This window comes from Flavobacterium koreense (assembly GCF_054776075.1).
The window spans coordinates 495080-552750 of sequence record NZ_BAAHCF010000029.1 but is presented as its reverse complement, the minus strand read 5'-3'; the positions used below and the strand labels follow the sequence as shown (position 1 = coordinate 552750).

General features: G+C 30.9%; 62 protein-coding genes and 1 pseudogene (1 of these 63 cut by a window edge). 46 read left to right on the top strand and 17 right to left on the bottom strand.

Annotated elements, in window-relative coordinates; translation table 11 throughout:
* From ACYU7A_RS10870 to ACYU7A_RS10835, 8 genes are all read left to right on the top strand, one after another.
* Positions 1–128, top strand: partial view of an HlyD family secretion protein gene (locus ACYU7A_RS10870; protein WP_460576490.1) — the 3' portion only. 751 nt of this gene lie to the left of the window's left edge; only the last 128 of its 879 coding nucleotides appear in the window; its start codon lies off the left edge, out of view; the stop codon is at positions 126–128.
* A gap of 21 nt (positions 129–149) precedes the next feature.
* Positions 150–590 carry a hypothetical protein gene (locus tag ACYU7A_RS10865; protein ID WP_112112176.1) on the top strand — a complete coding sequence of 147 codons (441 nt, stop codon included), beginning with the start codon at positions 150–152 and terminating at the stop codon, positions 588–590.
* Complete coding sequence (locus ACYU7A_RS10860) at positions 587–874, top strand: cupin domain-containing protein (RefSeq protein WP_112112175.1); 288 nt, start codon at positions 587–589, stop codon at positions 872–874. The genes ACYU7A_RS10865 and ACYU7A_RS10860 overlap by 4 nt, the downstream gene beginning before the upstream one ends.
* Complete coding sequence (locus ACYU7A_RS10855; protein ID WP_187658583.1) at positions 874–1770, top strand: ABC transporter ATP-binding protein; 897 nt, start codon at positions 874–876, stop codon at positions 1768–1770. Before ACYU7A_RS10860 ends, ACYU7A_RS10855 begins: the two co-directional genes overlap by 1 nt.
* Before the next feature lie 8 nt (positions 1771–1778).
* The gene (locus tag ACYU7A_RS10850; protein ID WP_112112173.1) at positions 1779–2513 is read left to right on the top strand and encodes an ABC transporter ATP-binding protein; all 735 of its coding nucleotides are present in this window, start codon (positions 1779–1781) and stop codon (positions 2511–2513) included.
* A 45-nt stretch (positions 2514–2558) separates the two neighbouring features.
* Positions 2559–3665 (top strand): ABC transporter permease, encoded by a 1107-nt coding sequence (locus ACYU7A_RS10845; RefSeq protein ID WP_112112172.1) that lies wholly within the window; start codon positions 2559–2561, stop codon positions 3663–3665.
* 144 nt (positions 3666–3809) lie between these two features.
* Positions 3810–4931: an ABC transporter permease gene (locus tag ACYU7A_RS10840; protein ID WP_121314060.1), complete on the top strand. Its 1122-nt coding sequence runs from the start codon at positions 3810–3812 to the stop codon at positions 4929–4931.
* Between the two features lie 80 nt (positions 4932–5011).
* The gene (locus tag ACYU7A_RS10835) at positions 5012–5914 is read left to right on the top strand and encodes a hypothetical protein (RefSeq protein ID WP_460576485.1); all 903 of its coding nucleotides are present in this window, start codon (positions 5012–5014) and stop codon (positions 5912–5914) included.
* Positions 5915–5920: 6 nt separating this feature from the next.
* On the opposite strand, the gene ACYU7A_RS10830 is transcribed toward ACYU7A_RS10835, so the two are convergent.
* The gene (locus ACYU7A_RS10830; RefSeq protein WP_112112169.1) at positions 5921–6355 is read right to left on the bottom strand and encodes an RrF2 family transcriptional regulator; all 435 of its coding nucleotides are present in this window, start codon (positions 6353–6355) and stop codon (positions 5921–5923) included.
* Between the two features lie 170 nt (positions 6356–6525).
* Here ACYU7A_RS10830 and ACYU7A_RS10825 point away from each other — a divergent pair, with 170 nt between their 5' ends.
* The 14 genes from ACYU7A_RS10825 to ACYU7A_RS10760 all read left to right on the top strand — a co-directional run bounded on the left by ACYU7A_RS10825 (position 6526) and on the right by ACYU7A_RS10760 (position 19047).
* A complete protein-coding gene (locus tag ACYU7A_RS10825; RefSeq protein WP_112112168.1) occupies positions 6526–6960 on the top strand; it encodes a c-type cytochrome in 435 nt (144 codons plus the stop codon).
* An 11-nt stretch (positions 6961–6971) separates the two neighbouring features.
* Complete coding sequence (locus ACYU7A_RS10820; RefSeq protein WP_112112167.1) at positions 6972–8312, top strand: cbb3-type cytochrome c oxidase subunit I; 1341 nt, start codon at positions 6972–6974, stop codon at positions 8310–8312.
* Positions 8313–8325: 13 nt separating this feature from the next.
* Positions 8326–9756, top strand: a complete 1431-nt coding sequence (nirK, locus tag ACYU7A_RS10815) for a copper-containing nitrite reductase (RefSeq protein WP_112112231.1) — start codon at positions 8326–8328, stop codon at positions 9754–9756.
* Positions 9757–9768: 12 nt separating this feature from the next.
* Positions 9769–10617 (top strand): formylglycine-generating enzyme family protein, encoded by an 849-nt coding sequence (locus tag ACYU7A_RS10810; RefSeq protein ID WP_112112166.1) that lies wholly within the window; start codon positions 9769–9771, stop codon positions 10615–10617.
* Entirely contained in the window at positions 10614–11189 is a 576-nt protein-coding gene (locus ACYU7A_RS10805) for an SCO family protein (RefSeq protein ID WP_112112165.1), read from the top strand. The genes ACYU7A_RS10810 and ACYU7A_RS10805 overlap by 4 nt, the downstream gene beginning before the upstream one ends.
* Before the next feature lie 4 nt (positions 11190–11193).
* Positions 11194–12456, top strand: a complete 1263-nt coding sequence (locus ACYU7A_RS10800; protein ID WP_460576481.1) for an alginate export family protein — start codon at positions 11194–11196, stop codon at positions 12454–12456.
* A gap of 13 nt (positions 12457–12469) precedes the next feature.
* Positions 12470–13249, top strand: a complete 780-nt coding sequence (locus tag ACYU7A_RS10795) for an AAA family ATPase (RefSeq protein ID WP_460576479.1) — start codon at positions 12470–12472, stop codon at positions 13247–13249.
* Positions 13250–13269: 20 nt separating this feature from the next.
* Entirely contained in the window at positions 13270–15009 is a 1740-nt protein-coding gene (locus ACYU7A_RS10790; protein ID WP_460576477.1) for a nitric oxide reductase activation protein NorD, read from the top strand.
* A gap of 1 nt (position 15010) precedes the next feature.
* Positions 15011–15979: a PAS domain-containing protein gene (locus ACYU7A_RS10785; protein ID WP_460576475.1), complete on the top strand. Its 969-nt coding sequence runs from the start codon at positions 15011–15013 to the stop codon at positions 15977–15979.
* On the top strand, positions 15970–16545 hold the full coding sequence (locus tag ACYU7A_RS10780; RefSeq protein WP_460576474.1) for a cytochrome c oxidase subunit 3: 576 nt from the start codon (positions 15970–15972) through the stop codon (positions 16543–16545). Before ACYU7A_RS10785 ends, ACYU7A_RS10780 begins: the two co-directional genes overlap by 10 nt.
* 2 nt (positions 16546–16547) lie before the next feature.
* On the top strand, positions 16548–16787 hold the full coding sequence (locus ACYU7A_RS10775) for a cytochrome C oxidase subunit IV family protein (RefSeq protein ID WP_112112160.1): 240 nt from the start codon (positions 16548–16550) through the stop codon (positions 16785–16787).
* Between the two features lie 72 nt (positions 16788–16859).
* Positions 16860–17297, top strand: coding sequence for an OsmC family protein (locus ACYU7A_RS10770; RefSeq protein ID WP_460576472.1), 438 nt, complete (start codon positions 16860–16862; stop codon positions 17295–17297).
* A gap of 9 nt (positions 17298–17306) precedes the next feature.
* Positions 17307–17720, top strand: coding sequence for a c-type cytochrome (locus ACYU7A_RS10765; protein ID WP_460576471.1), 414 nt, complete (start codon positions 17307–17309; stop codon positions 17718–17720).
* A 1-nt stretch (position 17721) separates the two neighbouring features.
* Positions 17722–19047 (top strand): cbb3-type cytochrome c oxidase subunit I, encoded by a 1326-nt coding sequence (locus tag ACYU7A_RS10760; RefSeq protein ID WP_460576470.1) that lies wholly within the window; start codon positions 17722–17724, stop codon positions 19045–19047.
* Here ACYU7A_RS10760 and ACYU7A_RS10755 read toward each other — a convergent pair.
* The 3 genes and pseudogenes from ACYU7A_RS10755 to ric form a co-directional block, all read right to left on the bottom strand.
* Positions 19015–19695, bottom strand: a complete 681-nt coding sequence (locus ACYU7A_RS10755) for an anaerobic ribonucleoside-triphosphate reductase activating protein (RefSeq protein WP_460576469.1) — start codon at positions 19693–19695, stop codon at positions 19015–19017. The genes ACYU7A_RS10760 and ACYU7A_RS10755 overlap by 33 nt on opposite strands.
* Positions 19689–21995: pseudogene (locus ACYU7A_RS10750) on the bottom strand (ribonucleoside triphosphate reductase). The gene ACYU7A_RS10755 and the pseudogene ACYU7A_RS10750 overlap by 7 nt, the downstream one beginning before the upstream one ends.
* Positions 21996–22027: 32 nt before the next feature.
* Positions 22028–22756: an iron-sulfur cluster repair di-iron protein gene (gene ric, locus ACYU7A_RS10745; protein ID WP_460576467.1), complete on the bottom strand. Its 729-nt coding sequence runs from the start codon at positions 22754–22756 to the stop codon at positions 22028–22030.
* Positions 22757–22894: 138 nt separating this feature from the next.
* Here ric and nadA point away from each other — a divergent pair, with 138 nt between their 5' ends.
* The 7 genes from nadA to ACYU7A_RS10710 all read left to right on the top strand — a co-directional run bounded on the left by nadA (position 22895) and on the right by ACYU7A_RS10710 (position 28827).
* A complete protein-coding gene (gene nadA / locus ACYU7A_RS10740; RefSeq protein ID WP_460576466.1) occupies positions 22895–23821 on the top strand; it encodes a quinolinate synthase NadA in 927 nt (308 codons plus the stop codon).
* Between the two features lie 2 nt (positions 23822–23823).
* Entirely contained in the window at positions 23824–25371 is a 1548-nt protein-coding gene (gene nadB / locus ACYU7A_RS10735) for an L-aspartate oxidase (protein ID WP_460576465.1), read from the top strand.
* 62 nt (positions 25372–25433) lie between these two features.
* Positions 25434–26282, top strand: a complete 849-nt coding sequence (locus ACYU7A_RS10730; RefSeq protein WP_460576464.1) for an RteC domain-containing protein — start codon at positions 25434–25436, stop codon at positions 26280–26282.
* A 113-nt stretch (positions 26283–26395) separates the two neighbouring features.
* Positions 26396–26683: a helix-turn-helix domain-containing protein gene (locus ACYU7A_RS10725; RefSeq protein ID WP_460576462.1), complete on the top strand. Its 288-nt coding sequence runs from the start codon at positions 26396–26398 to the stop codon at positions 26681–26683.
* 11 nt (positions 26684–26694) lie between these two features.
* A complete protein-coding gene (locus ACYU7A_RS10720; RefSeq protein WP_460576461.1) occupies positions 26695–27528 on the top strand; it encodes a transcriptional regulator in 834 nt (277 codons plus the stop codon).
* The gene (locus tag ACYU7A_RS10715) at positions 27458–28123 is read left to right on the top strand and encodes a P-loop NTPase family protein (protein WP_460576460.1); all 666 of its coding nucleotides are present in this window, start codon (positions 27458–27460) and stop codon (positions 28121–28123) included. The genes ACYU7A_RS10720 and ACYU7A_RS10715 overlap by 71 nt, the downstream gene beginning before the upstream one ends.
* 83 nt (positions 28124–28206) lie before the next feature.
* Positions 28207–28827 (top strand): hypothetical protein, encoded by a 621-nt coding sequence (locus ACYU7A_RS10710; protein ID WP_460576459.1) that lies wholly within the window; start codon positions 28207–28209, stop codon positions 28825–28827.
* 63 nt (positions 28828–28890) lie between these two features.
* On the opposite strand, the gene ACYU7A_RS10705 is transcribed toward ACYU7A_RS10710, so the two are convergent.
* Positions 28891–29970 (bottom strand): ImmA/IrrE family metallo-endopeptidase, encoded by a 1080-nt coding sequence (locus ACYU7A_RS10705; RefSeq protein ID WP_460576457.1) that lies wholly within the window; start codon positions 29968–29970, stop codon positions 28891–28893.
* A gap of 476 nt (positions 29971–30446) precedes the next feature.
* Here ACYU7A_RS10705 and ACYU7A_RS10700 point away from each other — a divergent pair, with 476 nt between their 5' ends.
* The 3 genes from ACYU7A_RS10700 to ACYU7A_RS10690 are packed head-to-tail and all read left to right on the top strand — an operon-like array spanning position 30447 to position 33311.
* Positions 30447–31574 (top strand): multiubiquitin domain-containing protein, encoded by a 1128-nt coding sequence (locus ACYU7A_RS10700; RefSeq protein ID WP_460576456.1) that lies wholly within the window; start codon positions 30447–30449, stop codon positions 31572–31574.
* Complete coding sequence (locus tag ACYU7A_RS10695; protein ID WP_460576455.1) at positions 31534–32937, top strand: ThiF family adenylyltransferase; 1404 nt, start codon at positions 31534–31536, stop codon at positions 32935–32937. Before ACYU7A_RS10700 ends, ACYU7A_RS10695 begins: the two co-directional genes overlap by 41 nt.
* Complete coding sequence (locus tag ACYU7A_RS10690) at positions 32934–33311, top strand: DUF6527 family protein (protein ID WP_460576453.1); 378 nt, start codon at positions 32934–32936, stop codon at positions 33309–33311. Before ACYU7A_RS10695 ends, ACYU7A_RS10690 begins: the two co-directional genes overlap by 4 nt.
* Before the next feature lie 81 nt (positions 33312–33392).
* On the opposite strand, the gene ACYU7A_RS10685 is transcribed toward ACYU7A_RS10690, so the two are convergent.
* Both ACYU7A_RS10685 and ACYU7A_RS10680 read right to left on the bottom strand, forming a co-directional pair.
* Complete coding sequence (locus ACYU7A_RS10685; RefSeq protein ID WP_460576451.1) at positions 33393–34385, bottom strand: nucleotidyl transferase AbiEii/AbiGii toxin family protein; 993 nt, start codon at positions 34383–34385, stop codon at positions 33393–33395.
* Positions 34385–35113, bottom strand: a complete 729-nt coding sequence (locus ACYU7A_RS10680) for a DUF6088 family protein (RefSeq protein ID WP_460576449.1) — start codon at positions 35111–35113, stop codon at positions 34385–34387. The genes ACYU7A_RS10685 and ACYU7A_RS10680 overlap by 1 nt, the downstream gene beginning before the upstream one ends.
* 280 nt (positions 35114–35393) lie before the next feature.
* On the opposite strand from ACYU7A_RS10680, the gene ACYU7A_RS10675 reads away from it, so the two are divergent.
* From ACYU7A_RS10675 to ACYU7A_RS10655, 5 genes are all read left to right on the top strand, one after another.
* A complete protein-coding gene (locus ACYU7A_RS10675; protein WP_460576447.1) occupies positions 35394–36278 on the top strand; it encodes a DUF488 domain-containing protein in 885 nt (294 codons plus the stop codon).
* Positions 36279–36280: 2 nt separating this feature from the next.
* On the top strand, positions 36281–37120 hold the full coding sequence (locus ACYU7A_RS10670; protein ID WP_460576445.1) for a hypothetical protein: 840 nt from the start codon (positions 36281–36283) through the stop codon (positions 37118–37120).
* A 2-nt stretch (positions 37121–37122) separates the two neighbouring features.
* Positions 37123–37929: an HNH endonuclease gene (locus ACYU7A_RS10665; RefSeq protein ID WP_460576443.1), complete on the top strand. Its 807-nt coding sequence runs from the start codon at positions 37123–37125 to the stop codon at positions 37927–37929.
* Positions 37930–39319: 1390 nt separating this feature from the next.
* On the top strand, positions 39320–39742 hold the full coding sequence (locus ACYU7A_RS10660) for a DUF6943 family protein (protein ID WP_460576441.1): 423 nt from the start codon (positions 39320–39322) through the stop codon (positions 39740–39742).
* Positions 39743–39772: 30 nt separating this feature from the next.
* On the top strand, positions 39773–39952 hold the full coding sequence (locus tag ACYU7A_RS10655; protein ID WP_460576439.1) for a hypothetical protein: 180 nt from the start codon (positions 39773–39775) through the stop codon (positions 39950–39952).
* Positions 39953–40026: 74 nt separating this feature from the next.
* Here ACYU7A_RS10655 and ACYU7A_RS10650 read toward each other — a convergent pair whose 3' ends face one another.
* The 5 genes from ACYU7A_RS10650 to ACYU7A_RS10630 are packed head-to-tail and all read right to left on the bottom strand — an operon-like array spanning position 40027 to position 42070.
* Entirely contained in the window at positions 40027–40203 is a 177-nt protein-coding gene (locus ACYU7A_RS10650) for a hypothetical protein (RefSeq protein ID WP_460576437.1), read from the bottom strand.
* Between the two features lie 4 nt (positions 40204–40207).
* Positions 40208–40417, bottom strand: a complete 210-nt coding sequence (locus ACYU7A_RS10645) for a hypothetical protein (RefSeq protein ID WP_460576435.1) — start codon at positions 40415–40417, stop codon at positions 40208–40210.
* 2 nt (positions 40418–40419) lie between these two features.
* On the bottom strand, positions 40420–40911 hold the full coding sequence (locus ACYU7A_RS10640; protein WP_460576433.1) for a hypothetical protein: 492 nt from the start codon (positions 40909–40911) through the stop codon (positions 40420–40422).
* Between the two features lie 5 nt (positions 40912–40916).
* Entirely contained in the window at positions 40917–41312 is a 396-nt protein-coding gene (locus ACYU7A_RS10635) for a DUF5675 family protein (RefSeq protein WP_460576431.1), read from the bottom strand.
* Positions 41312–42070, bottom strand: coding sequence for a hypothetical protein (locus tag ACYU7A_RS10630; protein WP_460576429.1), 759 nt, complete (start codon positions 42068–42070; stop codon positions 41312–41314). The genes ACYU7A_RS10635 and ACYU7A_RS10630 overlap by 1 nt, the downstream gene beginning before the upstream one ends.
* A gap of 981 nt (positions 42071–43051) precedes the next feature.
* Between ACYU7A_RS10630 and ACYU7A_RS10625 the strand changes: the two genes are divergently transcribed.
* From ACYU7A_RS10625 to ACYU7A_RS10600, 6 genes are all read left to right on the top strand, one after another.
* The gene (locus ACYU7A_RS10625) at positions 43052–44272 is read left to right on the top strand and encodes a tyrosine-type recombinase/integrase (protein ID WP_460576428.1); all 1221 of its coding nucleotides are present in this window, start codon (positions 43052–43054) and stop codon (positions 44270–44272) included.
* 50 nt (positions 44273–44322) lie between these two features.
* On the top strand, positions 44323–45288 hold the full coding sequence (locus tag ACYU7A_RS10620; RefSeq protein ID WP_460576426.1) for a hypothetical protein: 966 nt from the start codon (positions 44323–44325) through the stop codon (positions 45286–45288).
* Positions 45289–45372: 84 nt separating this feature from the next.
* Positions 45373–45666, top strand: coding sequence for a helix-turn-helix domain-containing protein (locus ACYU7A_RS10615; protein ID WP_460576424.1), 294 nt, complete (start codon positions 45373–45375; stop codon positions 45664–45666).
* A 2-nt stretch (positions 45667–45668) separates the two neighbouring features.
* Complete coding sequence (locus ACYU7A_RS10610) at positions 45669–46040, top strand: hypothetical protein (protein ID WP_460576422.1); 372 nt, start codon at positions 45669–45671, stop codon at positions 46038–46040.
* Positions 46024–46212, top strand: a complete 189-nt coding sequence (locus ACYU7A_RS10605; protein ID WP_460576420.1) for a hypothetical protein — start codon at positions 46024–46026, stop codon at positions 46210–46212. The genes ACYU7A_RS10610 and ACYU7A_RS10605 overlap by 17 nt, the downstream gene beginning before the upstream one ends.
* 162 nt (positions 46213–46374) lie before the next feature.
* Positions 46375–47013, top strand: coding sequence for an SOS response-associated peptidase (locus ACYU7A_RS10600; protein ID WP_460576418.1), 639 nt, complete (start codon positions 46375–46377; stop codon positions 47011–47013).
* 136 nt (positions 47014–47149) lie between these two features.
* On the opposite strand, the gene ACYU7A_RS10595 is transcribed toward ACYU7A_RS10600, so the two are convergent.
* The 5 genes from ACYU7A_RS10595 to ACYU7A_RS10575 form a co-directional block, all read right to left on the bottom strand.
* The gene (locus ACYU7A_RS10595) at positions 47150–48229 is read right to left on the bottom strand and encodes a protein kinase domain-containing protein (protein WP_460576416.1); all 1080 of its coding nucleotides are present in this window, start codon (positions 48227–48229) and stop codon (positions 47150–47152) included.
* Positions 48230–48402: 173 nt separating this feature from the next.
* Positions 48403–49203: a hypothetical protein gene (locus ACYU7A_RS10590; protein ID WP_460576414.1), complete on the bottom strand. Its 801-nt coding sequence runs from the start codon at positions 49201–49203 to the stop codon at positions 48403–48405.
* A gap of 167 nt (positions 49204–49370) precedes the next feature.
* Positions 49371–49568 carry a hypothetical protein gene (locus ACYU7A_RS10585; protein WP_460576412.1) on the bottom strand — a complete coding sequence of 66 codons (198 nt, stop codon included), beginning with the start codon at positions 49566–49568 and terminating at the stop codon, positions 49371–49373.
* Positions 49569–49637: 69 nt separating this feature from the next.
* Positions 49638–50849 carry a hypothetical protein gene (locus ACYU7A_RS10580; RefSeq protein WP_460576410.1) on the bottom strand — a complete coding sequence of 404 codons (1212 nt, stop codon included), beginning with the start codon at positions 50847–50849 and terminating at the stop codon, positions 49638–49640.
* Between the two features lie 201 nt (positions 50850–51050).
* Positions 51051–51818 carry an XRE family transcriptional regulator gene (locus ACYU7A_RS10575; RefSeq protein WP_460576408.1) on the bottom strand — a complete coding sequence of 256 codons (768 nt, stop codon included), beginning with the start codon at positions 51816–51818 and terminating at the stop codon, positions 51051–51053.
* 97 nt (positions 51819–51915) lie between these two features.
* On the opposite strand from ACYU7A_RS10575, the gene dinB reads away from it, so the two are divergent.
* The 3 genes from dinB to ACYU7A_RS10560 are packed head-to-tail and all read left to right on the top strand — an operon-like array spanning position 51916 to position 57543.
* Complete coding sequence (gene dinB / locus ACYU7A_RS10570; protein ID WP_460576406.1) at positions 51916–53067, top strand: DNA polymerase IV; 1152 nt, start codon at positions 51916–51918, stop codon at positions 53065–53067.
* Complete coding sequence (locus ACYU7A_RS10565; protein WP_460576404.1) at positions 53068–56121, top strand: DNA polymerase III subunit alpha; 3054 nt, start codon at positions 53068–53070, stop codon at positions 56119–56121.
* A gap of 45 nt (positions 56122–56166) precedes the next feature.
* A complete protein-coding gene (locus ACYU7A_RS10560; protein ID WP_460576402.1) occupies positions 56167–57543 on the top strand; it encodes an exonuclease domain-containing protein in 1377 nt (458 codons plus the stop codon).
* Positions 57544–57671: the final 128 nt, after the last annotated feature.

Genomic DNA, 57671 nt, shown 5'->3' with positions numbered 1-57671 from the left:
CAGAGTTTACTCCTAAAATTATTCAAACAAAAGAAGAACGAGTAAATCTCGTTTATGCCGTAAAGGTAAAAGTAAAAAATGATGGTAGTCTAAAAATCGGAATGCCCGCAGAAATGTGGATTAAATAATAATTAAAAAAAATACAAGAAATGTTAAAAATAAAAATTGCCCTTTTATCCACAGTTGTATTACTCCTTTTCTCTTGTAACACGAAATCAAAAGAAGAAAAAACTACTGAAATTAACACTGAAGAACACCAACATTCTGAAAGTGAAACAATTCAATTAAACAATGGTGAAAAATGGAAGGTAGATGATAATATGATGCTACACATTCGTAATATGGAAAAAGATGTAGTCCATTTTGACCAAGAAAAAGGCACTAATTATTCATTATTAGCTAATAAATTAAAGACAAATATTGATATACTAACATCAAATTGTACCATGAAAGGACAAGCTCATGACGAACTTCACAAATGGTTAGTTCCATATATAGAATTAGTCGATTCGTTTTCTAAAGAAAAATCAGCAAATCAGTTTACAGAAATTCAAAATTCGTTTAAAACATTTAATCAATATTTCCAATGATTTTAAAAAACTTACATACCGAAAATAAACCAGTTCAAACACAATTATTATTTGAACCAAAAGACGCTAAAGTAATTTCATTGCAAATAGCAAAAGGCGAAACACTTAAAGAGCACGTTTCAAAAATACCTGCATTGTTAGTTTGCATTACAGGAAATGCTGTTTTTACTGATGATAAAGGAACAGTCGTTAATCTCAATTCAGGCACTTATGTAATGATTGAAGAAAATGTAAAACACGCAATAAAAGCAATTGATGAAAGTAATTTCTTATTGATGAAATAATGAGTATTGCTGTAAACAACATATCAAAATATTACAAAAAATTAAAAGCAGTCGAAAACATTACTTTTAATGTAAATGACGGAGAATTATTTGGTTTAATTGGACCTGATGGCGCAGGAAAAACAACTATTTTCAGAATACTTACTACGCTTTTAGTTGCCAATGAAGGAAGTGCTGAAGTAGCAGGTTTTGACGTAGTCAAACAACTCAAAGAAATCAGAAACTCTGTTGGCTATATGCCAGGAAAATTCTCGCTATATCAAGATTTAACTGTTGAAGAAAATCTACATTTTTTTGCCACTATTTTCGGAACCACAATTGAGGAAAATTATGATTTAATTAAAGACATATACATTCAAATTGAACCATTCAAAGACAGAAGAGCAGGTGCTCTTTCGGGCGGAATGAAACAAAAATTAGCATTATGTTGTGCGTTAATTCATGCTCCAAAAGTATTATTTCTTGACGAACCAACTACAGGAGTTGATCCCGTTTCTCGAAAAGAATTTTGGATAATGCTAAAAAGATTGCAACAAAAAGGCATTACAATATTAGTTTCAACACCCTATATGGATGAAGCTTCTCTTTGCGATAGAATTGCATTAATTCAAAAAGGCAAAATTTTAAAAATAGAAACACCAGAAAATATCATTAACAACTACGAAAAAGTAATTTATGATGTACAAGCAAAAAACACACACGGATTGATTCACGATTTAAAAAATTATCCTAATCAATACAGTGTTTATGCTTTTGGTGAGTTTGTACATTACATAGATAAAAATGCAACTTTCAATCCAAACGATTTACAAACCTATTTGAAAAATAAAAATCATACGGATATAATTATTAAACCTGCTACAATAACCATTGAAGATGTTTTCATGGACTTATAAACAAAAAAATGGAAAGAGAAAAAATAATATCTGTAAAAAATTTAACAAAAGAGTTTGGCCATTTTACTGCTGTAAAAGGCATTTCATTTGATGTTTATAAAGGAGAAATTTTTGGTTTTTTAGGAGCCAATGGAGCAGGGAAAACAACAGCTATGAAAATGTTGATTGGAATTTCAAATCCTACTTCAGGTGAAGCCAATGTTGCAGGTTTTGATGTTCACTCACAAGCCGATATGGTAAAAAAAAGTATTGGTTATATGAGCCAAAAGTTCTCAATGTATGATGATTTAACTATTAAAGAAAACATTACTTTTTTTGGTGGAATTTATGGATTATCAAGAATACAAATCAAACAAAAAATCGCACAATTAATAGAAGAATTAGAACTTCAAGAAGTAGCCAATAATTTAGTAGGTTCGTTACCATTGGGTTGGAAACAAAAATTGTCGTTTTCAGTTGCATTACTGCACGAACCAAAAATTGTTTTTCTCGATGAGCCAACAGGAGGCGTTGACCCAATAACCCGAAGACAATTTTGGGAAATGATTTATACACAAGCTTATAAAGGTACTACCATTTTTGTAACCACACATTACATGGATGAAGCAGAATATTGTGACCGTGTTTCTATTATGGTTGACGGCTCTATTGAAGCTTTAGACACCCCAAAAAATTTAAAACAACAATTCAAAGTAGATTCTATGAATGATGTTTTTTTAAAATTAGCAAGGAATATAGAATAATAAATCACTACAACACTTGAAACTTAAACTAGAAACAAAAAACAAATGAAAAGATTTATCGGATTTGTAAAAAAAGAATTCTACCATATTTTCAGAGATAAACGTTCTTTGTTTATTCTGTTTGGTATGCCGATTGCCCAAATTTTATTGTTTGGTTTTGCCATAACAAATGAAATTAACAATGTTGACATTGCCATTTTAGACCAATCAAACGATATAGAAACACAAAAAATTATTTATAAAATAAAAGCATCACCCTATTTTAATGTTGAAAACCAAATTGAAAAAGAAAGCGACATAGAATCAGAATTTAAAAAAGGAAAAATCAAGGCAGTTCTTATTTTCGAACCAAATTTTAGTAAAAATCTAGAAACCAAAAAAGTAGCAGTAGTTCAAGCAATTACCGATGCGACCGAACCTAATGTTGCCAACACAATAGCAAATTATACCTCAGCAATTATACAAAATTATCAATCGCAAAAAAAACAATCCAATAGTAATCCGGTAAAGGTTGAAGTACAATCGAGAATGTTTTATAATCCTGAACTAAAAAGTGTTTTTAATTTTGTTCCAGGTGTAATGACCGTTATTCTAATGCTTGTTTCAGCTATGATGACCTCTATTTCTATCACACGAGAAAAAGAATTAGGCACTATGGAAATTCTTTTAGTTTCTCCATTAAAACCATTTCAAGTAATTATTGGAAAAGTATTTCCTTATATTTTTCTTTCCATTATCAATGCAATCGTAATATTAACATTAGGCTATTTTGTGTTCAAAATGCCTATAAATGGAAGCATCTTTTTGTTAGCTTTTGAAAGTATATTATTTATCATTTCTGCTCTTTCATTGGGGATATTAATTTCTACCGTTTCTAATTCTCAACAAACCGCAATGATGTTATCATTAATGGGTTTGATGCTACCAGTAATTATTCTATCAGGATTTATATTTCCTATAAATAGTATGCCTTTACCCATGCAAGTAATCAGTAACATCATACCTGCAAAATGGTTCATTATTATTGTAAAAGCCATTATGCTCAAAGGTGTCGGAATTCAATATATATGGAAAGAAACCCTTATATTAATAGGGATGACTGTGTTTTTTATAACATTGAGCATCAAAAAATATAAAATTAGACTAGAGTAAGAATAGTATTACTGTAAAGGTTTAAAAACAATCATTGGGATATAAAAATAAATTATGAAATCGCCATTAACAACAAGTTTGTTGCAAACAAACACCAATGAAAATAGCGATACATATGCACCAAAAAACAAATAATATTTACATATGAAAACAATATTATTCATCATACAGAAAGAGTTTAAGCAAATTTTTAGAGATAAAAGTATGCTCCAACTTATATTTATATTACCCATTTTGCAATTATTAATTTTGTCAAATGCAGCTACATTCGATGTTAAAAACATCGCAATTACTTTTGTCGACAATGACCAAAGTCGGGAATCAAGAGATTTAATAAATTCGTTTAAATCCTCAACCTATTTTAAAGTTACAGAACCCTATTTTTCTGAAAAAGAAGCTATCCAAGAAATGCAAAAAGGAAAAACCGATATTATTGTAAATATTCCAATTCACTTCAATCGTGACCTTCAAAAAGACCAAAAAACAAGTATCTCAGTAAGTATTAATGCTATAGATGCTGCAACAGCAGGTGTTGAAAATGTATATGTAACACAAATTATAAATACATACAATCAAAATATTCAAATGCAGTCCAACTATTTTTCAGGAAACAAAGAAATACCTCAAAATATTATAGTTATACCGTCTTTTTGGTACAACAAAACCTTAAACTACAAAACCTTTATGGTCCCAGGTATCTTGGTTTTATTGGTTACTATGCTTACTTTATTTCTGTCATCAATGAATATAGTTAGAGAAAAAGAGTTAGGTACATTGGAGCAAATTAATGTAACACCAATAAAAAAATATCAGTTTATAGTTGGAAAATTATTTCCATTTTGGGTACTTGGCTTAGTGATTTTGACTGTTGGCTTACTTATAGCTAAAGTTGTTTTTAATGTTCCCATGCTAGGTAATATTTTCCTTGTTTATGGTTTTACATCAGTGTATTTGCTATTAATTTTAGGATTCGGACTATACATATCTAATCATACCGAAACCCAACAACAAGCTATGTTTATTGCGTGGTTCTTTATGGTGATTTTCATATTAATGAGTGGTTTATTTACACCTATCGAAAGTATGCCAAAATGGGCACAAAGCTTAACATTGTTAAACCCTATTCGATACTTTGTAGAGTTCATAAGAATGGTTCTACTAAAAGGATCCGGATTTTATGAAGTATTACCAAACCTATTAATTGTTACCGGATTTGCAGTATTTGTAAACGGCATGGCGGTTTGGAGTTATAAAAAATCAAATTAGAAACTTAGCTTAAATCAAAATATTTATAAGTATTGAATTCAAACTTTTAGAAATCTTGAATTCAACAAATAAATGAAAACATGAAAAATAAAATAGTTTTGATTTCTATTATTTTAATAACATCTATTTCATCGGCACAAACTAAAACAGATTCAATAGTTTCACTTAGTTTAGATAAAATAGCACAAGTTAACCAAGGAGAAAGTTATGTTACATTTCCTTTTGATATTGGAAATTTAGAACCCTTACTATTTGAAGCAAATGTTAGTCCTAATTTTAAAATTCGAGAACGTAAAGATTCAAGATTAATGGCAGTACTTACCTCTCAAATCATTATAAGAATGTTTGATGAATATTCATATCCAGTAAAAACACCCAGTTATATTCCTCAAATAGCATTTTATTTTCTAACAGGTCATAAAGAATCAGCCAATAAATTAACACTTTTTGGTAAAATTGCACATCATTCGAATGGTCAAAACGGAAATTTCTATACCGAAAATGGAGATGTCAATTTACAATCCGGTAATTTTGCAACAAATTATATAGAAATTGGATTTTTAAAATCATCTTACAGTAACCAACTCAATGCGTTCAAATTTATTAAAAGCTCTATTGAAATTCATCCAAAAAAATGGATGTTAGAAGAACTTCAAGGTCAATATAGTGGACTTCGATGGCACAATACCTTTTTAGCCTACAAGCTTCCTATGAAAAGTAGTCTAATAAAAAATAAAGAACAAAGAGCAAACTTTTCTATAAAAGCTGAAACTACTTTGATGCTTGATAATATTAATAATTGGGATACTTTTAATATAGACAGACTTAATACAAGTTTAATTGTTTATTATCATCCAAAATTTTTAGAAGATATTGGATTCTATATTCAATTCTATCACGGTATGGATTACTATAACATATATTTTCAACACCAAATCAATACAATCCGTTTTGGTATTATGACAGAGGTTTTACGTTTTTAAAATATTTTAATATTTCAAAAAAGTTTGTCCTTTTTTAATGCCTAAGGATAATTCTTCAAGTGAAGTGTTTTCTAGCATGTAAATTAAATCTTTTTTTACAAACTTAAATTTTTCATGAACAGGACAAGGGTGCTCTTCAGAACAATTGCTTAACCCTAAACCACATCTTAAAAAAACTGAATCACCATCAATCGCATTAACAATATTAACTAGCTTAATGCTTTTTAGTTCATCTTTTAAAATCATAAAACCTCCACCAACTCCTTTACTAGATTTAACAATATTATTTTTAACTAAAACTTGTAAAATTTTTGCAGTAAAGGCAATTGGAGAATCAATTTCTTTAGCAATTTCTTTCAATCCTACTTTTCCTTCTTTACAACAATGTGTAGCAATAAAAATTGTAGCTCTTATTCCATATTCACAACTCTTTGAAAACATTTTTTTATGGCAAAAATATTAAATTAGCATCATAAAAGACAATTTTATCTTTTATTTAACAGTTATGATTTTTATCATGTTTTATAAGAACATCTATTCGGAATTTTGTTAAAAATTAATAAAGGACATTATTATCTTTTATTAAAATTAATTAACTAAAACTAAAATTTATGCTATCAAAATCACAAGCAAGGGCATTTTTTCTAGGAGGAACATTAGTTACATTTTTAGTCTTCATAGGGCTAACTATCTACTCGTTCATGCCAAAAAATGACCAAACCAACTATGGCAAAATTGATGCTCAAGTTGTAAAAGGGAAGGAAATTTGGGAATCCAACAATTGTATGGGTTGTCATACTATTCTTGGAGAAGGAGCTTATTATGCTCCTGAATTAACAAAAGTTATTGACCGAAGAGGTGATGCTTATGTTAAAGCTGTTCTAATGTCGAAACAACCATGGCAACCTAGAGGTAGAAAAATGGTTGCTTATGCAATGTCAGAGGCTGATGCAGAAGCTGTTATTGCCTACTTTAAATGGATTGGCAAAATCGACTTAAATGGTTTTGACCGAGTAGTTTCTCCTTTATCTAAAGCTAAAAATTAAAATATATTATTATGAAATATAAATCACAAAAAGTAGCCTATTGGTTTTTTGCCTTATGTATGTTATTGTTTTCATTACAAATAATATATGGCTTTATCATGGGCTTTGATCGAATTGGTTTGCAAGGTCTGCATGACATCATTCCATTTAACACTGCAAGAGCAGTACACACCAACTTGCTAGTAGTTTGGTTATTAACAGGGTTTATGGGAGCAGCTTATTACATCATTCCCGAAGAGGCTCAAAGAGAATTGATAAGCGTAAAATGGGCTTATGTACAGCTTATATCATTAGCTGTTGTAGGTGTTGTAGCTATAATTGGTTTTCACTTGAACCATTGGGAAGGTAGAAAATTTCTTGAAATTCCAAGAGAATTGGATTTTCTTGTTGTTGTAAATGTTTTATTGTTTTTAGGACTTATTTTAGGAACTCTATTCAAAGGAAAACGCAAAACAACAACTGCATTGGTATTATCAATGGGATTATTATTTGCAGCATTGCTATACTTGCCTGGAATGATTTGGTTTGATAGCCAAGTAATGGATTCCTTCTTCCGTTGGTGGGTTGTTCACCTATGGGTTGAAGGTGTTTGGGAATTAATAATGGGTGGTATTTTATCTTATTTATTAATAAAACTAACAGGAGTTGATAGAGAAGTTATTGAAAAATGGTTGTATGTAATCATTGGTTTAACTTTCCTTTCAGGAGTTTTAGGTACTGGACATCACTATTATTATATTGGAGTAAACAAAATTTGGTTAATCGTAGGTGGAATATTTTCAGCATTGGAACCATTAGCATTCCTTGCAATGGCATTATTTGCAGTGAATATGTATAGAAAAGGTGAAAAAAGCCACCCAAACAAAATTGCATTATTCTGGACTATTGGTTCTGCAATTGTTTCTTTTATTGGTGCAGGATTATTAGGATTTGCGCATACAGTTCCACAAACTAATTTATATACTCACGGAACATTAGTTACTGCAATGCACGGACACTATGCGTTTTGGGGTGCTTATGCCATGATTGTTTTAGCAATTATTAGTTATGCTTTACCAAACTTAACAGGCAGAAAACGCTATAATAGTGTACAAGGAAATGCCGCGTTTTGGTTGTCAAATATTGGAATCCTTGGTATGACTGTAGCATTTGGTGTTGCTGGTGTAGCTCAAGTATATATGGAAAGAAAAATGAAAATGGAATTTATGGAAGTTCAAAACGAAATTGCAATCCATTTTGTGGTATTACTTATTTGTGCAACAATGTTTACAGTTGGAATAGGTCTTTTTATATATGACTTCATAAAATATGGTAGACCAACAGACGAAGCGATGGAAATTGAAAATAATTAAAAAGTTAAAAGTAATGAAAAAAATATTTATACTAATTTTTGCTTCGGTTGCATTTATTGGATGTAAGCAAAATGATGAATACAAGAAAGTAGATGCTACTCAAATAAAAGTAGATGGAACTATAAATGCAGAATTGACTTCACCTCCTTTTGTACCAAAACCAGTTGGAGATAGGCCGGCCAAAAAGCTGATTGTCAATCTTGAAATAATTGAAAAAGAAGGTGAAATGGCTGATGGCGTTAAATATGTTTATTGGACATTTGGCGGATCTGTTCCTGGAAGTTTTATTAGAACCAGAATTGGTGATGAAGTTGAATTTCACCTAAAAAATCATCCTGATAATAAATTACCTCACAACATCGATTTACATGCTGTAACTGGTCCAGGTGGTGGTGCAAAATCCTCTTTTGTAGCTCCAGGACACGAAGTAACTTTTTCTTTCAAGGTGTTAAACCAAGGTCTTTTTGTTTACCACTGTGCAACAGCTCCAGTTGGTATGCACATTGCTAATGGAATGTATGGATTAATTTTGGTTGAACCAGAAGGTGGTTTGCCTCCAGTTGATAAAGAATACTACATTATGCAAGGTGATTTTTATACTAAAGGTGCTAACGGAGAAAAAGGATTACAACCTTTTGATATGACAAAAGCTATAAAAGAAGAACCTGATTATGTTGTATTTAATGGAAAAACAGGTTCACTAACTGGCGATAATGCGCTTACCGCAAAAGTTGGAGAAACTATTCGTTTGTTTGTTGGAAATGGTGGACCAAACTTAGTTTCTTCCTTCCACGTTATTGGAGAAATCTTCGATAATGTTCATGTTGAAGGAGGAACTTTAATCAACCACGATGTTCAAACAACTCTTGTGCCTTCTGGAGGAGCAGCAATTGTGGACTTTAAAGTAGAAGCTCCAGGAACTTTAATCATAGTTGACCACTCTATCTTTAGAACATTCAACAAAGGAAGTTTAGGGATGATAAATGTAACTGGTGACGATAACAAAACTGTTTATTCAGGACCTCAATCTGACGAAGTTTATCATCCAGAAGGTGGCACAATTCAAACCATGCCAAATGAAGCAAGCGCAAAAGCTCCAAAAGCAGTAACTCTTGTTGAACGAATTGCAGATGGAAAATCAATTTACTCAAGAACTTGCTTTGCTTGTCATCAACCAACTGGAGAAGGTTTGCCAAATACATTTCCTCCTTTAGCAAAATCAGATTTCTTAAATGCTGATGTAAATAGAGCAATAGAATTTGTTCTTAAAGGTAAAACAGGTGAAGTCGTTGTAAATGGCAAAAAATACAATAGTGTCATGACAGCACAAACCCTTACGGATGATGAAGTTGCAAATGTTTTAACTTATGTTTATAGCACTTGGGGCAATTCTAAAAAAGAGGTTACTCCTGCTATGGTTAAAGCCATTAGAAGTAAAAAATAAATTATTGATTCAATGAAAAAGTTATATTTTCTGTTTGTCGTAATTGTATTAATTTCTTGCTCGAAAGATAAAGAAACGAATACTCTAGAAAATATAACTGTTCCATCAGTTTCTACTCCAAACGACGTTTCTTTTGGAGTAGAAACACCGATGGTTTCTATAAAAGGCGGAAAATATGTTCCTCTTTACGGAAAAAAAAATAAAGCTGTAGAAGTAAGTGATTTACTTATGGATGTCTATCCTGTTTCAAACGAAAACTTTTTAGCTTTTGTAAAACAAAACAAAAGATGGAGAAAATCCGAAGTAAAAAAACTTTTTGCAGATGATAATTATCTAAACAATTGGAAAAAGGATACCATTTTAGCAACAGATATGAAACCAAAGAGTCCAGTTACAAACGTTTCTTGGTATGCGGCAAATGCTTATTGCGAATGTCAAGGTAAACGACTTGCAACCGTTGACGAATGGGAATTTGTAGCAATGGCAAATCAAGAAATGGCAGATGCTCGAAAAATAAAAGCATACAATCAATATATTTTAGACTGGTACGAAAAACCAAAAACGTTTAACAATGAAATTGGAAAAACCTTCAAAAACTATTATGGTGTATATGATTTACACGGTTTAGTTTGGGAATGGACTTCCGATTTTAATTCAATTTTATTAACTGGTGAATCTCGAAGTGATGTAACTACAGATAAAAATTTATTCTGTGGAAGTGGTTCACTAAATGCTTCCGATTTAATGAATTATGCTGCGTTCATTAGATATGCTTTTCGAGGAAGTGTAAAAGCAAATTATGCAGTGAAAAATTTAGGTTTTAGATGTGTCAAAGACACTTTAAATACAAAAAAACCATGAAAAAAATAATCCTCTTTTTTATAGCAATATCTCTTTTTGGCTGCAAAAAAAACGCCGAAATAACAAATAAATCCATTTCAGACGAATCTATTTTTAATTTAACGAGCAAATGGAAAACTCAAGACAACAAAACCATAGAAATAAAAGACTTTAAAGGAAAAGTTACCGTAATGGTAATGATATACACAAGTTGCAAAGCCGCTTGCCCAAGATTAGTAGCCGATATGCGAGACATTGAATCTAAAATGCCCAAAGACAAACTTTCCGATTTAAACTTTGTTTTAGTAAGTATTGATCCCGAAGTAGATACTCCTGAAAGATTAAAAACGTTTGCAAAAGCCAATTTTATGGATGCACCACATTGGACATTTCTACAAGGAACAAAAACAACAGTACAAGAGTTTGCCAATGTTCTATCTGTAAAATACAAACAAATTGCACCAATGGATTTTTCTCATTCCAACATTATCAGTGTTTTTGATAAGAAAGGTATATTAATTCATCAGCAAGAAGGTTTGGGCGTAAACAACAAAGAAACAGTAGATAAAATAATTGAAACCGTATACAAATAATATCATGAAAAAACATATATACACAGTTCTTATTGGCCTTTTAGGAACAGTTACAATTTCAGCACAACAATTTAATGTTAATGCCGATTTAAGAGCGCGCTTTGAAAACAGAAATGGTTATGGAACGCTAAAACCCGATACTGAAGAATCCGCTTCTTTTATATCTCAAAGAACAAGGTTGATTTTTGACTATTCATTTAAAAATATAAAATTAGTGGTTTCACCTCAAAATGTTAGAACTTGGGGCGATGCTTTGACTAACTCTAAAGACGATATCGCCTCTTCGTTTCATGAAGGGTACGGAGAAGTTGCAATGAATGAAAAATTTGCTTTTAAAGTTGGACGTCAAGAAATTAATTATGATGATGCAAGAATTTTTGGCAATGTTGATTGGGCAATGCAAGCAAGAAGCCACGATGCCTTTGTATTAAAATTTGCACCTAACGCAACAAATAAAATTCATTTTGGTGTTGCATACAATGCAAATAAAGAAACCAACTTCGAAGAAAACTATGCTTTAAATCAATACAAATCATTGCAATATCTATGGTATCATACTGATTTTAAGAAAATAGGATTGAGTGTTTTAGTTTTAAACAACGGAATGCCTTATTTAGTTGGAACAGAAGAAAAAGTAGATTACAGCCAAACATTAGGTTCGCGATTGGTTTACAAAAACGGAAACTTAAATATCAATGGAGCAGCTTATTTACAGACTGGAAAACTATCTGACAATTCAGTTAATGCAAACTATTTATCTGCAAATGTTGGGTACAAATTTTCAACAAATCTAAATGCAACTTTAGGTTTCGAAAGTCTTTCAGGAAAAGATCAAAATGACACTTCAACCGATGTGAAATCGTTTAATCCATTATACGGAACTAATCATAAGTTTAATGGTTATATGGATTATTTTTATGTTGGAAATCATATAAATTCTGTTGGTTTAACTGATGTTTATGCAACATTAGAATATGAAAAAAATAAAGTTTCTGCCAAACTAATTCCTCATTATTTTGCCTCAGCAGCATCAATTTATAAAGCTGGTGAAAAACAAGACAATTATTTAGGAACCGAATTAGACTTTACTTTAGCCTACAAAATGTATGAGAATGTAACAATTGATGCAGGTTTTTCGCAAATGTTTGCAACAACATCAATGGAAGTTTTAAAAGGTGGAAATAAAAATGCAGGCAATAATTGGGGATTTATATCTATAAAAATAAACCCTAATCTATTTAATTACAAAACTGAAGTAAAACCATAATAATTCTAAAAAAATGGCTTCATTAATACCATACTATTTTTCTGTAGGAAAGGAAGAAGAAATTTTTTCTCACACCTATTCCAATAAAATTCCGTTACTCCTAAAAGGGCCAACCGGAACTGGAAAATCTCGATTTATCGAATACATGGCGCATAAATTGGAAAAAAAACTCATCACCATTGCCTGTCATGAAGAGACTTCTTCAACCGATTTAATTGGAAGATATATCATAAAAGGAGCCGAAACTATTTGGGTTGACGGACCAATGACCACAGCCGTAAAAGAAGGCGCAATTATTTATTTAGATGAAATTGCAGAAGCAAGACCTGATGTTATTGTTGCTATCCACTCACTTACTGATCATCGTAGAGAGTTGTTTATTGATAAATTAGGAATTACTGTAAAAGCACATGAAGATTTTATGCTTGTTGCCTCTTTTAATCCTGGTTATCAACGTGGTTTTAAAGAGTTAAAACCTTCAACAAAACAACGTTTCTCGGCGCTTTCGTTCAATTATCCTGAAACCAAACAAGAAATAGAAATTCTTATTAACGAAACTGGAATTGATGCTGAAAATGCTAAAAAACTAGTTGCGATTGGTTCAAAAATAAGAAATCTAACCGAACTTGGATTAACCGAAACTGTTTCGACACGACTATTGGTTAATGCGGCAACGCTAATTAAAAGCGGATTACCCAAACGCCTTTCTACTCACATTGCAATAGTGGAGCCATTAACCGACGATTTGCAAACCGTTCAGTCATTGAAAGATTTGTGTAATTTGATGATATAATCAGCCATAAAAACTTAATAATGGATATAGACGAGCTACTTTTTGGAACCGTTTCTAAATATTTCAAAAAAAGAAATAAGAATAAAATTCTGTTAGATAATAATGCTATTTTCTTAAAGGATATTAAACCTCGTTTGACCATTTTAGCAAGAGCAATTACAGGAAATGCCATTGAACTTTTTCCTGCTGAACGAGAAGGTGGTTATAAAAATAACAATTTTTTTCTTCCTATTTATTTTAATGAATTTGCTACAAAAGAAGCCAATTTAGGTTTTTATTTTTTTAGAATATTATTTCTAAGTGTTCAATCTGAATTAAAAATAAATTTAACATTAGATGAAGTTTTGTCTGAACAAAATAAGAAGGATATTTTAACCTTATTGTTTCAAAAATATCCCAATTCAAAAGTTATTTATCAAAACTTAAAATCGCATTTTGAAGCTAAAACAACTCCAAAAAACACAGCCGATTATTCATGGATTTATGGCAAGTTGATGCAAAATGATAATGAAGAAAACACTCAAACAACAATAGAAAATTTTTCGGATTTAGTAAAAAAATCTAATTCAGAACAAATTACTACAACATTGCAAGCAAAAGCTGTTGAAGAAATAACTACCGTTGAAATAGATAAAAAACAACAAGAAGATTATGTATTGCTTCATAGCTTTGAGAAAGTAGAAACTGCCGAAGAGTTCAATGGAAACTGGCGTGATTTTGATGGTTCCGACGATTTAGAAAAACACGAAAACGCTATTGAAGATCTTAATATGAAATTCACTGTTCGTGTTGACGATACTACTCATTCTGTTTATCAAGCGGAATTTACTGAAAACACTTCAATCTCTGAAAGTGCCGAAATCGATTCTAATGGTTTTCATTTAACTTATGACGAATGGGATTTCGAAAAAAGAAAATACAAAGACCATTTCTGTAAAGTATATCCAAAAATTCAACTAAAAATAGATTCCAAATACTATCAAAATACAATATTAAAGAACAATTCAACACTATTAAATTTAAGAAAAATTTTGACCAATTTGAACAACAAAATGCAACAGCAAAAACGTCAAACCCAAGGCGAAGAATTTGATATTGATGCTATTACAGATTTATACGTAGATGTTCATTCGAAAAAAACACCTTCCGATAAAATTTATCTTTCCAACCGGAAAAAAGAAAAAAATTTGTCCATTTTATTACTCTTAGACATTAGTTTATCAAGTGATAGTTATGCAGCTGGAAACCGAGTAATTGATGTTGAAAAACAAGTTTCTATTTTGTTTGGCGAAATATTAAACGAATTCAATATCGACTTTTCAATTGATAGTTTTTACTCCAAAACACGAAATTTTTCGACCTATTTAACTGTTAAAGATTTTGATGAAAATTGGGCTATTGCCAAAAATAAAGTAGGTGCAATTGAACCATCTGGCTATACAAGAATTGGTGCTGCATTGCGTCATGCAGGCGCAAGATTAGACACTCGAAATACCAAAAATAAATGGATCATTCTAATTTCTGATGGTAAACCAAACGACTATGATAAGTATGAAGGCAAATATGGAATTAACGATGTGAAACAAGCCTTACGAGAATTAAATCAAAGAGATATTAGTTCCTATGCCTTGGCAATTGAAGCACAAGCTAAATATTATTTACCTCAAATGTTTGGACAAAATCACTATCAAATTCTAACAACACCAACAGAATTACTACAATCAATGGTAAAGTTGTACGAAAAAATAAAACAAAATTAAAATGACATCAGAATTCCAAAATAAAAAATTAGAAAAAGGACATCCAATTCAAAATTATTTAGATGAAACACTTCTAATTCATTCTATTACAGATGACCTTATTCACGTTGACATCAATAATGACTTTCAGAAGTTTTATAATTTATTCAACCAACTGGCAACAATTGAAAAGCGTTTTGAACGTAAAGAAAATCAACTTTTCCCATTTCTTGAACAAAAAGATTGGACTGGACCATCACGAAATATGTGGTCTTTTCATGATATTATTAGACAAATCTTTAGAATTGTTAGACAAAACATTGAAGACAAAAATTTGATTTCAGCAAAACACAATACCGAATTAGCAATACAAAACATAAATAGATTATTGGAAGTGGAAGAAATCGTTTTATTTCCTAATGCATTAGAAATTTTATCTGATGATGACTGGAAGGTAATGCGAAGAGGGGAAGATGAAATTGGTTGGATGTTAGCCGATGTTCCACCAAACTATCCAAACGAACCTGAGTACATTCATCCATCACAAGATACTGAAAGAAGAACTGAAGTCGTTTTTGATGAAAAAGCAGCACATTATGATGAAGGATATATGACTGTAGAACAAGCAAACTTACTTTTTAAAACTTTACCTATTGATTTAACCTATGTAGATGAAAATGATAAGGTGATTTTTTATAACCGAGGTGAAGAAAGAGTTTTCCCAAGAAGTGCTGGGATTATTGGAAGAGAAGTTCGCTTTTGTCACCCACCAAAAAGTGTTGATACTGTTTTAAAAATTTTAGAAGCTTTCAGAAAAGGAGAACAAAACGAAGCTTCTTTTTGGATAAACTATAAAGATCGATTAATATACATCCGTTATTTTGCTGTGCGAAATTCAGAAAAAGAATATAAAGGAGTCATTGAAATGTCGCAAGACATAACTGATATTAAACAAGTTGATGGCGAAAAAAGATTATTAGAATGGAAATAAAACCCCTAAAAATAAATTACAAAAATTTTTACTATCCACCAGGAGGAATCTTGATGTTGATAATTATTTTTTTAGAGCTTTTTACCTTCGGAATGGCACTTGTTGCGTTGGCTTTTAGTTCCAAAGAGAATCCGCAACTTTTTCACGAATCTAGTTTGCATCTCAATAGAACTTTTGGAACTATTAATACATTTTTATTACTTGCAAGTGGTTTTTTTATTGCAAATGCGGTTCATAATTTCAAAGAAAATAATTTTGAAAAAGCTTCTTTTCAGTTCAAAATTACAATGGTTGGAGGTTTGCTTTTTATTGTATTAAAAAGTGTTGAATATTATATAAAAATTGAAGCTGGTTATTTGTTAGATACCAATAGTTTCTTTACATTTTATTGGCTTTTAACTGGGTTTCATATAATTCATGTTGTGGTTGGCTTGGTCATATTATTTATTTTAAACCGAAATATTACAAAAACATCCATAGAAGATGTTGAAGCTTCTGCCGCTTTTTGGCACATGTGTGATTTGATTTGGCTATTGTTATTTCCTGTTTTATACCTTATTTTTTAACTATGAAAAAGGAACTAACATATACGTTCGCATTATTACTATTGTTGACATTTGCTACTTTTTTAATAGTCAATCTTCCCTTAGATTCTTTCATAAAAAAATGCTTAATTCTAGCACTATTCTCAGTTAAGTTTTTATTAGTTGCATTTCAGTTCATGGAGCTTAAAAAAGCGCATTCTTTTTGGAAAATTTCAACGATAACAATTTTAATCATTATCAATTTAATCATAATTATTTCATAATAAATAAAACCATGATTGAAATCATAAAATTAGAGAACTAAAAAATAGCACTTTGCAAACAAATTTAAAAAAATGGAAAATCACATTTATAATGTAAACTTAAAATGGGAAAGCGACAGAAAAGGGCTTATCTCATCTCCCGAATTACCAACAACAATTGAAGTGGCAACTCCTCCTGAATTTGACAAAGGAATGCCCAACATTTGGTCTCCTGAGCACTTATTTACGGCTTCTGTATTGAGTTGTTTTATGACTACTTTTTTGGCAATTTCTGAATATTCAAAATTAGATTTTATTTCATTTGAATGTAGTTCTGATGGTATTCTTGAAAAAATAGAGGGTAAATACTTAATGACCAAAATTATTGTAAAACCAATATTGACAATAGCCGACTTAAATAAAATAGAGAAAGCGCAACGTGTTTTAGAATTATCTGAAAAAGCATGTTTGATTTCAAATTCAATCAAAAGTGAAGTTATATTGAAACCAACAATCAATATTGAAAATTAAAATTTATTAATGGGGACATCCAAAAAATATTTACTTTTTTTATCGCTACTAATTAGTCTTTTTTTAGCGTATAATTTTATTATTTATACTTCAAAAGAGGACTATGGAACAATTCATTTTTCCAAAAAAGCGATACAAGGTGAAACCATTTGGTTAGAAAATAATTGCAATTCTTGTCATCAATTCTATGGCCTGGGCGGTTATCTTGGCCCTGATCTTACTAATATTTATTCCAAAAGAGATGAAGCCAATATAAAAACGATGCTAACTAGTGGTGTAAATGCAATGCCAAAATTTAGTTTTAATGAAGATGAAAAAGAAGCTTTAATTCAATTTTTGAAAGAAGTTGACCTAACAGGTTATTATCCAAACAAAAAAGTAAGTATTGAATATAACGGTTGGGTTGAAATAAAAAATAAGTAACATGAAAACAGATAAATATCCGCTTTATTTTATTTACATCGGTTTAATTTCACTTCTTTTTGGGCTTCTTTGTGGGTTACTAGCTGGATTTCAATATATAACGCCAAGTTTTATTAAAGAAATTTTGCCTTTCAATGCGCTGCGTCCGCTTCATACACTTTTTGTTGTTTCCTGGATATTGCTTTCGGCAATTGGAGGAATTTATTATTATATAAAACCAAGAAATCTGCTTCTTATAAAAGTTCATTTTTGGCTGTTTGTTTTCACAGGAATTGGAATAATTATTTCTTATTTATTAAAGAATTTCGCTGGAAAAGAATATTTAGAGTTTCCAAGTTATTTTTACTTTCCAATTGTAGTAGGGTGGATTTTATTTGGCATCAATTATTATAAAACCATGCTGCCTTCATTTAAAAATTGGCCAGTTTATTTTTGGATGTGGGCAACTGGAATTATATTTATGATATATCATTTTACAGAAGCTCATTTGTGGTTGTTGCCCTATTTCAGAGATCATTTTATTCAAAACATTTCATTGCAATGGAAATCTGGTGGTTCCTATGTTGGTTCTTGGAATATGTTGGTTTATGGAACGGCACTATTTGTAATGTCTAAAATTAGCAACGATGAAAGTTATGCAAAATCCAAAAAAGCATTTTTCTTTTACTTTCTTGGACTGACAAATTTAATGTTTGGTTGGGCACATCACATTTACATTATCCCAACCGCGCCATGGATACGATATTTAGCATACGCAATAAGCATGACCGAATGGATTATTCTTTTTTCTATAATTTATGATTGGAAAAAAAGTCTTTCAAAAGAAAAGAAAATCAAATTTTCATTAGCATATAAACTGATACTTTTAGCTGATTTTTGGGTGTTTTTAAACATCATTTTGGCATTATTAATTTCTATTCCATCTATCAACTTATTCACTCACGGAACACATATTACGGTTGCACATTCGATGGGTACGACTATCGGAATTAACACTTTGATATTACTATCATCAATAGCTTTTATTATAGATTCTGAAAACAAATTTACTCTAGTCTCTGAAAAAAGAATTGCTTTTGGAATCAAGATTTTCAATGCTTCATTCCTTTTATTTTGGGTAAGTTTACTACTTATGGGAATTAAAAAAGGATATTGGAATTTCTTTAGTAAGAATGAATCTTTTAGTCAATTACAGGATTCTTTGCATTGGATTTATGTTTTATTTGTCAGCTTTGGACTCGGAATTTTTATAGGTCTTTATATTATTGTATTTGAAAATTTGAAAAACATAAAATCAATTTCTAAAAACAACTCTAATATTAGGTGAATTTTCAATTTTTGATGAATTAATTTTTAATGAAGAAGAAAGATTTCCTAATGTTTCAACATTGTTTTTAAAATACTGAATATAGTAGTTTCCTTTGTATTCTTTATATTCAAGAAAGTGAATCATTTCATTTAATTCAACATCTGAAATCAATTCGGAATGATAAGTAGTTCTTATCTCAAATGGGATTGTACTGGCTAGAAGAAGTTCAAAGGAACTTTCAAATTCGTCAAACAAATTAGACTTTGTAATTGCATTGTAACTAGGCTTTAATGCTTTAAAATCTAATGCAACATAATCAATTAAATTATTATCGAGCAATTGCTTTACTACTTTTGAGTTCGATCCATTGGTATCTATTTTGATTAAAAAACCTAATGCTTTCACTTCTTTGATTTGCTTGACAATATTTTTATGAATTAAGCATTCGCCACCGCTAAAAACTACGGCATCGAGTAATCCTTTGCGTTTTTTTAAGAAAGAAATTGTTTCAGAAAAAGTAATGGCTCCTTTTCCTAAAACAATTTCGGGATTATAACAATACAAGCAACGCATATTACAACCTGCATACCATAAAATGCAAGCTGATTTATTGGGATAATCTAATAATGTAAATGGAGTAATATTGCAAATTGGTTTGGCTAACACTGGTTTTCTCTGAAATGAACACGCTGTTTATGCTCTCCTTTTTTACCAATATTAAAACTCTCAACCGGGCGATGATACCCCATTACTCTTGTGTAAACCAAACATTTAGTTCTTAAATGTTGATTGTGCTCTAAAATTTCTACCGATTTTGTATTCATTTTGGATTGTTGTGTTTAATTGTTATTTATTGTACTTTCTAATAAAGTTTCATTATCTAATTCCTCTAAAAGTTTTTCATCACATTTTGGACAATACTCGTGCTCACCATTCAAATATCCATGCACTGGACAAACACTAAATACTGGAGTTACAGTTATATAAGGTAATCTGAACTTGGTTAAAACCGTTTTTACAAAGTTTTTACAAGCTTCGGACGAGCTAATTCTTTCGTTCATATATAAGTGTAGTACGGTTCCACCTGTATATTTACACTGTAATTCATCTTGCATCAATAACGCTTCAAAAGGATCTTGCGTGAAATCTACAGGAATTTGAGAACTATTTGTATAATAAATATTTTCTCCTTGACCTGCTTGAAGAATAGTTGGAAATCTTTTTTTATCTTCTTTGGCAAAACGATAAGTTGTTCCTTCAGCAGGTGTGGCTTCAAGATTGTAAAGATTACTTGTTTGCTCTTGAAATTCTTTCATTCTATTTCTGATATAATCTAAAATTTCCATGCAAAAGTTGTTTCCAAAAGTTGAGGAAATATCATCTTTGTCATTTGTGAAATTGCGAACCATTTCGTTCATTCCGTTAACTCCAATGGTAGAAAAATGATTCCTAAAATGGGGCAAATATCTTTTTGTATATGGAAATAAACCTCTATCATACATTTCTTTAATAAAGACTCTCTTTTTCTCCAAAGTTGATTTAGCAATTTCCATTAATTTATCTAATTGTTCAAAAAATGCTTCTTTATTACCTTCATATAAATAACCTAATCGAGCCATGTTGATAGTAACAACTCCAATACTTCCTGTCATTTCGGCACTTCCAAAAAGCCCGTTACCTCGTTTTAGTAATTCTCTTAAATCTAGTTGTAATCGGCAACACATACTACGAACGGCATTTGGTTTATAGGCACTTTCGTTTTCAACTTTATTGCCTTTTTCATCTAATATGTATTGGCTTCCAATAAAATTTTGGAAATAAGAAGAACCAATTTTTGCAGTGTTTTCAAAAAGAATTTCGGTGTTTTCGCCATTCCAATCAAAATCTTCGGTAATATTTACTGTTGGTATTGGAAAAGTAAATGGTTGACCATTGGCATCACCTTCCGTCATTACTGTGTAATAGGCTTTGTTGATCAAATTCATTTCTTCCTGAAAATGCTCGTAACGTAAATCGGTTGGTTTATCAACTCCACGCTCATTGGCTTTTACAACTAAATCATGATTGAAATTACCTTCAAAGAAATGATGGTTTTTTTTAGTTGGGATTTGTGTTTTTAAATCGTCAGGAACAACCCAATCTAATGTTATATTGGTAAAAGGAGATTGCCCCCAACGTGCAGGAACATTCAGATTATATACAAAACTGCGAACCGCTTTTAATACTTCATCAAATGAAAGATTATCCTTAAAAACGTATGGCGCTAAATAAGTATCAAATGAGCTAAATGCTTGTGCACCTGCCCATTCACTTTGTAAAATACCAAGAAAGTTAGCCATTTGCCCCAATGCTTCTCTAAAATGTGAAGGTGGTTTACTTTCAACACGACCACGAACACCATTGAATCCATCATTTAATAAAACTCTTAGACTCCACCCGGCACAATAACCTGTCAAACAATCTAAATCATGAATGTGAATATCGCCGTTTCGGTGGGCATAACCTTCTTCTTTGGAATAGACTTTATCTAACCAATAGTTCGCAATGATTTTACCTGCCACATTATTTACTAAACCTGCATTAGAATAGGACGTGTTTGCATTAGCGTTAATTCTCCAATCGGTTTGTGAAATGTATTCTTCAATGGTTTGTGTGCTGTCAACATAGGTTGTATCATCATTTAATCCTGCTACATGTTCACGTTGTAATTTTCTTGTATGCCGATAAAGCATGAACGAACGCATTACTGTAAAATACTCTTTTTGAAATAGAGTTTTTTCAATCATATCTTGTATTTCTTCTACAGCCCAAGTATCTTTAATGTCAATGGAAGACATAAGACTGTTGAAAATACTTTCATCATAAGGAATAGTGACGCTTTCAAAACTTTTCTCAATAGCATCCTTTATTTTGTAAGATTCAAATGGTTTGTAATCGCCATTTCGTTTAATCACGAATTTTTCCATAGTATAAATATTTTGTTTCTATGTTTATTTAGTTAGTTGAGATTAAGTTTTGTTTCCATTTCTTTTGCTTTTGGGAATACTATGTTGTTTTCTAAATGAATGTGTTTGTGCAAATCTTGTTCAAATTCTTTCAGCATTGCAAAAGTCACTTTATAAGTTTCACATGCATCTGTTGAAGGATTGTAATTATTTGTGAGTTTTGCAATTTCTCTAAATCGTTCTCCTTCTGCATCATGTTCATTCATCATCATTGCAATAGGATTATTTACGGTTCCAAAATGAGGATGCTCAATAGCAGTATTTGTTCTTAAAGCGTTAAATAATTTTTTAATAAAAGGGAATAAAACCAATTCTTCCTTTTTCATATGCTGAGCTAATTCACCTGTAGAAGTTTTAAAATGTTCAGTGATTTCAAATAATTCTGAATGATTTTTACCATGTACTTTACAAAGTTTGTCAAGATATAATAGCAATACATCTGATTTTACTTCAACATAACGATGATGTACTTTCTCAATGTAGTCAATTAATAAGTCAATAGGCCAAGATTTAAAATCTATATCATGTGTTGTTTTCGTATTAAGAATAATATCTATTTCGTGTTGAACTTCAATTGAATCTATCCCTTTTTCGTCACATACTTCCTCCAAAGTTATATTTCCTTTGCAACAAAAATCAATTCCATATTTTGAGAAAACAGAAGCTGTTCTGTAATCTTCAGCTACCCATTCTCCTATTGTTAGGTGTTCTAATGTATTCATAATATTGAAATTTAAGTTTCATCAATAATACAACCGTTTTAAAATAAAAAATTATGATTTTAATCATATTGTTTGAATAATTTGAATCGTTACTTTGAAATTATTATTATTTATATAATTTCAAATATTTATATTTGTGTGAAAAATTTAAAACAAAAAATTATAGCTTTAAAAAAGCAAAAGAATGCAGTTATTTTAGCGCATTATTATCAAGAACCTGAAATTCAAGAAATAGCTGATTATGTTGGTGATAGTTTGGGTTTGTCACAAGAGGCTACCAGAGTTGAAGCCGAAATCATTCTTTTTGCAGGTGTTCATTTTATGGCAGAAACTGCTAAAATTTTAAATCCGACTAAAAAAGTTATTCTTCCTGATTTAGAAGCTGGTTGTTCTTTGGCTGCTTCATGCCCACCACATCTTTTTAAAGAATTTATTGAATCTCATCCAAATCATACTGTTATTACCTATGTAAATTGTTCAGCAGAAATAAAGTCTCTAAGTGATTTAGTTTGTACTTCTTCTAATTCATTAAAAATTGTAGAATCAATCCCTAAAAATATCCCAATTATTTTTGCACCTGATAAAAATCTAGGTAAGTATATTATTCAGAAAACAGGAAGAAAAATGCTACTTTGGGATGGATCTTGTGTGGTTCATGAAGCTTTTTCATTAGATAAATTAATTGAACTTCATAAAAAAAATCCTGATGCAAAAATAATAGCTCATCCTGAATCTGAAACTCATATTCTTGAAACGGCGAGCTATGTAGGTTCAACTTCGGGAATGATTAATTATGTAAAGTCTTCTCCGAGTGATAAATTTATTGTTGCTACTGAAGCGGGAATTTTATATAAAATGCAACAAGAAGTTCCGAATAAAGTTTTGATTCCTGCACCTTCTCAAGAAGATAATACTTGTGCTTGTAGCGAATGTGGTTTTATGAAGATGAATACTTTACAAAAAGTATATGACTGTTTGCTTAATGAAGTACCTGAAATTACCATTCCTGAAGATGTCAGAATGAAAGCACTAATTCCAATAGAACGAATGCTTAAATTATCCTAAAAATGATACAAACTGATTATTTAATAATTGGTTCTGGAGTTGCTGGTTTGACTTTTGCTATTAAAATTGCTACTAAGTTTCCAAACAAAAAGATTACAATTGTCACCAAATCTAGTGAAGATGAATCAAATACTAAATATGCACAAGGTGGCATTGCCATTGTTCAAAATAAGTTAGAAGACAATTTTGAAAAGCACATAGATGATACCTTAGTGTGTGGAGATGGCTTGTGCGATAAAGATATAGTTTCTATGGTCATTACTGATGGTCCAAAGCGATTAAAAGAGTTAATTGATTGGGGAACAAATTTTGATCAAAACGAAGAGGGTACTTTAGATTTAGGGAGAGAAGGAGGACACTCTAAAAATAGAATTGTTCATCATAAAGATCAAACTGGATATGAAATTGAGCGAGCTATTTTAAAACAAGTTCATACGAAAAACAACATTGAGATTTTTGATTATCATTTTGCACTTGAATTAATAACAGAAAATAATTATTGCTATGGTGCTTATGTTTTAAATGAAAGAACTAACAAAATTTCAATTTTTCAAGCAGAATTTACTTTGTTAGCTACTGGTGGAATAGGTCAAGTTTATGGACATACAACTAACTCGTCGATTGCAACTGGTGATGGAATAGCTATGGCAAATAGGATTAATGCTACTATAGAGGAAATGGAATTCATTCAATTTCATCCCACTGCTTTATATAATAAAACTTTTTCATCAACATTCTTAATCTCTGAAGCTGTAAGAGGTTTTGGAGGATATTTGCGAACTAAAAATGGTGAGCGTTTCATGATGAAATACGACAAAAGAGGTGATTTAGCATCTAGAGATATTGTATCACAAAGTATTGAAAAAGAGTTGAAAAAATCGGGTGATGCATGTGTTTTTTTGGATTGTACTCATTTGAATATGGATTTATTCATCAATCATTTTCCGATGATATACAGTAGTTGTAATGCAATTGGAATAGCTATTGAAAAAGATTGGATTCCTGTTATTCCAGCTCAACATTATTTGTGTGGCGGTATCTCAGTAAATAAAAACGGACAAACTTCAATAAACAATTTATTTGCCTGTGGAGAATGTTCTCAAACAGGTTTGCACGGAGCAAATAGATTGGCTTCTAACTCTCTTTTAGAGGCATTAGTATATTCAGATAGAATTTACAATTTATTAGCAAGTTTAAACCATGTAGAACTAAGAGAGAATAAGTTTTTTCCAAGTTGGGAAGATTGTAACTCCGAAAACGTGAATCAACAACTAGTGATAAAAATGAAAAAGGAACTCCAAATTTTGATGCAAAAGAATGTTGGGATTGTAAGAGATGATTCGGATTTGATAGAGGCAAAAAGGCAACTTGTAACTTGGAGCTATGAATGCATCAGAATTCAAAAAGAATATAAAATTAATAAAGAGTTTTATGAACTTAGAAATATGATAGAAGTGGCTTTTTTAATTGTAAGAGCATCTATTAAACGAAAAGAAAATAGAGGAGTATTTGTAAAAGATGTCATTTTATATCACACCAATTCTAACTAATCTTACTAAGATAATATTGAAATTTAAGTTTCATCAATATTTAGATTTTTAAATATAGTATTTTGAAAAGCAGAGCAGTACAATTATTTTCTAAACTAAACGAACAATTAAATTTTGCAGATTTAGAAATAGATGATCCCATTCAAAGAAGTGAAAGTGCAATTAATATAATTGTAAATTCAATCGAAAAATTAAAGATAATTTTCGAAAAAGAGAAAAATAAATCACAAGAAATAGAAATTGATTTCTTTAAAAACATCAAACCTAAGTTTACTTCAAAACTGATATATTACAATGCAATTTTCAAAATTGAAACCAAAAAACCCCATGGTGGCGAACGTATTTTAAAAAAATATCTAAACAATGAATTAGATAAACTAAAACGTTACTTTGATAATAATTTAGATTTTTACAGATATTATCGCACAGGAAGTAATTACTTAGATACCAAATATTTCACGAGAGGAAAATTTGATATTAAGATGGCATTAGATAGTTTTTATTTTGAAGCAGATCGCACATTTTCAACATCTCATGATTTCAAAGTCGCTAAGATAATGGCACACGATTTAATCCAAGTTTATTTGGAAGATAAACTGCTAATGATGGAAAATAGAGAGCCAAAAGAAAAATCACAAGTCAATCCCAAGTTGAAACAAAATTGGACAGGTTCTAAAGTCGCATTAATTGAGCTTCTATATGCTTTGCATACCGAAGGTGTGTTCAATAATGGAGCATCCGATTTAAAGGATATAGCAGAGTATTTTGAAAACATCTTCAACATAGATTTAGGACAATACCACAGGGCTTTCCTTGAAATAAGAATGCGAAAATCAGACCAAACCAAATTCCTAAACGCATTAAAAGAAAAATTAGTGAAGCGTATGGAAAATACAGACGACTTACTGTAAGATCAATAAATACAATACTTTGAACAAAAATCATTCACAACTTGTGATTGACTTGTGATTTAAAACTATTCAAATACTACAATTTTGTACCATAACAATATAAAACATACGTTATGGCAATCGAAGTTATCACTCGCGAAGACTTAAACGAATTCAGAAGTCTTCTTTTGAACGATTTAAAAGAAATCATTCAATCCAAACCACAACAAACAAAACAGTGGCTCAAATCCAAAGAAGTCCGCAAACTGTTAAACATTTCTCCAGGTACTTTGCAAAATCTCCGCATAAACGGAACACTGACCTACACCAAAATAGGCGGCATTATGTATTATGATAATTCAGATATTAATGAATTATTAAATGGAAACAAGGTAAACGCTTTGCCTACTCTATTTAAATAATTAAAATCCAAATGAATTACATAAAACATCTCACTGGTTTCTTTGAGAAAGTAGCCATTGATAAAACACTAAATCCAACACACGTTAGCTTATACATTGCCTTATTCCAATTTTGGAACTGCAATCGCTTTAAAAATCCAATAAGCATAAATCGAGATGAGGTAATGCGAATAAGTAAAATCAGTTCTAAAGCAACCTATCACAAATGTCTGAAGAACTTGCATAGTTTGGGGTATATCAATTACGAACCATCCTACAATCCATTCAAAGGAAGCCATGTCATTTTATTCAACTTTTCCGAAGATTTAAAACCGTTACCAAAATCCGAAAGAAAACCAAAAAATGAACCACTTATTGAACTTGTTTCTGAACAAGCTTTGAACAAGTCTTGTACTAGTAGTGAGACAGGTACTGAACAAGCATTAGTACCTTCTATAAACTATATAAACAATACAAACATTTTAAACGATAAAAAGGTTTCAAACTTGGAAAAGCTCACAAAAAATTTTGAAGAAATAAATAATTCAGATTTAAAAAACGAAGATGAAGAAAAAGAAAAAAGTTCCGCGAAAAAAGAAAAAGAAGAAAAGTTACAGCCATCAATCGAAGAAGTCAAAACCTATTTCCAAGAAAATAACTTTCCGGAACAAGAAGCTCAAAAATTCTTCAACTACTTCAAAAGTGTTGGTTGGTTAGTCGGAGGCAAAACACCAATGGTCGATTGGCAAGCAGCAGCACAAAATTGGATGATTAACGCACCAAAATTTATTTCAAATGCAGAACAACCCAACAGAGCAAAACAACTCAACACAACAACCGACAAAGATTATTCAGAGCCATTATAGCTATGATGAGGTTATCATTTGGTTAGAAAACAAAGGAGTTGAACTATACGGCAATCATTTCAAAATCCTTGAAACCGATTACCCAATTGTATACAAACTCATTGCCTATTTCCTAAAAGACGAGCCAACATGCTTTCAATACGGCATAAACCTCAACAAGGGAATTCTATTAACCGGACCAATCGGCTGCGGAAAAACATCATTGATGAACTTAATGAAATACCTAACAGCAACCGAACACAAGTTTTTCGTAAAACCGTGCAGAGACATCAGCTTTGAATTCATCCAGGACGGCTACCAAATAATCCACAAATATAGCATAGGTAAACTATACCAATCAGAACCAAGAACCTACTGCTTTGACGATTTAGGAACAGAAAACAACCTAAAATATTTCGGTAACGAATGCAATGTAATGGCAGAAATTCTATTAAGCAGATATGATCTATTCATTTCCAAAAAACTTCAAACCCACATCACCACAAACCTATCCGCCACAGAAATAGAAAAACATTATGGCAACAGAGTTAGAAGTCGTTTACGTCAAATGGTAAACCTAATAGCATACGATAAATCAACACCCGACAAAAGATAAAAGTTGTCACACTGAGCGCAGTCGAAGTGCTTCGCGAACTTTGTGCCTTCTTTGTGCTCTTTGTGGTTAAAAAAACTAACAACATGAAAACAATAACAACCTTCTGGAACCACTTCCAACAAAACAACTTCGTTTTCTTACTCCTAAACGAAATCTCAAAAGACGAACTAAAAACCCATTTCGATAAACTAATCCAAATACTACATCAATACAACAAAGACCTAGACCTCATAATCAAAAACAAAAAAAACGGTGCAGAATTAATCATTACCGCAAACGGAAATCCATACCTTTTCAAAGAAGTAGAATTAATAGTTCATCATGCACCAGTTGTAGAACGTTGGAAAATAACAGCATTCATCCAACCCGAAACCAACCTCACCAAATACGAAAACTGCACAGACAAACCACTAGAATATTACGGCATCACTTTACAAATAAGCGAAATGTATTTCATTCCACTAGAAAACCCAAACAAACCAACCGATTTAGGAATAAAAGTGCTACTCAAAAACTACATTGTCCACAAAGACAACCCAAGACTTCGAGAAGCGGTTTACGTTCACATTGAACATTTAATTGGTGAAAAAGCATTTGCCAATGATATTGCATTTATTGAGATTAGTCAATTGGAAGGAGACCATGAAAATCAAATCGAATTGTTTAATCTGAAATCATATATCGAAACAGAAATAAAAAATTAAGTTTCGGCAATAAACATGATTTACTGCCAAAACTTAATTATTTAATATTGCATTAATAAAGTTTTATTGTAATAAGTTTAATCGATTAATAATACTTCTTTTTGAATAATATTCTGGATATTGAAAACACAAACGTCCTCTTATTATTCCTGGATGTACTTTAATTCTTCTTGATAAATCAATTATAGTACGATCATCATATTCAAAATTAGAATATAAAAAATCATCCCATATTTCTTGACTGATTAAATGATCTCTAGCGTAAGTATTAGCCTCAAATTCCTCTTGTTCTGTATTAGAGGTAATAACAAAAAAAGAATCATGTTTATATTTAGGTTTAGTAAAATGTTTGAATACATGACCTAACTCGTGCATGATTGTAAATGCAAAATTATCTAATCTATTATATTTTAAAGTTAAAACAATTGTTGGATTATCATTAGACATAAAAGACTTACCGTCAACAGGTGTTTTTCCTGGTCTGTCTAATATTAGAAATTTAATTCCATATTTTAAAAGAATTTTCTTTGTATTATCAATGGTATCATGGTTTCTAAAAAAACATTTTTTTAATTCATCAATTAATAATAGCTCTTTATCTTTATCAAAAGGTTTAGCTTTTATTTGAGAAGCATTATATTCAGCCAACATTGACCAAGCAATAACATTATTCTTATTTTCTTCAAATGCAGGTGATTTTCTGAAATGCTTAAAATTATAATTCTTAATAAAATGCTTAAAATCATTTATATTATCAACATTATAAACCTTAAAGATTGAATTAATATCTTCAGAAATATCATTCTTTATAATTCCTTCCTTTTTAAAGTAATTTACAGGTATAATTTCTTCAAGCTCTTTCCAAATATTAATTTCAGTAGTCTTTTTTGTAAACTCTTCATTGTTTTTGGTTTCATTTATTAGAAAATTAATTTGTTTTTCCATCCATTGTGTTGCTTTTCCATAACCAGCAACTTCCAATGAAATAGCAATATTTACATTAATATTTCTAGTCCCTTTTAGAATGCTATTAAGTAATGATAAAGTAATTCCAATTTTTGCAGCAAAATCTCTTTGTGTGATATTATTACTACTTAATATATCATTCAATTCTAATCCTGGATGAGAATTTTTTGTTGACATAAACTTAATTTTAAGTTACAAATTTAGTATTGTTTTTTGAATATCTAATCTATTTATACATATAACGTATAAATTATTTTTTTATTTTACATAGACTATTTTTTTGTTCACAAATATAGAACAAATATAAACATTTTAAAGTTAATAAATATTTTTATAAAAAATAACAAAAAAATAGTTTGTAATATATTTTTTCATAAATTTGCATAGAACATTTAAAAATAATATTTGATTAAATAAAAAAACTCAACTATCTGTTCGAGCAGTTAGTTGAGCATGAATTTTAAAGGCGTAAGTTGTTGAGGACTTTTAAATGATAGGCTAATCAACCTAAATCATTACCTTTTGTTATACAAAAATAAGGCATATTTTGATTTCTTGCAAGTTTTCGTATAACTTTTATGTTGTTGAATTTCTTCTCCATTCAAAATTCAGCGTCAAATTGCTTGAAGGATTAATTTTAAAAATTAAAAATTATGTCTTTTAAATATAGATTAAACGGAGATTATGTAGAGTCATTGAACTCAAAAATAACAGGTAAGGAAATTCTTGAAACTGCTGGATTATTACCTGTTACAGATTACGAATTATTAATAAAAATTAATGAGAAAGGTTTCGAACCCATCGAATTATCTGAGAAAATTGACTTAAAAAGCCCAGGTGTAGAAGGCTTTGAGGCTAAACCTTATGATGCAGTAACTATATATGTTGATGAAGTTGCAATTAAAGTAAATGAATCTTTTTTTACAGCAAATCAAATATTAGAATTAACAGGTAAGATTGTAAGAAACTTTTATTTAGTACAATTGAAAGATGATAATGAAATTAGTTATAAAAACGATAGAGAACATAAAATTGCTGTTCGAAATGGTTCTAAATTTATTACTTATGAGGTTGAAATTATTGACATTGAACACCACTGTAATAACAACTTACCTATTCCTGATGATTGTAGATATAAAATTCTTATCGACAGAGAACCTTATGTTGTAAATGAGAAATGTTTAACTGGGAAAGAGATTTTATTACTAGCAAATAAAACTCCTCCTGAAAGATTTCAATTGCGTCAAAAATTTAAAGATGGAAGGGTTGTCACTATTCCTTATGACCAAAAAGTATGCTTTACTGATCCGGGGATTGAAAAATTTAAAACAATTCCTTTAGATCAGACTGAAGGATTGGTTTTAAGAAACGAATTTACTTTACTAGAAGAAGATGAAGCTTTTTTAAATTCATTAGATTTAAAATGGGAAACTGTTAAAATAAATAATGTTAATTGGGTTTTTGTACATAATTATCCTATTCCAAATGGTTATAATGTATCTAATGCTATATTAGGAATTAGAATTGTAGGCGGTTATCCTACATCTCCTCTAGATATGGTTTATTTTTATCCAAGTTTAAATAGAGTTGACGGCATGCCTATTACGGCTTTAACTCCTTTACAACTTAATGATAAGTGTTTTCAACAATGGTCAAGACATAGAACTGGTGCTAATCCTTGGAGAGTTAATGTTGATAATTTGAGTACACATATTCCATTAGCAGATTTTTGGTTATTAAATGAATTTGAAAAAAGACCAAGTAATGCAATATCAGCTTAGAATAGCGGGTAAGCATTATAATAGTCTAAAGCAACACCTCTTTCCTGGCGATGGGAAAGAGGCGGTTGCTATAGTACTTTGCGGCAGGTATGAAAGAAATGGAATTTCCATTTTGCTTACTCATAAAATAGAATTAATACCGCACGACGAATGTAACAGAGAAGTAGATTTCGTAAATTGGAAAACCGACAGGATTATTCCACTTTTGGAAGAAGCTGAAAAAAAAGGTTTAGGTATTTTGAAAATCCATAGCCATCCAACGGGTTATTCTAAATTTTCTGCAACAGATGACATTTCTGATAAAGAACTATTTGAATCAGTTTTTGGTTGGTGCAATCATGATGGTATTCACTCCTCATCTATAATGTTACCATCTGGTGAAATCTTTGGAAGAATTTTTACTCCAAATTTAGATACTTTTCCTTTAGATAAAATTTCAATTGCAGGTGATGAAATAAATGTCTTTAAAAATATTATTCATGCAGAAAATGAATTTTCATTAAGAACAAGGCAGGCTTTTGGTGATTATACTTTTGACAAGTTAAATAATATGAAGATTGGAGTTGTAGGATGCTCTGGTACTGGTAGTCCATTAATTGAACAATTAGTTCGATTAGGTGTTGGTTCAATCGTTATTATTGATCCAGATAATGTTGAGCGAAAAAATCTAAATCGCATTTTAAATACGACAATTGAAGATGCCGATATGGGTAGATTTAAAACAGATGTCTTATCAGATGCAATTAAAAAGATAGGTATTAATACAGAGGTAATCTCATTTAACCAAAATCTTTATGATTGTATCGAAGCAATTGAAGACTTAATTCTATGTGATGTTGTTTTTGGTTGCGTTGATAGTGTTGATGGTAGGCATTTAATTTCGCAACTCACTAATTTCTATTCTATTCCATATTTTGACATTGGAGTAAGACTTGATGCAGATGGTAAAGGTGGCATTAATGGTATAAATGCAAGTATTAATTATATTCAACCTGGATGTTCTTCACTTTTAAGTAGAGGTTTGTATACACCCAAAAGATTGTATGATGAAAGTTTGCTTCGCCAAAATCCAAACGATTTTAAAGAGCTGGAAAAGCAAGGTTATGTGCATAATGCTAATGTAGATAGACCGGCTGTTATTAGTGTTAATATGCAAATCAGTAGCATGGCCATAAATGAACTTTTGAATAGATTACATCCATATAAAGATGAAACACCAGATAAATATGCAAGAGTTATGATGGATTATACTGGAGGATGCGTTATTAATCAGGCTGAAAATGAATTTATAGAAGATGAATATTCCGCAAATTATTTAGGTCGTGGAGATTGTAAACCTTTTTTAAGAATGACTGAATTATGATGAAGATTATTAGAAAAATTTATAGTTGGTTTTTATGGTTTTTCTCTAAAAAAGAGATAAAATCAGAAGACATAATTGTTAAAGAAGATTCAGATACTTTTTCATATAGTTTTGTAGTTGATTTACCTGATACAATAAAATCAAAACAAATTTTGATTATTAAAGATGGTGTTGAACCAGAACTTTTAGTTTTAAAATGCCCATGTGGATGTAATCAAGACATAATGCTAAATTTATTGAAAGACACCAAGCCCAAATGGGATTTTGATTTTACTTCAAAAGCTGAAATTAATATTTATCCATCAATATGGAGAAATATTGGATGTAAAAGTCATTTCTTTATTAAAAATGGTAAAGTTGATTGGGTAATATAAGAGTTTATATATAAGCCAAAATATTGATTAGTTAATATCTTGGCTTTTAAACTTTATTTCAAAAAATTAATACTAAATAATTCATTCCTTAACATCCCACTCAATGTCTTCTATTCGTTTAGAAAGAAATACTAAAGTTTCAAAAGCCTCGTTTTCTGCTGGTGGCTTTGTTTTACCAATAAGGAGTTCATTGAATTTTGAGCCAGAGTAAACCTTTTTCAAAGTATTCCAAACCATTTCAGTTTCACTAAAAATTAGGGCATTCTTTGGATGGTTGTAAAGCCAATTTTTATCGTTAGGTATTGCTTTGTCATCATCTTTGGCAACTTGTAATAACATACTGTCAAATAAATCTGAATTAACAAAGTCCTTGATGCTATCAAGCTTCATTAACAGAGTTAAATCATAAGTATGACGAACTTTATTAGATAAATCTTCAAGTGGGTTTTTAGTATAAGAAAATCGAACCAAACTAATTATCTTCTCACAAAAAGTGCGTTCAACAGCTAATGCTTTAACTTCAAAATCTTCTAATCCAAATTGAGTAATTAATTCAATAGTCGGAGTTGTTTTGATATAATCGGCAATCAATGTTCGAATTTGTTTGACATGATTGGGTTCAGTATTACCCATATGAGAAACTTCCAATGCAATATTTTCTCTCACTTCTCCATAGGTTCCTTTTACACCAACTTTTGGAAAGGAGTAAATAATTTTTCTAATACTACCTTTTTTATTAGTATTTGGATCATCTGGTACAACCTCAAGAAGAGAATTATCAATTACATTGGTAACACTCTTTAATCTTTCTCTTAAAGCATTTCCGCTATCTCCTTCATTTTTTACAACAACAATATCAATGTCTTCAGAAAATCGTTGAATAACATTATAACATTTTGATAATGAAGTACCACCTTTAAAAACAATCAAATCTTTTACATCCGAATGAAAAAGTTGATGCAAAGCATAAGTAACCCAATAATCTTTTTCAATAAAAATCTCAGGAATTTCAAAATAGTCAGCAGCAGCTACGATAGCACCTTCAAAATTGTCTTTATCTAAATGTAAATTCATTATACTATATTCCAGGAGTTAACAGTCGAAAGCATTTTTGGAGTAATTCCATAGTCATAACTACTCGAAGGATTTATCGATTTTTTCAATAAAGAAAGGTTGGCTGTGTCAACATTCATTGCTTCCAAAAGAGCACCAAGCAAAGCTCTAACTTTTGGCGGATAAGCAACTCCATAAGTTACCAGTTTTTTTATTTCAGTCGTATCAAAATTATAAATAGTCTTTTTTAAATAAACAAGCCCATCATTTTTTTGCAAGTCAGGAATAGTATTCAAATCTTTAATGACATCCAATAACTCTAAATATTTAATAGTATCAGCAGTTACTTTCACATAACTCTTCGCTGGCTTAATTACAACATTACCTACTTTACCTTTAACTTGTTTGTCCAAGGATGCTACTCGTATAGAACTAGGAACTTGTGTAGTTAAACCCAATCTATTATACAATCTCGTTCCGGTAATATAGGCAACTTGTTTGTTTTTCTCAAACAAATAAAGCGAAAGCAAAACATCTTCTCTAGGCTTTTGTTCACCAAATACGGAAACTTTAGGTTTATAATAATAACCTTTTCTAGCTCTTTTAATAACTCCTTTATCAACTAATCTACTTAATGCTTTAGAACCAGCAATAATTTCATCTGAAGTTAATCCAAGAGTATCATATCCGAATACATCACCTGTATCTATTCGATTTATTTTAGCTACTATTTTATCTGTTACTTTCATACTCAGCAACAAAGATAACTATTTTATTTTAAATGTCAAGTTTTTTCTATACTTTACCTGACTTATTATCTACATTACAATCTATATAATAATCATTAATTGCACCTTTACAACTATCTATACATTCATTATCTCATTCACCTGCACAAAAACCGTCTTTAGTCCAAGTATTCCTAAAGCCAGTTCTTTGTTTGCTTCATTTCGCTAATTTTTTCTTTAGTAATAAGAATATTAATTCTTTTTCATTTAATACAAAATTTGATTTATATACATTTGCAAAATGTTTTATAGAAGAAAAATTATATTAGCTTTAATACAAATGTTGGGTGGAGAATTAGAAAAAATTCGCATCCAAAAATTGTTGTTTTTATACAGTCAAAAAAAGAAAAACCCAGAATATGAGTTTATACCTTATAAATTTGGTTGTTATTCCTTCTCTGCAAAAGCCGATTTAAAGACAATGGTAAAAAATGGTAGTTTATTAGAAAACGAAAACTATTTTATCAAAAATAATCAGGATGATTTTGTAAAGTCGTTGAAAGTTGAAGACAAGAAAATAATTACTGAAGTAGTGCAACTATATGGGAATATGAATAGTAATAGTCTTATTAAGCATACCTATATTAATTTTCCATATTATGCCATTAATAGTACAATTGCTGATAAAGTCTTAGACGAAAAACAACTTGAAAAAGTAATTAGTTCAAAAAAAGAAGGTAATGAAACGATACTATTTACAATAGGCTACGAAGGAGTTTCATTGGAAAAATACTTAAATAAACTAGTTAGTAATGATGTCAAACTTTTAGTTGATGTTAGAAAGAACTCTTTGAGTATGAAGTTTGGTTTTAGTAAAAGTTTGTTAAAAAAATATTGCGAAAGTTTAGGCATTGAATACATACATATACCAGAAGTTGGTATCAATTCAGACCAACGCCAAGAATTAAATACGCAACAAGATTATGATGCACTATTTGAAGTGTATAAAAAAACAACACTAAAAGAAACAGATAATTATCAAGCTAAAATAATTGAACTACTTGCAAAATACAAAAGAATAGCTCTAACCTGTTTTGAAGCAGATATTTGTCAATGCCACAGAAAACCATTAGCAGAAGCTATTGCAAAAAATCCTATATTTGAATATGAAGTAAAACATATCTAAATATGGCTAAAACAAGAGTACTAATTACCGTTAAAACCTATCCTACTATTTCCGGCAAATATGATGAATTAGTTTGCACAGCAGGATTTCGAGAAGATGGCTCTTGGATTAGAATATATCCTATTCCTTTTAGAAAAAAATCATACGAGGAACAATACAGTAAATATGATTGGATAGAAATAGATTTGGTTAAAAATGAAAGTGACTTTCGTTTTGAGAGTTACAGACCTTATTCTATTGATAGTGAAATAGCTATTTTAGGTCATTTAGATACAGGTAAAGACAGGTCTTGGTCAGAACGTAAACAAATAGTCCTAAAAAATGTTTACACCAATATGGCTAAATTGATTGAAGAAGCCAAAAATAAAGAAATCAGAACTTCATTAGCTGTGTTCAAACCAACAAAAATTCTTGACTTTTATGCTGAACCAGCCGAAAGAGAATGGAATAAGAAAAAGATTGACCAATTAAAAGCAAATAGAGATCAAACAAATATGTTCGAATACGAACATCCAGAAAATCCTTTTGAGGTTGTAAACAAATTGCCTTATACTTTTAAATTTAAATTTGAAGATGAAAATGGTAAACTAAGCAATATGATGATAGAAGATTGGGAAACAGGTCAATTATTTTGGAAGTGCTTAGCCAAACACGAAGGTAATGAAGCTAAAGCTATTCAAGATGTTAAAAATAAGTATTTTGAAGATTTTGCAAAAACAAAAGACTTGCATTTCTATTTAGGAACATCTGCTTTATTTCACTACACTTCGCACAATCCATTTATGATTATTGGAACTTTTCAACCTAAAATTGAAACTCAATATAGCTTAGATTTATTTTAATTATGATATGTCTTTTTTGTAAAGAAAATTCAACTAATTCCATAAGTGTGGAACATATCATACCCGAAAGCTTGGGAAATAAGGAACATATTTTACCAAAAGGCATTGTATGTGATAAATGCAATCAATACTTTGCTATAAAATTAGAGAAACCTTTACTGGAAAAACCATACTTTAGAAATGCTAGAAGCAGAAATATCGTTGAAAGTAAAAAAAACAATATACCATTGGGAGATGGTTTTGTTTTTGGAAGAAATATGGATAAAGTACAATTCGGCTTTGAGGATGGAAGAAATTTTGTTGTCTTTGAAAATGAAGAAGTTTTATCTAAAGTTCTATCAAAAGGGAAAGGCAGTTTTATTATTCAAATGAATGATGAACCCGAAAAAGATGATTTAATAATATCGCGATTTTTAGCTAAGTGTGCACTAGAATTTTTAGCCACCTATATAAAAGATGATTTTTGGTTAGAGGAAATAATAAACAAAAAGGAATTAGATCAATTAAGAAATTATGCCCGTTATGGTAGTGGTAAATTTTGGAAATATAGTCAAAGAAGAATTTACGATGAAGAAGATAGGTTTACAGATCATATTTATCATCCTGAACCATATGAAATACTACATGAAATCGAATTTTTATATCTTGAGTGCCAAGTTATGTATTTCGTAATCGTAATTTTTGGAATTGAATATGTTATTAATCTCGGTAGTTCAGAACTAGAATTATATTTCGATTGGCTAAAAAAGAATAATTATGTTTCTCCAGTTAGAAGACCATCTGAAAAAATAATAAAGCGAAATCCTTAGTTTAGATTAACGAGAACGTACTTTTTCGTTTAGCGGTAAATTGTCGTTTTTGGCTTTCAGTTGCCACTCCTTCCCAACGCTCAAAAAAAAATTACTGTCATGGTTATTGGTACAATAACACGTACGCTTCGCAACTCATGCCAGTAATTTTTTTTCCCAAAGCTTCTTTACATAATGTGGCATTATAGTGCATAAAGAACTACCCTACTCCTAATGAAAATCACGGATGCACTATAATAACATTATGTAAAAAAGCCGCCACACCCAACGCGCTTGCCAGTGGCTCCAGGGCAACATTTTTTGCAGCTCCAATCGCATCACCCAGCTACAAAAAACACCACCCTTCGCCACTGTCTTTAACAACGTTCGCCATTTCTTAGGAAACTATACGGTTATCATTGCTTTTAAAAACGTTCACGTTAACTGTTTTATCAGCTTTGTGGTTAAATCGGTAGTGTTTTCATTGCTTTCGTAAGTTCAAAAAATGGCTTAGATATTTAGTGTTTTGCCGATGGTTAAAGCCATTTTTAGAACCCACAAAACCAAAAGAGCCAGCAAGAGTATCATTTTTATTTGCCACAACGCAAAGAAGAAATTGCTTTCACGATAGCTGATACCATACATCTTCGAAACCAACAATTTTAAACTTTTAAACCTTAAACTTTTAAACAACTATTTGGTATCAGCTATCCATAAAAGCAATCAGAAGCATCCCATTAAGCAAATAAAAAATAATACCCTTGCCCTGAGCTACTGCCAATCCACTAGGTAAGTTAATGCATTGTTTTTTGAAGATGCTTCCCATTTTCAGAACAACCTCATTTATAATTCATAATTCTCCATTCATAATTACGTTCAGGCATCCTCAAAAATCAAAAAGTAAGAGAAAGAGTGTAAAATTTCAGTGCCAGATGAAAAGCATTTTCATTATTTGATTTGGATTTTTCATCCGTCCCTCAAAATTTCACACCCTTTCCTAAGACGACCATCTTCCACTTCAACTCTCATTCCTTCAGATTTAATCCGATTAAACAACAACATTTGGTTTGGATATTCAAAATAAAAAATAAAAAAAAGAGAGCAAAAGTAAGTTCCTGGTTTACAAAAAAGCAAGTTCAAGCCCTACGGGTTTTAAAAAAAATCTCCACCTATATCGTTTCGCAAAACATTCCACTTTGATTTTGAAACCTCGATTTCCGATGATGTATCAGGTAGTATTTTTTTAAAAAAACTTGCTTTTTTGAAACCCTCCACTAGACGAATGGCTTTCTTTTTTTTCTTTTTTTTTCTTTTGAAATAATTTAATGGGCGGAGCGGAGCGAGGCACACCTACATTCATAAGAAACTCAACAGGAAATAGAAGAAATGTTAATCTTTTAAATCCAAAGCCATGATGAATTTTATCGTTAAAACACACAAGAGAGGAACCACTTATAGCAAACCTTGCTTTTTCATTTTAAATAAAGGAATGAACAGCGGAAAGCCTCAAAATGAACCTTACGCAAATAGTTTTGTAGTAATCTTTGACAACAATGAAGATTCCGAAAATATCTATTGGATTGCCTACAGCTTATGGAAAACTAAATTTTGGCACCAACATTTGGTTGGCTCTGTTATTTCGTTTTTACGCCTTCCTGATTTTAAAAAAGAATTCTTTCCTAAAACAAAAGTACTAATGGAAGAATATGAAGCTCATGTTAAACATGTTGCTGCTTTAAAATTATTAGAGTTAAAAGAAAAACAATTTCATGAAAACATCAATTTAATCAACGATATGCGAAGAGTTATTGTGCATCGCTATAGTAATCGATAAACTAATTTTTAATCCTTAAAATCAATTAATATGAGTGTATTTTTATTATTCCAAACTGATTGTTGGAAGTCAAAAGCATCAAGAGTTTTCTTTGGTGCTTTTGATAGTAGAACAAAAGCATTAGATTATGCAAAATACAACGATTTGTACTGGTATAATTACAAAGTTGTAGTTGTTGAGGTAGTACTTAATCAATTCGGAGAAGTTTAAAATCAAAAAAGCCAGGTCTTTCGACTTGGCTTTCATTTTGTTTAACCCAAAGGTCTCCACAACTAGGGCTAAACTTATTTTTTGTGCTTCTTATTTAGGCTTTTAAGCAGTAACGAAATCGTAAAACTTACTATTGCCCCAACAGCAGCTAAAATAATAGTTTTTACAATGTCTTCCGACTCAAGATTCGGTACAATACTTAAAAAAGTGCCTCCAACAGTTCCTATTAAAGTAGGATTATTTGATGGCATTATTTTATTTATCAGTTGTGGTCAGTTGACTAACTGCAGAAATAACACCTCCTGCTACTGCTACATACCCTCCAATTGTGGTCACAATTATAGGTAAACTTACTGGAGCAGTTACCAATGTTCCTCCTACTGTAGCTAACACCAAACCAATATTCCGAAGCACTTTAAAAAACTTTGGTGTGGGTGCCGTTAGACGTCCAATTACTTTTTTCATAATTAGGTGGATAGTTTAAATTCTCCTGAAGGCACTTTTACTCCTCCAATGGGCAAATCAATCAAAGTAAGATTTAGTAATCCACCATCAGAACTTCTACCTCCAATGTCAGATACCTCATTTAGGTAAAAAGCAATTTCACCAAAAGGTCTATTTCCAACAATTTCAAACTTGAAAACATTATTCAATTCGCCAGTTGTCGATTTTCCTCCGATATCCTTATTTGAATTCAAACAGAAAGCAAACTCTCCAACGGGTCTGTTTCCTCCAATATCATCAACAGCTTTATACAATGACGGTTCTTGAGATTTACCACCGATATCATCAACCACTTTAAAATTTGTAGTTGTTATCGTTGGCATTTGTGAAGTACCTCCTCCAATTGGATTAGATACAAAATAGGCAACTCCTAATGTCGCCAAACAAACAAGCATCAACATTGAGATGCCTTTTAAAATTACTTTTGGTGCAAAAGCGCTATTCAAATTTTTCATGATAATTAAGATTTAATAATTAATAAAACTGTTTCTGTGCTATCCAAAGCACGATAAACCAAGTCTTTTAACTTGGAAAATGCTAGTCGAGATTTTAAACCTAATCCTGGTCCACTAATCTTCGTTACTGGCGCAATACATCCATTCAATTCTTTCAAAGCATTATTAGCAGGATGAAATAGAATCAAGCTTCTATCTTTTACATCAATCACTTCCAAATGCCATTGAAACTTTCTGCTGTATCGTTTTTTAATAAAATATTTCCCTTCCGGAATGCAGGAAACCTTCGTTTCGTTCATCTTCCATGGCAATTCAATAGTATTACTAATCAATTTGCCTTCGCATTCGAGTTTACCATTAGTTCCATCAGGGAAATAAGTTCTAGTGAGTACTAAAATCACTACACACCACCATCAACTTTCACCACAGACAATGGATTAAAAGCTCCATTTTTCAATGGATACATTTGACCATTAACCTCTTGATAAAACTCAACACCTAAAGCCAAAAACAAAGGTTTTGTGCTTGCTGGCGTAACTGCATTTACTTGGCTTATAGCTGCTGTAGCAACTGAATTCCAAGGTAAAATAGCAGTTTCAGAATGAGTTTCGATAAAAGTCTCAGCTTCAAAATCAATTTCAGCTCCAGCCGAAATGATTTTAAAATGAGTTGTCCCACTTGGTGCAGCAATCATGTTAGCAGGAATAAACGAAGCTAAATCAACGGTAATTTCACCTGCAACTCTGTCAATATTTGCAACAAAAGGAGCAAACAAACTTGTTCCTAACTTACCACGAATATTGAATTCAAAGCCAACAAGCAAATCGACTTCACCATCAATTACATTTCGCAAACCTCTAACGCTAACCATATCCGCTTGGATAACCTTCACCATAGCTTGTGTCAAACGGCTCACCATTCTACCATCGGCAGAATTCAAAAGCAAAGCTCTCAAAGCTGTTCTTAAAACCTTTCCGGCTTTTCCAGCTCTACCAAACTCGGAACCATTCTCACGAGTTCTCTGAAACGCAGGATCACTCGCGATTCTATTAGCGTCAATTCCGCCTTTTTCTCTTGCTAAGTGCCCATCTTGCGTTTTGTAAAAGGTAATATCTCCGATAGTACCTTTCAATTTAATTATGCCTTTCTGTCTAGCCATAACTTCAAAATTTTGTTAAACATTCATCTAAAATCTCTTTCATTCTTTCAATCAGTTGCAACAATGTTTCGAATGATTAAAACAAAGTTTACAAAGCATTTAACTAAAGAAAAAGTAACAAGTGTACCATATGTCCAAAATCGACACAAGTGTCCTAAATGAACATAAAAACACAATAAATAAGTATGAAAAATTATAGCTAAATTGCAAAAGATTTTCTGCACGTCAGAAGTATAGCATAGCTATATCAAAGGTATAGATAAAGTATGAAATTGAATAATCAGAGGGTATGCATCTATCCAAAGGACATACAACGAATAACAGGCAAGAGTTATCGTCAAAGTACTAGATTAATGCAAAAGATAAAAAAAGACCTCAACAAGCTCGAAAATGAGTTTCTTACGATTGAAGAGTTCTGTACATATAGTGGCATAAAATATGAACAAGTAACTCACTTGATTTTTGGTTAAAATTGGAAAATACTTCAGATAGATTTTAATCAAGATATACACAATCAAATACTTGAATAACTTGTTCAATTTTTAGTAATGTTTCTCAAACTTTTATTTGTTATATCATTGCAAATGAGTATATTTACAACTCACAAATGAAATGAATTATTTACGATTAAAAAGGGGGTAAAATCGGTTACCCAAATAAAAATTCAATTGTAACGAGCTGTTATAGAATACGTTGAAATAGGTAGTCAAATCCCTCTTTCTCCGCTGAAAGAAGTTTCAAAAGAAACTTAAAATTTCAAAACCCTTTAAACATCAGTGTTTAGAGGGTTTTTTGATTTTAGCCTGTGTGTCAAAACACACATATTAAGTCAAATGTTAGTGCACCTATCAGTGCACCTATGAAATTAGAAAATTATAGGTGCACTAAATTAGGAGAATTCCCTAACGATTCCCTTTGTTTTCAATGCTTATAACGTTTTTTATAGTCACTTTGTGAACGTTAATTTAAAACTAAAAAGCAATGCTAAAAATCATTTTTTACATCAAATCAGAGAAAACCAATTTATGTGGCGAAAGCCCTATTTACGCTAGGATTACCCTAGGTAAGGAAACCATCACAATGAGCACCGGAAAATCAATTGCTGTTGAACGATGGAAATTTACCAACAAACTAAGGAATGTTACTAAACTTGAAAAAGAAAAAGTAATCAAAAAAAGTCTTGAATTATTTGAACTAAACATTGAAAAGAAATACAATAGTCTAATTAATGTATCAGATGATATTTCATTGGCTTTGTTAAAAAATGAAATTTTAGGTGTTCACGAACAACCCAAGGAAGTATTACTTTTAGATATCTTTGAAAAACACAACATCGATTTTGCTAAAAAAGTTGCAAGTGGAGAACGATCAGCAGCATCACTTCAAAAATACAATCGCTCGGCAGATTTAATTAAAAACTTCATTAAAAAAACTTATAATGCCAATAACATCGAAGTAGATAAAATTAATAGTGCGTTTATCTACAATTTAGAAACCTATTTGAAATATGAAAGTGAATTTAAAGGCATTGTAGGTATTAAAAATAATTCTGTGGTAAAGTATTTCAAAAACTTTAAAACAATCTGCTATTACGGTATAAAAATGAATTTAATTGATAAAAATCCATTCAATACTTATAATGGTAAACTAAAAATTAAAGATGCCACATTTTTAACCCTAGAAGAATTAAATAGTATTGAAAATAAAATCTTTCAAGTAGAACGTTTAGAAAAAGTAAAAAACATGTTTCTATTTAGTTGTTACACTGGATATGCACCAGTTGATGCTTGTAACCTTACATCTGCAAATTTAATTCAAGATAACAACGGTTTATTTTGGATTAAAACCGACAGAGCAAAAACAGGTATTAGAGCCAATGTTCCTGTCTTACCTCCTACTCAAAGAATTATTGATAAATACAAAGACTCAGAAGCAGGATTAATTCCAAAAATATCCAATCAAAAAATGAATGCCTATCTGAAAGAGATTGCTGACTTGTGCGGTATTGAAAAAAAATTAACCTGGTACGTTGCAAGGCACACTTTTGCTACAACGGTTACTCTTGGTAATGGTATAAAAATTGAAAATGTTTCAGCAATGATGGGACATACTAACATAAAACAAACACAGCATTACGCTAAAGTATTAGATTCTAGCGTAATGGATGACATGAGTAAACTAATGCAAAAATTAAAAACTTGACATTGAGATTTTAATATATTATTTTTATAAAAAAATAAAAACAGTATATCATGAAACTATATAAAAAAGAATTTGAAGATGCATTAGAGGATTTTTTGACACTTAATGTCAAATTCCACAAAAAACACGAACAATATTTATTTCAAGAAAATTGGGTATCACAACCCAATGATTCTTTTTATAAGGATAAGATCATTACAATAAAAAAGCTCCTAATAAACCATCTTAATAATGGTTTAGAAAATAAATCTTATTTATCAATTATACGTGATAAAATAAGAAACGCTATGGCGAAATTTTATAATGAAGATTATAGTGACTTTTCATTTTTTGAAAAAACAAATACTTTGATTAGAACTACCGATAACGAATTGCTCTTACCTCCTGTCGAGGAATTTGATTATGATTATTTTTTAAAACAAACATATATTGAAAAATACAAAGAGGATGATTTTGCGCAATTAGATGAAGATATTTTATACTATCACCATTTTTTAAAAAAGAATTTTGACAGTTCTAAAACAACTAAAATTCAATTTGAAAGAACTAAATTAATGTATGCAATTGTTTGCTATCAAGATATTATATATGATTTTCTTAACTATATTGAATATATATATTTCAACTATGAATATATTAATTTTGTCAAAAATGAAGAGGTCAAAAATGAAGAGGTCAAAGATGAAGATACAATTACGGAAGAAGAAATAGAATCTTACATGAATGAGAATAAATGCAAGTTAAACATTAACAAAAAAACATTTGCTAAGTTTATTAATATCTTAATGATGGATGGAGTCGTGTATTTTGATTCCTCTGATGCTGCAAATAATAAGATTTTGATTCAAAAATTCTTTGAAAAGAATTTCTCATATAAAGGCTCCGATGGAAATCAAAAAGAAATTAAGTCTTTGAACAAAGAATTTGCTATGAACCATTTTGAAATTAAAGATAATCGTAATGCATTTCTTGAAAAATTAATTTCAGAAATTAACGACAAAAAGAGCGCTAATTAAGATTCCCTAGCGATTCCCTTAATTTATTTGACTTCTTAGTGGTTTGTATATAATTTTGATATTTAATCCCAAAATTAAAGCCCCATGAATTCAAATGAAGAAATCGTAATCCCTACTGTTGGAAGCATCAAAAAGCTTCTAGAACCAATTTATGCCAGACTTGAAAATATTGATTCATCAATTAAAAATCAAGTTCCTGGCAAATCGGAACGCAAACAATACTACAGAAACCAAGATTTAAAAACAATCTTTGGACTCTCTAACAATACCATAATAAAATATCGTGAAACAGGAATATTGCCTTACACTAAATTAGGCGATATTTTTTTGTATGAAATAAAATCAATTGATAAAATTTTAACCTCAAATCAAGTGTAATCATGGAGCCAGAAAAAAGAAAAGATCCATTAACTGGAGAGGAATTCGTGCCAAAAAAGATATCGCAACGATTTGCATCATCAGAGAACCGAGTTAAATTCAATAATCGAAAAGCAAATGAAGAAAGAAAAGAAACAGCTGACATTGATAAGCCGCTGCATTTAAATCGTAAAATTTTGAAGCAATTAATGGGTGATGAAAAGGAAAAAACCTTTCATAAAGAATTTTTATTAGGAAAAGGAATTGACTTTAGATTAGCAACAAATGCGGTAATAATTGATAAGATTGTTAGATACGGTATTTACAAATTCATTTACATATTTAATGATCAAAACGTAACAATAATAAATAACAGCGATGGAAGATTTAAGTAAATTAGCACAAGTTCCAGCTAAACTAAATTTTGAAGCGCTACAGAAGCAAAATTTGGAGTTGAAAAGTGGCAACACTATTTTGGTTACAACCGTACTTTTAATTGGTGTTTCGGTAATAGTTTTTATTATTATCCAAAGGATGAATGAAGAAAAGGAGAAAGACAAATTATAGTTATTTAAACAAATAATTATAACCCTTTTTTATTAGTTGCATAACTTTATAGTTATTCAATCAAATAATTATAAAAGTAGTTTTAAGATTAAGTTGCAATTGATTAAAGTAACTTTATTTGAAAAAACGGTACACTTTTCATTATTTTTACTAAAAAAAAGTATGTGCTATTATACTCAACAAGGAAAGACAGCTGGAGAATTAACCGATTATTTGGGTCGCAATATCGATGACCATGAAAATGTTTTCCCATCCGATTTTATAAATGGTTTTAGCCATCCAAATTTACCAATCCTATTAGATAGTAAACCCGATATCATAACCACCAATTACACTTGGGGTTTGCTTCCAACAAATAGAGATAAAGATTTTAGAAGAAGTACGCTCAATGCCAGAGTTGAAACACTGGAAGATAAACCATCTTTTGCTCCTTCAATAAACAACCGTTGTTTAGTTTTAGTCACAGCTTATTATGATTGGCATTGGAACGATCCATCTGGGAAATCAAAAACTAAGTATCAGATAAATTCTCAAATTGATGAAGTGTTTTTTCTTGCAGGAATTTACAACAGTTGGCAGGATAAAGCAGGTCAGATTTGGAATACCTACAGTATTGTAACTACAGAAGCCAATCAAATGATGAAGTACATACACAATCGAAAAGAAGCCGATGACGACCAAAGAATGCCTATCGTCATAAAAAACACCGATGAAAAAGCGTGGCTAGATTCCAAAAACCAACCTTTAGATTTTGCATTTCCGAATTATCAACCTAATATTATTGGTTTTCAAAAAGTTTAGGTGTTGATTTTCTGTTATTTCCTGCAATTGTTAATCTATTTTAGGAAGAGAGGAATGTTTAATTTTTGGCTTAAAAATTTTTGTAATCAATAAAAGTTTGTTTTTAAGCACAGTTCTATTTTAGTAGCTGGCATTACTAACTATTTTTAAAATTATGTTTTAGTTCATTAAACTTTGCAGATACGTATGGCCACGAATCTTCAATAGGAGTTTTCGTGGATTGTTCTTCAAAATGAGTTAAAAGAAATTTTATTTGTATAAAACTTTGTTCGCTTTCGGATTTGATAAGTTCTAGCAAAAAGTCCATTATTTCTTCTATGCTCGGTCTATCTGAAGAGTTTACAGATAGCATTTTCGCAATAAAAGATATTACATTAGGTTCAATAATAATTGGACAAGGATTGATAATTGCACCATTATTAATCCAATTTTCCCATGACTCTCTTCTTGTATATTTTTTACTATTTCCATGTTTTGGTTCAGGCCAATGATCGTTGAGTAATATTCCAATCGGATGATATCCATTGGTTATCAATTCATAAAATATAACACCTAAAGCAAATACATCTGCCGCATTGCTTAATGGTTCTCTTTTCCATTGTTCAGGAGCCATATAAGGGCGTGAACCATCAAAAACATTATAGTCAATGGAAGCGTTCGCTAAACCGAAATCAGCAATAACTGCAAAGTGATATATATCTAGTTTTGGTAGATTAGTAAAATTTTTATAATTATCTTTTACTAATATATTTGCAGGTTTTAAGTCTTGATGGGCAATCAAACCTCTTTCATAGCAATGCTTTAATCCTGCACAGATATAGAGAGTAAAAGATAACTTGGTGATATTGCTAAGTTCATTTTCTAAGATAAATCTCCCCAAATCACCGTTCCAATATCTAAATGAAGCAGATGGAACATTCTCTATTGTATTGAAATCAAACGCCCAATTAACAAAAGTACTGTGATAAAAGGATAGTTGTAGTTCTAATTCTCTAATAAAACGATTTGCAATTTCTTCATAAGTTACAACTCCTAAAGGTTTCGGTACTTTAACGCAGGAGTAACGAGGAAATGTATTTTGACCTTGATCAAATACAAAAATTTCACCACACATACCGCTCATAATTGAAATACATTTTCCTCTATTCCCAAGTTTGCTTTCTAAGATAATCTTTTTAAAATCCGAAGTTTCAGAGTAGAAGTCAATTTCGTCCATTGTTTAGTGTTGGTTTTTTTTATATGCTTACTGCTAACGTTTCTTTGCTAGAGCTTGTGGCGGCTTATGGAAATCTTTTTTTTCATAAGCGACCAAGCGAAGTTATGAAAAGTAAACGAACAATTTACCGAAAAACTAGCCATAAGTTTTAGCAAGTGTTATATGCCTTTAAGTTAGATCTTTGATGCAGATAAAAAATTAAATTTTGAATCTCGATAATCAATTTCATATTTTAAAATTGCTCTGTCTTGATGTATTTTACCTCTTTTATAGAACTTTTCGTCATCGTGTTTTATACTTAACTCTTTTATTTGTCCCGATTTATTTAATACTATTCCTTGACATGGTGGTGCACTGCAATTTGGCTCATTGGAGTTAAGATACATAAGAAAAAGTGTGAAATGTTTTGTAGCTGGACTAAGGTGTGAACCTAAACTTTCTATGTTGTCAATTATAAATTTTTCAAAAGGTTTACCGTCCATTCCATCGGTAGTAACGGCAATTTTTTCCATTATATCACAATCTACTTTTTGTACAGTTTTAGTTCCTGCGCTGATAAAAAATTTTAGTGAACCGAAAACATTTTCAAATGAGGTGTTGCAAACAATTGTTGTATTGTAAGTAAAATTATTTTGATTGAATTTTGAGGTGTTAATCTGTACAATTTTATAGATTTCGTCAATTTTGTTGGCCAAACTCGTGGCGTTCAAAACTGCATGATTAACTGCACAATCATCTAAACTTCTCCGCACGATCTTTTTTCCAATATTATACATTCCGGCAATGCCCATTACTACTGATGAATTATCATCATGAAATATTTTTTGTTGATTTTGGTAATCTCTGTATTTTTCTCCATCGTATAGAGATAAAAGACTGTCAGAAATCATATAGATGTTTTCTAAATTTTTAAATTTTAGATGCTCTACATTATGCTTATTTGTAAAAGTGCAAAATACTGAAATTGCTGTCATGAGTTCGTTCTTAATAGAATATAACGTGTCGCGGCTTCAAGAAGTGGCGATGAACCAAGACCAAGCCTTTACAAATATAACCAAAACTTTAAATAAAAAACCTTTCCAATTTCTGATAAATCCAGAGCCTCGCCATTTCTTGAAACCGCCGTTATGGCAGTTTTTTTTTATTCCATTAGTGTTTTTGTTATCCAAATTCTTATTTCTTTATTTGGACAAGGATATTTTACAGAATTTATATTTATCCTGTTTTTAGAAATTCTTGTAATTAATTCTAACTCTCTTTTAACGTCCGCTATCCAACAAGTTTTAATTGTTTTATTGAATTCATTTTTAAATAATGTTTGAATTGTTTTGTATGTCATATTTAATGGGTTGATTTATAACATAATATACAACTTTAATTTCAAAAAAACAAATAAAACGGATATTAATTATTCGTCATTTTTTGTGTTTTTATTTATTTTATAGAGTTGATAGGTTTGAATGCCATTTAAAAGATTGTTAATATTTAGTTTAGAATTTATTTCTAATAAGTGTTTGCTAACAGAAATATTTAAATTGTCAAAAGATGATTGAGTTGTATATGATAAGTTTTGTATTTCATGTACGAGTTTAGTTTCCATTTTATCAATAGAATTTATAACTTCATCTAACTTTTTATCAATATTATTAAGTTTATTATATATTTCATTTTCCCAATTAGAGTTAAAAATATTCAGTTTATCAAATTTTTCATAGATTTCAAAAAACACAATCATATTGTCATCAATTAAGGCAGTTAGCATATTAATTGAATTGAATAATAATAATTCATAGGTAAATATTTGATTTTTGATTAATCCTTTTCTTTCTTCAATTTGGAAATCAGTTTTTAATTCTTTTAAAGAATTGAAAATCATTTGAATATTATTTTTCTTTGTGTTTAGATACGAGGATATTTTAATAAATTGCTGAACGTAGTTTCTATCTTTTAAAATTATTTTTTCTTGATTTTGTTCTAAAATCTTAATTAACTCATTTTCAAACAAATCAATTTCAGAATCGTTATTTTCATCTAACTCTTTAATGCAAGTTTCGTAGGTTGTATTTCTTCTTGTTTTTATTTCTTCAATTGTATCTTTAATTAAGTCTGAATATATTTTTTTAATATGGTTGTAGATTTTTTTGTCACAATCGCTTAAAATTTCAAGATTTGATATGTTTTTTCTATAACTTAAATGTTCATCAATTTTTACAGTACATTTTATTTTGTTTCTATTAAAAAAGATTAATTCAGGTTTGAGTTTTTCAATTTCATATTTTAATGTACTCAAATGAAAACATTCATCGTTCAACTTTTCCTTTCCAATTCTGAACTTTAAAGATTTAGAAATATAAAAAGGAAGATATAAATGTGGATAATTAATTATTCCACTAATATCATAATCAGTAGACTTAAATTCTTTTTGTAAAAGACTTTTAAATTCGTCTAAATTATTTATTTTGATTAAAAGTTTTTCTTCTTCAGAAAATTTATCAATTTTCTCTTTTATTAATAAATTGGTATTGTATGATAAATTGTTGATTTCAAGTTTTTTTTCTTCAAAATCTTCAAAGTATAAAACATCAACATTTGATAATTTATTTAGAATTGAATTTTCCATTTATTTTCGTCTCGTTTTTTTTTAAACTTGCCCGTAACTTATAAGTATACACAACTTATTAAAGCTATTAATTTTTAAATTGCTTATTTTCAATATTTTGATGACGGCAATTTATAAATATGCAATGGGTATATCTATGTAAATCAAATGTAAAAAATAATTTAATCTAAACTATCTAGTGGACTTATAATTTTTCTTATTTTAAGTATTAATCTTAGCTTTAACCTCTCGCAACTCTTGACGCATTTCCATCATTAAGGAAGTTAAGTTGTCTGTTGAAAAATCAGACTTGCGGTCTGTACGACCTATGTTGCATTCATATTCCCAAATCTCTAAAATATCGGATGCTTTTACTTCATAGGGTTCGTAAAAAGTATTATCAGAGTTCAGCATCAAAGAGTTTTTACCGTTCTTATTTAATCGTTTATAAATGATACCATTATCTTTAGTGATTACTATATATGTTTTTCCATCTAGTATATCACCAAGTTTTTCAATATAGCGACCAATAATAATCGAACCATCTTCGTGTGGTGGCATGGAATCGCCTTCTACTGGGAAACCTCTATGCTTTCCTGGTCCAAGAAAAGGAAGTGAAATCTGTTGTAATGATTCAATATATTCAGGGTCAGAATAACCATTTAAGTAGCCAGCTTTGGCTTTTTGAGTTACTACTTCAATTAAATTATTGCCGTTTGCATCTACAGTTATAGGAAGTAATAATCTGTTGTCATCCAATTTCAATAAATCTCCCATTGGTATTTTTCTTACGTCCACAGAAAGTAATAAATCAATACTCATTGAAAAGTATCTTGATAAGGCTAGGAGTGTTTCTGGTGGCGGAAAGTTTTTTCCATCTTCGTATTTTGCATATCTAGGTCTAGGAATTCCAATAGAATCAGCAACAACTTGTTGTGATACATCTTTCTTTATGCGAAGGTATTTTATGTTTTCTGAATATAATGACATAAGTTAATGTGCGTATTTATCACAACAAATATAAAAATAATTGTGCGTATTCATCCTAATTTTGTAAAATAATTTTTAACTTAATTACAATATTATAATGACTAGGGCAATTGTACACATGGATATGGATACCTTCTTTGTGTCTTGTGAACGACTCACAAACAGTTCGTTAAACGGAATTCCGCTAATTATTGGTGGTGGCGACCGTGGTGTTGTAGCTTCATGTTCTTACGAAGCTAGGAAGTTTGGTGTTCGTTCAGCAATGCCCATTCGAATGGCACTTAAATTATGTCCGCAAGCCAAAATAATTCGTGGTGATATGGATTTGTATTCCAAATTATCAGCTAATGTTACTCAAGTTATTGAAGAAAAAGCACCTATTGTTGAGAAAGCTAGTATTGACGAACATTATCTTGATATTACTGGAATGGATAAGTTTTATGGATGCTATAAATGGACAGAAGAGCTGGCTCTAAAAGTCATGAAAGAAGTTGGCTTGCCCATAAGTTTTGCACTTTCAGTAAATAAAACGGTTTGCAAAATTGCCACTGGTGAAGGCAAACCAAGAGGTAATTTAGAAATAACGGAAAATAATGTACGTCCTTTTTTAAATCCATTGTCGATACAAAAGATACCTATGGTTGGTGAAGTTACTTTTCAATTATTAACTCGAATTGGAATTAGAAACATTCAAACCTTATCTGAAATGCCTCCTGAAATCCTTCAACAAATGATTGGAAAAAATGGGGTGGAGTTGTGGAGGAAAGCCAACGGAATCGATAACAGTCCTGTTGAACCCTACAAGGAACGAAAATCACTATCTACGGAGCAAACCTTTATTCAAGATACCATTGATATTCCGGTAATGAAATCGATTCTTATTGGTATGGTTGAGAAGTTAGCTTTTCAATTGCGATCAGAACAATGGTTAACATCAACGGTTGTAGTTAAAATTAAATATGCCAATTTCGATACGCAAACTAAACAAGTTGGAGTTTCTTATACTTCAGCTGATCATGTTTTAATAAAATCTGTGATTGAATTATTTGATAAATTATACGACAGAAGAATGCGTCTGAGAATGATTGGTATTTCATTTAAAGGATTAGTTCGAGGCACGTATCAAATTGATTTATTTGAAGATACCGTCGAAATGCTTTCCTTGTATGAAGCCTTAGACAAAATGAAAAAACGCTTCGGATTTGATGCTGTCGGAAGAGCCGATACCATCCTTAAAAACAATTTATAAATGTACCTCAACTGCCATTCTTATCACAGCCTTCGCTACGGAACCATTCCGTTAGAGGATTTAATTGCACAAGCCGTGGAATTGAATATTTCGGCTATGGCATTAACTGATATTAATACGGTTACAGGAATTTATGAGTTTATAAAGGAGTGCAAAAATGTAAATATTAAACCTTTAGTAGGAATTGAATTCAGAGACAATAACCAACTGAAATACATCGGATTAGCTACAGACTTTAAAGGTGTTGGCGAAATGAATCGGTTTCGAACCAAACACAATTTTGAGCAAACATTTCTTCCACTAAAAGCACCCAATTTTGAAAATGTAATTTGTATTTATCCGATAGATAACATTCCCGAAACACTATCTGAAAATGAATTCATCGGCATAACTTCGGAGCAATTAATCAAGCTGTATGATGCGCAATTAAAAGCTAATATTTCCAAAATGGTCATGCTACAACCAGTGACTTTTAGAACTAAAAAGGAATTTAATTTGCATAAAATTCTACGTGCCATTGACAACAATATCCTACTTTCAAAATTAACCGAAAGTGATTATTGCAGTACATCAGAAGTAATGATTCCAGAAAAAGAACTATTAAAAAAGTTTAGCGATTACCCAGAAATTATTGAAAACACTTTAAAAGTCATCGATAAATGCAACGTCGAATTTGAATTTGAAACTCCAAGAAATAAAAAATTCTACACCAATAGCGAAGAAAGTGATATCGCGCTGTTGACCAATTTGGCAAAGCAAGGTTTAAAATGGCGTTATGGCGATTACAATAGTCAAGCGCTACAACGTGTGGAGAAGGAATTAAAAGTCATTAACGAATTAAAATTTAGTGGCTATTTTTTGATGACTTGGGATATCATCAGGTACAGCAACAGTTGTGGATTTCTGCACATTGGTCGTGGAAGTGGCGCCAATAGCATTGTGAGTTATTGTCTTGGTATAACCGACATTTGTCCCATCGAACTCGATTTATATTTCGAACGATTCTTAAATGTCAACCGAAAAAGCCCACCCGATTTTGATATTGATTGGTCATGGAAAGAACGCGATACTATTCTAGAATATATTTTTAACCGATATGGAGCCGAACATGTAGCTTTTTGTGGAACCAACGTTGAATTCAAATACCGTTCGATATTTCGGGAAGTAGGCAAAGTATTCGGATTACCAAAAGAGGAATTGGATGTTTTAGCAAAGAATCCGATGAGTTTGCATGATGGCAATAAAATTGTAAAACTGGTTCAAGAATACGGAATGCTACTCGAAAAATACCCCAACCAACGAAGTATGCATTCCTGCGGCATTATAATTTCTGAAGAACCTATTACTAACTTTTCGGTGTTAGAAATGCCTCCAAAAGGATTTCCAATTGTACTGTTTGACATGCATGTAGCAGAAGATATCGGATTTGAAAAATTTGATATTTTAAGTCAGCGTGGCATCGGTCACATTGATGATACCGTGAAACTCATTGAAAAAAATCGAGGTATAAAAGTCAACATTAGAGATTCTTCCATTTCCAAAAATGAAGCCTTAGCCAATAGTTATTTGAGCATCGGAAAAACCATTGGTTGTTTCTACATTGAAAGTCCTGCCATGCGTGGATTATTAAGACGATTGAAATGCAATGATTACATCACTTTGGTTGCTGCTTCGTCCATTATTCGTCCTGGTGTAGCACAATCGGGCATGATGAAAGAATATATTTTCAGACACAATAATCCTGACAAATTTGAATATTTCCATGATGTTTTTAAAGAGCAATTGGGCGAAACCTACGGCATTATGGTGTATCAAGAAGATGTGATAAAAATAGCCTTGCATTATGGTGGTTTGCCTGCAGCCGATGGCGATATTTTACGCCGTGCAATGAGTGGAAAAGGTCGTTCGAAAGCAGCTTTGCAAAAAGTAAAAGATCATTTTTTCGAAAGTTGTAAAGCCAAAGGTCATCCCGAGAAATTGAGTGCCGAAATTTATAGACAAATTGAATCTTTTGCAGGCTATTCCTTTTGTAAAGCACACTCGGCTTCGTATGCTGTAGAGAGTTATCAGAGTTTGTATTTGAAGGTGTATTATCCTGTCGAATTTATGGTAGCCGTAATCAATAATCAAGGCGGATTTTATCGCACCGAAGTCTATATCCACGAAGCTAAAATGTCAGGTGGAAATATCAATAATCCGTGTGTTAACAACAGCAATTTTGAAACTACTTTGTATGGAATTGAAATCTATTTGGGTTTCATGCATTTGGAAGGATTAGAATCTAGAATTGCCCAATTTATTGTAAAAGAACGCGAAACCAATGGAACTTATTTGTCCTTAGAAGATTTTATAAATCGGGTTCCTATTGGTATTGAAAGTATTCAAACCCTTATCTTTATTGGTGCGTTCCGATTTACAGAACAATCCAAAAATCAATTATTGGTAAAGGCTCGATTGATCATGGTCAATTTCAAACCCGAAGATAGAAGTTGGACGTTACTGCAACAACCGATTAAAGAATATACTTTACCCGTTTTGCAACGTTCCGATTATGAAGATGCCTTTGATGAAATTGAATTACTCGGATTTCCAGTGTCGTGTTCGCCTTTTGATTTGCTTCAAACCAAATTCAGAGGCGATGTTTTGGCAAAAGATTTATTAAAGTATCACAAAAAAACCATTCGGATGTTGGCTTATTTAATTTCAAGAAAGCAAGTACCTACAAAAATGGGTACAATGTATTTTGGTACTTGGATTGATGCAGAAGGTGCTTTTTTCGATACAGCGCATTTTGCTGATTGTTTAAAAAAATATCCGTTTCAAGGTGGCGGATGCTATTTGTTATTAGGTCAGGTGGAAGTAGATTTTCATTTTCCTACGATAACCATTACCAAAATGGCTAAAATGCCTTTTATTGCCGATCCAAGGTATTCCAATTCTACGGATAGAGAATTTAAAACGCAGCAAAATTTGAAAGAAGATGTTAGTAGTACACAACGCCAACCTTATCCGCAAGAACATGAGATTAATTTGCCTAGACTAAGAATGAATTAGAGTTCAAAATCATACTATAATAAAGAGAGTAACGTTAGACAAGCAATGAAGAAACAAGAATACGCAATAGTAGATATCGAAACCACTGGAGGAAATGCCAGTGGCAGTCGCATTACAGAAATTGCAATCATCATTCATGACGGAAAAAAGATAGTAGAACGTTGGGAAACCTTAGTCAATCCACAGAAAGAAATTCCACCTGCTATTTTTGCCCTCACTGGAATTACTAACGAAATGGTTAGCACTGCTCCCATCTTCGATTTAATTTCCGATAAAGTTTTGGAATTACTAAAAGACCGCGTTTTTGTAGCACACAACGTAAATTTTGATTACTCGTTTATTAGAAACGAACTAGAATTGGCTGGGTTCAAATGGACCGCAAGAAAGTTGTGTACCGTTCGTGCTGCCAGAAAAATCAAACCAGGATTACCTTCTTACAGTTTGGGTAGATTATGTAATTCTTTAGACATTCCGTTAGAAAACGCGCACCGTGCTGGCGGTGATGCCAATGCAACAGCCATTTTATTCAGTAGATTGTTGGAATGGGACGACGCTAAGGTTATCGAAACAATGATCAAAAAAACGGCAACCGACCAGCGTTTGCCACCACACTTACCTCCTACCGACTTTGATGCTTTACCCGAAAAAACAGGCGTCTATTATTTTTATGATCAATACAAAAAAGTAATCTACGTTGGCAAGGCAGTAAACATAAAAAAGAGAGTTGCCTCGCATTTTAGCGGACACAACATCAATTCGCAACGACAAAATTTTCTAAGAGACATTCACGGAATTTCATTTGAAGTTTGCGCCACCGAACTAATAGCATTACTACTCGAATGCACCGAAATAAAAAAGCTTTGGCCTACTTACAACAGAGCCTTAAAACGATTTGAGTTCAACTACGGACTTTACGAATACGAAGCTCGAAGTGGTTACCGCTATTTGGCCGTTGGCAAGCTCAGCAAAGGACAATCGTGCATTGAATCGTTCAATAGTTTGCATACTGCCATAAATGTATTAATGCAACTAAAAGACCAATTTACTATTGACCACCGCTTTTGCAACTTCGGAATTCCAGAACTACCTCAAGCCAATAAAAATGAATTAGAAATTTTACCAGATTTGGATTCTCATAATGAACAAATAGAAAAGGCACTTAACCATCTAGTTTCAAAAAGAGAAAGTTTTGCCATAATTGATAAAGGAAGAACCCAAGAGGAAAAGAGTATTGTCTATGTTGAAAACGGTCACTTTTATGGAATGGGCTATTTGAGTTCCGACATCACTATCAATGAAATAACGGAATTAAAAGAACACGTTACACGATATGCAAGTAATCAATACATCATGCAATTGATTTATAGTTATTCAGAGAAATATTTATATAAAGTGAAAAAGCAGGAAGCGCTTTTTGTATGAAATATTGATAATACAATTCAACTCAAAACTATGTAACAAAAAAATCTAAATTTGTAAATAAAAATCTCAAAATTTCAGAAATTAAAAATAACTAGTAGTAACAAATTTATACGGATTTATACTCATTT

Excerpts from the sequence above, each read along its gene's own strand:
- ACYU7A_RS10865 (WP_112112176.1), top strand. The coding sequence starts at position 150 with ATGTTAAAAATAAAAATTGCCCTTTTATCCACAGTTGTATTACTCCTT.
- ACYU7A_RS10860 (WP_112112175.1), top strand. The coding sequence starts at position 587 with ATGATTTTAAAAAACTTACATACCGAAAATAAACCAGTTCAAACACAA.
- ACYU7A_RS10855 (WP_187658583.1), top strand. The coding sequence starts at position 874 with ATGAGTATTGCTGTAAACAACATATCAAAATATTACAAAAAATTAAAA.
- ACYU7A_RS10850 (WP_112112173.1), top strand. The coding sequence starts at position 1,779 with ATGGAAAGAGAAAAAATAATATCTGTAAAAAATTTAACAAAAGAGTTT.
- ACYU7A_RS10845 (WP_112112172.1), top strand. The coding sequence starts at position 2,559 with ATGAAAAGATTTATCGGATTTGTAAAAAAAGAATTCTACCATATTTTC.
- ACYU7A_RS10840 (WP_121314060.1), top strand. The coding sequence starts at position 3,810 with ATGAAAACAATATTATTCATCATACAGAAAGAGTTTAAGCAAATTTTT.
- ACYU7A_RS10835 (WP_460576485.1), top strand. The coding sequence starts at position 5,012 with ATGAAAAATAAAATAGTTTTGATTTCTATTATTTTAATAACATCTATT.
- ACYU7A_RS10830 (WP_112112169.1), bottom strand. The coding sequence starts at position 6,355 with ATGTTTTCAAAGAGTTGTGAATATGGAATAAGAGCTACAATTTTTATT.
- ACYU7A_RS10825 (WP_112112168.1), top strand. The coding sequence starts at position 6,526 with ATGCTATCAAAATCACAAGCAAGGGCATTTTTTCTAGGAGGAACATTA.
- ACYU7A_RS10820 (WP_112112167.1), top strand. The coding sequence starts at position 6,972 with ATGAAATATAAATCACAAAAAGTAGCCTATTGGTTTTTTGCCTTATGT.
- nirK (WP_112112231.1), top strand. The coding sequence starts at position 8,326 with ATGAAAAAAATATTTATACTAATTTTTGCTTCGGTTGCATTTATTGGA.
- ACYU7A_RS10810 (WP_112112166.1), top strand. The coding sequence starts at position 9,769 with ATGAAAAAGTTATATTTTCTGTTTGTCGTAATTGTATTAATTTCTTGC.
- ACYU7A_RS10805 (WP_112112165.1), top strand. The coding sequence starts at position 10,614 with ATGAAAAAAATAATCCTCTTTTTTATAGCAATATCTCTTTTTGGCTGC.
- ACYU7A_RS10800 (WP_460576481.1), top strand. The coding sequence starts at position 11,194 with ATGAAAAAACATATATACACAGTTCTTATTGGCCTTTTAGGAACAGTT.
- ACYU7A_RS10795 (WP_460576479.1), top strand. The coding sequence starts at position 12,470 with ATGGCTTCATTAATACCATACTATTTTTCTGTAGGAAAGGAAGAAGAA.
- ACYU7A_RS10790 (WP_460576477.1), top strand. The coding sequence starts at position 13,270 with ATGGATATAGACGAGCTACTTTTTGGAACCGTTTCTAAATATTTCAAA.
- ACYU7A_RS10785 (WP_460576475.1), top strand. The coding sequence starts at position 15,011 with ATGACATCAGAATTCCAAAATAAAAAATTAGAAAAAGGACATCCAATT.
- ACYU7A_RS10780 (WP_460576474.1), top strand. The coding sequence starts at position 15,970 with ATGGAAATAAAACCCCTAAAAATAAATTACAAAAATTTTTACTATCCA.
- ACYU7A_RS10775 (WP_112112160.1), top strand. The coding sequence starts at position 16,548 with ATGAAAAAGGAACTAACATATACGTTCGCATTATTACTATTGTTGACA.
- ACYU7A_RS10770 (WP_460576472.1), top strand. The coding sequence starts at position 16,860 with ATGGAAAATCACATTTATAATGTAAACTTAAAATGGGAAAGCGACAGA.
- ACYU7A_RS10765 (WP_460576471.1), top strand. The coding sequence starts at position 17,307 with ATGGGGACATCCAAAAAATATTTACTTTTTTTATCGCTACTAATTAGT.
- ACYU7A_RS10760 (WP_460576470.1), top strand. The coding sequence starts at position 17,722 with ATGAAAACAGATAAATATCCGCTTTATTTTATTTACATCGGTTTAATT.
- ric (WP_460576467.1), bottom strand. The coding sequence starts at position 22,756 with ATGAATACATTAGAACACCTAACAATAGGAGAATGGGTAGCTGAAGAT.
- nadB (WP_460576465.1), top strand. The coding sequence starts at position 23,824 with ATGATACAAACTGATTATTTAATAATTGGTTCTGGAGTTGCTGGTTTG.
- ACYU7A_RS10725 (WP_460576462.1), top strand. The coding sequence starts at position 26,396 with ATGGCAATCGAAGTTATCACTCGCGAAGACTTAAACGAATTCAGAAGT.
- ACYU7A_RS10720 (WP_460576461.1), top strand. The coding sequence starts at position 26,695 with ATGAATTACATAAAACATCTCACTGGTTTCTTTGAGAAAGTAGCCATT.
- ACYU7A_RS10715 (WP_460576460.1), top strand. The coding sequence starts at position 27,458 with ATGCAGAACAACCCAACAGAGCAAAACAACTCAACACAACAACCGACA.
- ACYU7A_RS10710 (WP_460576459.1), top strand. The coding sequence starts at position 28,207 with ATGAAAACAATAACAACCTTCTGGAACCACTTCCAACAAAACAACTTC.
- ACYU7A_RS10705 (WP_460576457.1), bottom strand. The coding sequence starts at position 29,970 with ATGTCAACAAAAAATTCTCATCCAGGATTAGAATTGAATGATATATTA.
- ACYU7A_RS10700 (WP_460576456.1), top strand. The coding sequence starts at position 30,447 with ATGTCTTTTAAATATAGATTAAACGGAGATTATGTAGAGTCATTGAAC.
- ACYU7A_RS10695 (WP_460576455.1), top strand. The coding sequence starts at position 31,534 with ATGAATTTGAAAAAAGACCAAGTAATGCAATATCAGCTTAGAATAGCG.
- ACYU7A_RS10690 (WP_460576453.1), top strand. The coding sequence starts at position 32,934 with ATGATGAAGATTATTAGAAAAATTTATAGTTGGTTTTTATGGTTTTTC.
- ACYU7A_RS10685 (WP_460576451.1), bottom strand. The coding sequence starts at position 34,385 with ATGAATTTACATTTAGATAAAGACAATTTTGAAGGTGCTATCGTAGCT.
- ACYU7A_RS10680 (WP_460576449.1), bottom strand. The coding sequence starts at position 35,113 with ATGAAAGTAACAGATAAAATAGTAGCTAAAATAAATCGAATAGATACA.
- ACYU7A_RS10675 (WP_460576447.1), top strand. The coding sequence starts at position 35,394 with ATGTTTTATAGAAGAAAAATTATATTAGCTTTAATACAAATGTTGGGT.
- ACYU7A_RS10670 (WP_460576445.1), top strand. The coding sequence starts at position 36,281 with ATGGCTAAAACAAGAGTACTAATTACCGTTAAAACCTATCCTACTATT.
- ACYU7A_RS10665 (WP_460576443.1), top strand. The coding sequence starts at position 37,123 with ATGATATGTCTTTTTTGTAAAGAAAATTCAACTAATTCCATAAGTGTG.
- ACYU7A_RS10660 (WP_460576441.1), top strand. The coding sequence starts at position 39,320 with ATGATGAATTTTATCGTTAAAACACACAAGAGAGGAACCACTTATAGC.
- ACYU7A_RS10655 (WP_460576439.1), top strand. The coding sequence starts at position 39,773 with ATGAGTGTATTTTTATTATTCCAAACTGATTGTTGGAAGTCAAAAGCA.
- ACYU7A_RS10650 (WP_460576437.1), bottom strand. The coding sequence starts at position 40,203 with ATGCCATCAAATAATCCTACTTTAATAGGAACTGTTGGAGGCACTTTT.
- ACYU7A_RS10645 (WP_460576435.1), bottom strand. The coding sequence starts at position 40,417 with ATGAAAAAAGTAATTGGACGTCTAACGGCACCCACACCAAAGTTTTTT.
- ACYU7A_RS10640 (WP_460576433.1), bottom strand. The coding sequence starts at position 40,911 with ATGAAAAATTTGAATAGCGCTTTTGCACCAAAAGTAATTTTAAAAGGC.
- ACYU7A_RS10630 (WP_460576429.1), bottom strand. The coding sequence starts at position 42,070 with ATGGCTAGACAGAAAGGCATAATTAAATTGAAAGGTACTATCGGAGAT.
- ACYU7A_RS10625 (WP_460576428.1), top strand. The coding sequence starts at position 43,052 with ATGCTAAAAATCATTTTTTACATCAAATCAGAGAAAACCAATTTATGT.
- ACYU7A_RS10620 (WP_460576426.1), top strand. The coding sequence starts at position 44,323 with ATGAAACTATATAAAAAAGAATTTGAAGATGCATTAGAGGATTTTTTG.
- ACYU7A_RS10615 (WP_460576424.1), top strand. The coding sequence starts at position 45,373 with ATGAATTCAAATGAAGAAATCGTAATCCCTACTGTTGGAAGCATCAAA.
- ACYU7A_RS10610 (WP_460576422.1), top strand. The coding sequence starts at position 45,669 with ATGGAGCCAGAAAAAAGAAAAGATCCATTAACTGGAGAGGAATTCGTG.
- ACYU7A_RS10605 (WP_460576420.1), top strand. The coding sequence starts at position 46,024 with ATGGAAGATTTAAGTAAATTAGCACAAGTTCCAGCTAAACTAAATTTT.
- ACYU7A_RS10600 (WP_460576418.1), top strand. The coding sequence starts at position 46,375 with ATGTGCTATTATACTCAACAAGGAAAGACAGCTGGAGAATTAACCGAT.
- ACYU7A_RS10595 (WP_460576416.1), bottom strand. The coding sequence starts at position 48,229 with ATGGACGAAATTGACTTCTACTCTGAAACTTCGGATTTTAAAAAGATT.
- ACYU7A_RS10590 (WP_460576414.1), bottom strand. The coding sequence starts at position 49,203 with ATGACAGCAATTTCAGTATTTTGCACTTTTACAAATAAGCATAATGTA.
- ACYU7A_RS10585 (WP_460576412.1), bottom strand. The coding sequence starts at position 49,568 with ATGACATACAAAACAATTCAAACATTATTTAAAAATGAATTCAATAAA.
- ACYU7A_RS10580 (WP_460576410.1), bottom strand. The coding sequence starts at position 50,849 with ATGGAAAATTCAATTCTAAATAAATTATCAAATGTTGATGTTTTATAC.
- ACYU7A_RS10575 (WP_460576408.1), bottom strand. The coding sequence starts at position 51,818 with ATGTCATTATATTCAGAAAACATAAAATACCTTCGCATAAAGAAAGAT.
- dinB (WP_460576406.1), top strand. The coding sequence starts at position 51,916 with ATGACTAGGGCAATTGTACACATGGATATGGATACCTTCTTTGTGTCT.
- ACYU7A_RS10565 (WP_460576404.1), top strand. The coding sequence starts at position 53,068 with ATGTACCTCAACTGCCATTCTTATCACAGCCTTCGCTACGGAACCATT.
- ACYU7A_RS10560 (WP_460576402.1), top strand. The coding sequence starts at position 56,167 with ATGAAGAAACAAGAATACGCAATAGTAGATATCGAAACCACTGGAGGA.